The 56,187-nt window shown below is 72.8% G+C and carries 54 protein-coding genes (2 of these 54 cut by a window edge); 15 read left to right on the forward strand and 39 right to left on the reverse strand.

Annotated features, from left to right (window positions below):
- Positions 1–606 carry the 5' portion of a 6-phosphofructokinase gene (locus ACFVN5_RS18290; protein WP_376957042.1) on the reverse strand. Its footprint begins 426 nt before the window's first position, so the window shows 606 of its 1,032 coding nt (coding positions 1–606); it begins with the start codon at positions 604–606; the stop codon falls past the left edge of the window.
- Positions 607–731: 125 nt separating this feature from the next.
- Positions 732–2,855, reverse strand: a complete 2,124-nt coding sequence (locus tag ACFVN5_RS18295) for a DEAD/DEAH box helicase (protein WP_376957044.1) — start codon at positions 2,853–2,855, stop codon at positions 732–734.
- Between the two features lie 312 nt (positions 2,856–3,167).
- Between ACFVN5_RS18295 and ACFVN5_RS18300 the strand changes: the two genes are divergently transcribed.
- On the forward strand, positions 3,168–3,374 hold the full coding sequence (locus ACFVN5_RS18300) for a hypothetical protein (protein ID WP_376957046.1): 207 nt from the start codon (positions 3,168–3,170) through the stop codon (positions 3,372–3,374).
- A 19-nt stretch (positions 3,375–3,393) separates the two neighbouring features.
- Here ACFVN5_RS18300 and ACFVN5_RS18305 read toward each other — a convergent pair whose 3' ends face one another.
- Positions 3,394–5,361: a DUF2207 domain-containing protein gene (locus tag ACFVN5_RS18305; protein ID WP_376957048.1), complete on the reverse strand. Its 1,968-nt coding sequence runs from the start codon at positions 5,359–5,361 to the stop codon at positions 3,394–3,396.
- A gap of 65 nt (positions 5,362–5,426) precedes the next feature.
- A complete protein-coding gene (locus ACFVN5_RS18310) occupies positions 5,427–7,853 on the reverse strand; it encodes a heavy metal translocating P-type ATPase (RefSeq protein WP_376957050.1) in 2,427 nt (808 codons plus the stop codon).
- Between the two features lie 80 nt (positions 7,854–7,933).
- Here ACFVN5_RS18310 and ACFVN5_RS18315 point away from each other — a divergent pair, with 80 nt between their 5' ends.
- From ACFVN5_RS18315 to ACFVN5_RS18325, 3 genes are read left to right on the forward strand one after another with little or no spacing between them, the layout of a single operon-like run.
- The gene (locus ACFVN5_RS18315; protein WP_376957052.1) at positions 7,934–8,212 is read left to right on the forward strand and encodes a metal-sensitive transcriptional regulator; all 279 of its coding nucleotides are present in this window, start codon (positions 7,934–7,936) and stop codon (positions 8,210–8,212) included.
- Between the two features lie 8 nt (positions 8,213–8,220).
- Positions 8,221–9,120 carry a homocysteine S-methyltransferase gene (gene mmuM, locus ACFVN5_RS18320; RefSeq protein WP_376957053.1) on the forward strand — a complete coding sequence of 300 codons (900 nt, stop codon included), beginning with the start codon at positions 8,221–8,223 and terminating at the stop codon, positions 9,118–9,120.
- A gap of 34 nt (positions 9,121–9,154) precedes the next feature.
- Positions 9,155–9,697 carry an O-acetyl-ADP-ribose deacetylase gene (locus tag ACFVN5_RS18325; protein WP_376957055.1) on the forward strand — a complete coding sequence of 181 codons (543 nt, stop codon included), beginning with the start codon at positions 9,155–9,157 and terminating at the stop codon, positions 9,695–9,697.
- A 23-nt stretch (positions 9,698–9,720) separates the two neighbouring features.
- Here ACFVN5_RS18325 and ACFVN5_RS18330 read toward each other — a convergent pair whose 3' ends face one another.
- The 8 genes from ACFVN5_RS18330 to ACFVN5_RS18365 form a co-directional block, all read right to left on the reverse strand.
- The gene (locus tag ACFVN5_RS18330; protein WP_376957057.1) at positions 9,721–10,602 is read right to left on the reverse strand and encodes a glycerophosphodiester phosphodiesterase; all 882 of its coding nucleotides are present in this window, start codon (positions 10,600–10,602) and stop codon (positions 9,721–9,723) included.
- A gap of 77 nt (positions 10,603–10,679) precedes the next feature.
- Positions 10,680–12,158, reverse strand: a complete 1,479-nt coding sequence (locus ACFVN5_RS18335) for an SDR family oxidoreductase (protein WP_376957059.1) — start codon at positions 12,156–12,158, stop codon at positions 10,680–10,682.
- A gap of 40 nt (positions 12,159–12,198) precedes the next feature.
- Positions 12,199–12,438, reverse strand: a complete 240-nt coding sequence (locus ACFVN5_RS18340) for a hypothetical protein (RefSeq protein WP_376957061.1) — start codon at positions 12,436–12,438, stop codon at positions 12,199–12,201.
- A 2-nt stretch (positions 12,439–12,440) separates the two neighbouring features.
- Positions 12,441–13,301: an aldehyde dehydrogenase family protein gene (locus ACFVN5_RS18345; RefSeq protein WP_376957063.1), complete on the reverse strand. Its 861-nt coding sequence runs from the start codon at positions 13,299–13,301 to the stop codon at positions 12,441–12,443.
- Entirely contained in the window at positions 13,298–14,872 is a 1,575-nt protein-coding gene (locus ACFVN5_RS18350; protein WP_376957065.1) for an aldehyde dehydrogenase family protein, read from the reverse strand. Before ACFVN5_RS18350 ends, ACFVN5_RS18345 begins: the two co-directional genes overlap by 4 nt.
- A 17-nt stretch (positions 14,873–14,889) precedes the next feature.
- On the reverse strand, positions 14,890–15,897 hold the full coding sequence (gene deoC, locus ACFVN5_RS18355; protein WP_376957067.1) for a deoxyribose-phosphate aldolase: 1,008 nt from the start codon (positions 15,895–15,897) through the stop codon (positions 14,890–14,892).
- Between the two features lie 54 nt (positions 15,898–15,951).
- A complete protein-coding gene (locus ACFVN5_RS18360; RefSeq protein ID WP_376957069.1) occupies positions 15,952–16,896 on the reverse strand; it encodes a sugar-binding transcriptional regulator in 945 nt (314 codons plus the stop codon).
- Positions 16,897–17,105: 209 nt separating this feature from the next.
- A complete protein-coding gene (locus ACFVN5_RS18365) occupies positions 17,106–18,317 on the reverse strand; it encodes a CynX/NimT family MFS transporter (protein ID WP_376957071.1) in 1,212 nt (403 codons plus the stop codon).
- 26 nt (positions 18,318–18,343) lie between these two features.
- Here ACFVN5_RS18365 and ACFVN5_RS18370 point away from each other — a divergent pair, with 26 nt between their 5' ends.
- Positions 18,344–19,015, forward strand: coding sequence for a hypothetical protein (locus tag ACFVN5_RS18370; protein WP_376957072.1), 672 nt, complete (start codon positions 18,344–18,346; stop codon positions 19,013–19,015).
- 28 nt (positions 19,016–19,043) lie between these two features.
- On the opposite strand, the gene ACFVN5_RS18375 is transcribed toward ACFVN5_RS18370, so the two are convergent.
- Genes ACFVN5_RS18375 through truB form a run of 4 tightly spaced genes read right to left on the reverse strand, consistent with a single transcriptional unit; the run spans position 19,044 to position 21,771 of the window.
- Positions 19,044–19,976, reverse strand: a complete 933-nt coding sequence (locus ACFVN5_RS18375) for a bifunctional riboflavin kinase/FAD synthetase (RefSeq protein WP_376957074.1) — start codon at positions 19,974–19,976, stop codon at positions 19,044–19,046.
- A complete protein-coding gene (locus tag ACFVN5_RS18380; protein WP_376957076.1) occupies positions 19,973–20,473 on the reverse strand; it encodes a hypothetical protein in 501 nt (166 codons plus the stop codon). Before ACFVN5_RS18380 ends, ACFVN5_RS18375 begins: the two co-directional genes overlap by 4 nt.
- 24 nt (positions 20,474–20,497) lie before the next feature.
- Complete coding sequence (locus ACFVN5_RS18385; protein ID WP_376957078.1) at positions 20,498–20,866, reverse strand: hypothetical protein; 369 nt, start codon at positions 20,864–20,866, stop codon at positions 20,498–20,500.
- Entirely contained in the window at positions 20,863–21,771 is a 909-nt protein-coding gene (gene truB / locus ACFVN5_RS18390; protein WP_376957080.1) for a tRNA pseudouridine(55) synthase TruB, read from the reverse strand. Before truB ends, ACFVN5_RS18385 begins: the two co-directional genes overlap by 4 nt.
- A gap of 57 nt (positions 21,772–21,828) precedes the next feature.
- On the opposite strand from truB, the gene ACFVN5_RS18395 reads away from it, so the two are divergent.
- The gene (locus ACFVN5_RS18395) at positions 21,829–22,824 is read left to right on the forward strand and encodes a ketopantoate reductase family protein (protein ID WP_376957082.1); all 996 of its coding nucleotides are present in this window, start codon (positions 21,829–21,831) and stop codon (positions 22,822–22,824) included.
- Between the two features lie 18 nt (positions 22,825–22,842).
- On the opposite strand, the gene ACFVN5_RS18400 is transcribed toward ACFVN5_RS18395, so the two are convergent.
- The gene (locus tag ACFVN5_RS18400; protein WP_376957083.1) at positions 22,843–23,445 is read right to left on the reverse strand and encodes a hypothetical protein; all 603 of its coding nucleotides are present in this window, start codon (positions 23,443–23,445) and stop codon (positions 22,843–22,845) included.
- Between the two features lie 48 nt (positions 23,446–23,493).
- Here ACFVN5_RS18400 and ACFVN5_RS18405 point away from each other — a divergent pair, with 48 nt between their 5' ends.
- Complete coding sequence (locus ACFVN5_RS18405; RefSeq protein WP_376957085.1) at positions 23,494–24,384, forward strand: A/G-specific adenine glycosylase; 891 nt, start codon at positions 23,494–23,496, stop codon at positions 24,382–24,384.
- A gap of 58 nt (positions 24,385–24,442) precedes the next feature.
- On the forward strand, positions 24,443–25,360 hold the full coding sequence (locus ACFVN5_RS18410) for a LysR family transcriptional regulator (RefSeq protein ID WP_376957087.1): 918 nt from the start codon (positions 24,443–24,445) through the stop codon (positions 25,358–25,360).
- A 51-nt stretch (positions 25,361–25,411) separates the two neighbouring features.
- Here ACFVN5_RS18410 and rbfA read toward each other — a convergent pair whose 3' ends face one another.
- From rbfA to nusA, 4 genes are all read right to left on the reverse strand, one after another.
- Positions 25,412–25,918 carry a 30S ribosome-binding factor RbfA gene (rbfA, locus tag ACFVN5_RS18415; protein WP_376957089.1) on the reverse strand — a complete coding sequence of 169 codons (507 nt, stop codon included), beginning with the start codon at positions 25,916–25,918 and terminating at the stop codon, positions 25,412–25,414.
- A gap of 149 nt (positions 25,919–26,067) precedes the next feature.
- Positions 26,068–28,815 carry a translation initiation factor IF-2 gene (gene infB, locus ACFVN5_RS18420; protein WP_376957091.1) on the reverse strand — a complete coding sequence of 916 codons (2,748 nt, stop codon included), beginning with the start codon at positions 28,813–28,815 and terminating at the stop codon, positions 26,068–26,070.
- Positions 28,816–28,902: 87 nt separating this feature from the next.
- Positions 28,903–29,148, reverse strand: coding sequence for a YlxR family protein (locus ACFVN5_RS18425; protein ID WP_148731830.1), 246 nt, complete (start codon positions 29,146–29,148; stop codon positions 28,903–28,905).
- 45 nt (positions 29,149–29,193) lie between these two features.
- The gene (gene nusA, locus ACFVN5_RS18430) at positions 29,194–30,192 is read right to left on the reverse strand and encodes a transcription termination factor NusA (RefSeq protein WP_376957094.1); all 999 of its coding nucleotides are present in this window, start codon (positions 30,190–30,192) and stop codon (positions 29,194–29,196) included.
- Positions 30,193–30,424: 232 nt separating this feature from the next.
- Between nusA and ACFVN5_RS18435 the strand changes: the two genes are divergently transcribed.
- Both ACFVN5_RS18435 and ACFVN5_RS18440 read left to right on the forward strand, forming a co-directional pair.
- The gene (locus tag ACFVN5_RS18435; RefSeq protein WP_376957097.1) at positions 30,425–31,075 is read left to right on the forward strand and encodes a TetR/AcrR family transcriptional regulator; all 651 of its coding nucleotides are present in this window, start codon (positions 30,425–30,427) and stop codon (positions 31,073–31,075) included.
- Positions 31,072–32,211 carry a glycosyltransferase gene (locus ACFVN5_RS18440; RefSeq protein WP_376957100.1) on the forward strand — a complete coding sequence of 380 codons (1,140 nt, stop codon included), beginning with the start codon at positions 31,072–31,074 and terminating at the stop codon, positions 32,209–32,211. The genes ACFVN5_RS18435 and ACFVN5_RS18440 overlap by 4 nt, the downstream gene beginning before the upstream one ends.
- Positions 32,212–32,314: 103 nt before the next feature.
- Here ACFVN5_RS18440 and ACFVN5_RS18445 read toward each other — a convergent pair whose 3' ends face one another.
- Entirely contained in the window at positions 32,315–34,324 is a 2,010-nt protein-coding gene (locus tag ACFVN5_RS18445; protein WP_376957103.1) for a PhoX family protein, read from the reverse strand.
- A gap of 187 nt (positions 34,325–34,511) precedes the next feature.
- Here ACFVN5_RS18445 and ACFVN5_RS18450 point away from each other — a divergent pair, with 187 nt between their 5' ends.
- Positions 34,512–35,327, forward strand: coding sequence for a DUF1206 domain-containing protein (locus ACFVN5_RS18450; RefSeq protein ID WP_376957106.1), 816 nt, complete (start codon positions 34,512–34,514; stop codon positions 35,325–35,327).
- 54 nt (positions 35,328–35,381) lie between these two features.
- Here the strand turns inward: ACFVN5_RS18450 and ACFVN5_RS18455 are convergent, their stop codons facing one another.
- Positions 35,382–37,148 carry a proline--tRNA ligase gene (locus ACFVN5_RS18455; protein ID WP_376957109.1) on the reverse strand — a complete coding sequence of 589 codons (1,767 nt, stop codon included), beginning with the start codon at positions 37,146–37,148 and terminating at the stop codon, positions 35,382–35,384.
- Between the two features lie 139 nt (positions 37,149–37,287).
- Between ACFVN5_RS18455 and ACFVN5_RS18460 the strand changes: the two genes are divergently transcribed.
- Positions 37,288–38,718: an RNB domain-containing ribonuclease gene (locus ACFVN5_RS18460; protein WP_376957112.1), complete on the forward strand. Its 1,431-nt coding sequence runs from the start codon at positions 37,288–37,290 to the stop codon at positions 38,716–38,718.
- Positions 38,719–38,727: 9 nt separating this feature from the next.
- On the opposite strand, the gene ACFVN5_RS18465 is transcribed toward ACFVN5_RS18460, so the two are convergent.
- The 10 genes from ACFVN5_RS18465 to ACFVN5_RS18510 all read right to left on the reverse strand — a co-directional run bounded on the left by ACFVN5_RS18465 (position 38,728) and on the right by ACFVN5_RS18510 (position 46,804).
- Positions 38,728–39,753, reverse strand: coding sequence for a hypothetical protein (locus ACFVN5_RS18465; protein ID WP_376957115.1), 1,026 nt, complete (start codon positions 39,751–39,753; stop codon positions 38,728–38,730).
- Positions 39,754–39,784: 31 nt separating this feature from the next.
- Positions 39,785–39,964, reverse strand: a complete 180-nt coding sequence (locus ACFVN5_RS18470; protein ID WP_376957117.1) for a hypothetical protein — start codon at positions 39,962–39,964, stop codon at positions 39,785–39,787.
- A gap of 73 nt (positions 39,965–40,037) precedes the next feature.
- Complete coding sequence (locus ACFVN5_RS18475; RefSeq protein ID WP_376957120.1) at positions 40,038–41,051, reverse strand: hypothetical protein; 1,014 nt, start codon at positions 41,049–41,051, stop codon at positions 40,038–40,040.
- 76 nt (positions 41,052–41,127) lie between these two features.
- Positions 41,128–42,258, reverse strand: coding sequence for a flavodoxin-dependent (E)-4-hydroxy-3-methylbut-2-enyl-diphosphate synthase (gene ispG / locus ACFVN5_RS18480; protein WP_376957263.1), 1,131 nt, complete (start codon positions 42,256–42,258; stop codon positions 41,128–41,130).
- Positions 42,259–42,329: 71 nt separating this feature from the next.
- On the reverse strand, positions 42,330–42,857 hold the full coding sequence (locus ACFVN5_RS18485; protein WP_376957123.1) for a hypothetical protein: 528 nt from the start codon (positions 42,855–42,857) through the stop codon (positions 42,330–42,332).
- A 72-nt stretch (positions 42,858–42,929) separates the two neighbouring features.
- A complete protein-coding gene (locus ACFVN5_RS18490; RefSeq protein ID WP_376957125.1) occupies positions 42,930–43,661 on the reverse strand; it encodes a hypothetical protein in 732 nt (243 codons plus the stop codon).
- The gene (locus ACFVN5_RS18495) at positions 43,658–44,395 is read right to left on the reverse strand and encodes a hypothetical protein (protein ID WP_376957128.1); all 738 of its coding nucleotides are present in this window, start codon (positions 44,393–44,395) and stop codon (positions 43,658–43,660) included. Before ACFVN5_RS18495 ends, ACFVN5_RS18490 begins: the two co-directional genes overlap by 4 nt.
- 124 nt (positions 44,396–44,519) lie before the next feature.
- The gene (locus ACFVN5_RS18500) at positions 44,520–45,161 is read right to left on the reverse strand and encodes a CoA transferase subunit B (protein WP_376957131.1); all 642 of its coding nucleotides are present in this window, start codon (positions 45,159–45,161) and stop codon (positions 44,520–44,522) included.
- Position 45,162: 1 nt separating this feature from the next.
- Positions 45,163–45,933, reverse strand: a complete 771-nt coding sequence (locus ACFVN5_RS18505; protein WP_376957134.1) for a CoA transferase subunit A — start codon at positions 45,931–45,933, stop codon at positions 45,163–45,165.
- A gap of 124 nt (positions 45,934–46,057) precedes the next feature.
- Entirely contained in the window at positions 46,058–46,804 is a 747-nt protein-coding gene (locus ACFVN5_RS18510) for a 3-hydroxybutyrate dehydrogenase (RefSeq protein ID WP_376957137.1), read from the reverse strand.
- A 216-nt stretch (positions 46,805–47,020) separates the two neighbouring features.
- Here ACFVN5_RS18510 and ACFVN5_RS18515 point away from each other — a divergent pair, with 216 nt between their 5' ends.
- Both ACFVN5_RS18515 and ACFVN5_RS18520 read left to right on the forward strand, forming a co-directional pair.
- Positions 47,021–48,205, forward strand: coding sequence for an acetyl-CoA C-acetyltransferase (locus ACFVN5_RS18515; protein WP_376957140.1), 1,185 nt, complete (start codon positions 47,021–47,023; stop codon positions 48,203–48,205).
- A 192-nt stretch (positions 48,206–48,397) separates the two neighbouring features.
- Positions 48,398–49,684, forward strand: a complete 1,287-nt coding sequence (locus ACFVN5_RS18520; protein ID WP_376957143.1) for a low temperature requirement protein A — start codon at positions 48,398–48,400, stop codon at positions 49,682–49,684.
- Positions 49,685–49,828: 144 nt separating this feature from the next.
- Here ACFVN5_RS18520 and ACFVN5_RS18525 read toward each other — a convergent pair whose 3' ends face one another.
- The 6 genes from ACFVN5_RS18525 to ACFVN5_RS18550 form a co-directional block, all read right to left on the reverse strand.
- Positions 49,829–50,125, reverse strand: coding sequence for an SHOCT domain-containing protein (locus ACFVN5_RS18525; protein ID WP_376957146.1), 297 nt, complete (start codon positions 50,123–50,125; stop codon positions 49,829–49,831).
- Positions 50,126–50,254: 129 nt separating this feature from the next.
- On the reverse strand, positions 50,255–50,920 hold the full coding sequence (locus tag ACFVN5_RS18530) for a response regulator (protein WP_376957265.1): 666 nt from the start codon (positions 50,918–50,920) through the stop codon (positions 50,255–50,257).
- A complete protein-coding gene (locus tag ACFVN5_RS18535) occupies positions 50,917–52,101 on the reverse strand; it encodes a sensor histidine kinase (RefSeq protein WP_376957149.1) in 1,185 nt (394 codons plus the stop codon). Before ACFVN5_RS18535 ends, ACFVN5_RS18530 begins: the two co-directional genes overlap by 4 nt.
- A 112-nt stretch (positions 52,102–52,213) precedes the next feature.
- Positions 52,214–53,539, reverse strand: coding sequence for a M50 family metallopeptidase (locus ACFVN5_RS18540; protein ID WP_376957152.1), 1,326 nt, complete (start codon positions 53,537–53,539; stop codon positions 52,214–52,216).
- A gap of 97 nt (positions 53,540–53,636) precedes the next feature.
- Positions 53,637–54,731 (reverse strand): 1-deoxy-D-xylulose-5-phosphate reductoisomerase, encoded by a 1,095-nt coding sequence (gene dxr, locus ACFVN5_RS18545; protein WP_376957155.1) that lies wholly within the window; start codon positions 54,729–54,731, stop codon positions 53,637–53,639.
- Positions 54,732–54,775: 44 nt separating this feature from the next.
- Positions 54,776–55,414: a 4'-phosphopantetheinyl transferase family protein gene (locus ACFVN5_RS18550; protein ID WP_376957158.1), complete on the reverse strand. Its 639-nt coding sequence runs from the start codon at positions 55,412–55,414 to the stop codon at positions 54,776–54,778.
- Positions 55,415–55,537: 123 nt separating this feature from the next.
- Between ACFVN5_RS18550 and ACFVN5_RS18555 the strand changes: the two genes are divergently transcribed.
- On the forward strand, positions 55,538–56,187 hold the 5' portion of the coding sequence (locus ACFVN5_RS18555) for a lysophospholipid acyltransferase family protein (RefSeq protein ID WP_376957161.1). Its footprint extends 115 nt past the window's final position; only the first 650 of its 765 coding nucleotides appear in the window; it begins with the start codon at positions 55,538–55,540; the stop codon falls past the right edge of the window.

Genomic DNA, 56,187 nt, shown 5'->3' on the forward strand with positions numbered 1-56,187 from the left:
CTGCTCGATCGTCTGCGGCTGCTCGGGGATGAGGATGGCGTGCGCGCCGCCGGCCATGCCCGAGTGCAGCGCGATCCAGCCGACGTGGCGGCCCATGACCTCGAGCACCATGCAGCGGCCGTGCGAGTCGGCGGTGGTGCGCAGGCGGTCGATGGCCTCGGTGGCGATCTGCACGGCGGTGTCGAAGCCGAACGAGTAGTCGGTCGCGGCGAGGTCGTTGTCGATGGTCTTCGGCACGCCGAGCACCTTGATGCCGCCCTCGTCGTGCAGGCGGCGCGCGGCCGTGAGGGTGCCCTCGCCGCCGATCGCGATGATCGCGTCGATGCCCTCCTCGTCGAGCATCCGCTGGATGTTCTCGGGGCCGCCGCCCTCGCCCTCGAACGGGTTGGTGCGGCTCGAGCCGAGGATCGTGCCGCCCGTCTTCGCGAGGCCGCGCACGTCGTGGCGCGTGATGGGCATGATGTCGCGCTCGACGACGCCGCGCCAGCCGTTGCGGAACCCGACGAACTCGGTGTCGTGGGAGATGACGCCCTTCAGCACGGCGCCGCGGATGACCGCGTTCAGGCCGGGGCAGTCGCCCCCACTCGTGAGCAGACCGATCTTCATGTGTGCGGGACTCCCAGGTACTCGTTCGACATGGCGGGTGCCGGATGCCACGACGGCGGGGCGTATCGACTGCCGCAGTCTATAGCGTCGGCTCCGCGCGCCCCGATCCGGGGCGATCGGGGACGCTACAGGGCGCCGTCGAGGGCGGCCCGCAGGAGGTGCTGGAGCGCGTCGAGCTGCACCGAGTCCGCCGAGCCGGGCTCCACGTCGCTGCCGTCGAGCGCACGGGCAGCGAGGCCCTGCTTCGAGTCGATGAGCTCGGCGATGCGGGCGTCGATCGTGTGCGCGGCGATGATGCGCCAGGCGGTGACGGGCTCGTCCTGCCCGATGCGGTGCACGCGGTCGATGGCCTGCGTCTGCTCGGCCGCGGTCCAGCTGAGCTCGGCGAGCACGACGTTCGACGCGGCCTGCAGGTTGACGCCGACGCCCGCCGCGGTGAGCGAGCAGACGGCGACGGCGACGTCGGGGTCCTTGTTGAACGCGTCGATGGCCGCCTGGCGCTGGAACGCGGTCTGGTCGCCGCGCAGCGACACGGTGCGGAGCTCGCGGGCCGCGAGGGCGGCCTCGGCCTGGTCCATGACGTCGATGTGCTTCGCGAAGAACACGACCTTGCCCACCGAGCGCGCGAGCTGCGCCGCGTAGTCGGCCGCGAGGCCCGCCTTCGCCTGGCCGATGCGGCGCACCATCGTGAAGACGTTCTCGCCCGACTTGGCGGACTTCGACTCCTCGAGCTCGGCGCGCGCGATGGCGCGGATGAACTGGTCGCGCTCGTCCTCGTCGAGGTCGCCGACGCGCAGGTTGCGCGACTCGACGAGCGCGCGGAACCGGCCGACGAGGCGGTTGCCGAGCTCCCGCTCGGCGGCGCGCACCGAGCGACCCAGCTCGTCGTCGAGTTCGACCGGCAGGTCGGCGATGCGCTTGTCGGGCAGGTCGGCGGCCACGTCGACCTTGCGGCGTCGCACGATGCCGAGGTCGATCACGGTGCGGCGCGCCTCGGTGTAGAAGCCGTGGTCGGCGGGCGTGAGGCCGGTCTCCTCGAGGCGCCCGAGCAGCGCGGGCGACGGCCGGTCGCCCTGGATCCAGCCGAGGAACTGCCAGATCGCCCGGAAGTCGTCGACGTCGTTGATGAGCGGCGTGCCCGTGAGCGCGAGCAGCAGCGGGTCACCGCCCGGAGTGGTGCGCCGGATGCGCTCGGCGAGCGCGAGCACGTTGCGGGAGCGCTGTGACGACAGGTTCTTGATGAAGTGCGCCTCGTCGACGACCATGCCCTTGAAGCCCAGGGTGGACAGCCACGCCATGTGCCGGTCGAGCACGTCGTAGTTGACGACGACCACGTCGGCGAACGCGTCGAGCGAGTCGCCGTCGCCGTGGATGACCGTCGCTCGGCGGTGCGGCGTCCAGCGCTCGACCTCGCGCGCCCAGTTCATCTTCACGACGTTCGGCACGACCGCGAGCAGCGGGTAGGCGTCGGCGACGGATGCCGCGAGCACCGACTGCGCGGTCTTGCCGAGGCCCGGCTCGTCGGCGAGCAGGAACGTGCGGTGGCCCTCGCGTGCGGCCTCGATGAAGCGGATCTGGTGCTTCATGAGTTCGAGGCCGCGCGGCGAGAGCCGGTCGACCTTCGGCGCCTCGGGCAGGTCCATGCTGGCGGCCTGGCCGCCGGAGCCGATCTCGAACGACTTGAACAGGGGTCCGAGGAGCTCCCAGTTCGCGAGGCGGCGCACGGGCACCACGGGAGCGGTCGGACGGGAGAAGTCGGGCGCGAGGAACGGGTTCGCGAGCTGACGCGACCGCACCGAGGCCGGGATGACCTGGTTCTCGGCGAGCTCGGGCGCCGGCGCGGACTCGCGCGTGATGATGAGCTCGTCGGGGCTGAGGTCGGCGCCGGACTCGAGGAGCCAGTCGCGGCGGAACCGCTGCGCGACCGTGGAGATCGACGCGTCGGGCTCGAGCAGCGCGATGAGGCTCGTGTCGCGGGCGGCCGTCTTCGCGAGGATCTGCGCGATGCCGTCGAGCCGCTTCAGGAGCTCGGCACGGGCCGCGTCGGCGACGTCGGGGTCGGCCTTGACCCGCGCGCGCTCCTCGCGCATGAGCAGCGCGATCACCTGGAACTTCGTGCGGTTGGTCGGGCCGAGCTTGCCCTTCTGCGCCTTCGTCTCGACCTCGCGCACCTTGCGGGCGAGGATCGGGATGATGGGTGCGTCGTCGTCACGCGAACGCGTGCGCTGGCGCTGCCTCGTCTGGGCCATGGTCCTCCCGTTTCCGGCCGGTCTCCCGTTGTCAGGTCGCCCTCCGGGCGCGACCGTGCTGGTCGCTCCCTCGACACCGATGCGGTGGTCGAGACGCTCGTGACGTCTCGGATGCCGCATGCGGTACGCCGAATCCCGAACCGAGCAGCGCGCGAGCCGGGCTCACACGGTCGGCCGAAGAACGGATTCGTCGGGCGCCATGCCATTCTAGCCGCAGGAATGCGGCTGGCGCGACGTGACGCGGTCCGGAGAGGCTCCCAGCGGCCCGGATAACCCGGTGCGGGTGCGCCGGAGTCGGCCTATGCTTCGACCATGGACGCTCTCGCTGGGTCGGGCGCCGCGTCGCCCGACGACGACGAATTCACCGTCGCGCAGGACACCGAGTTCGACGCGGACGAGCTCGCCCCCGACGACGACCATCGCGCGCTCGACGACAGCCTCGACGACGAGGTGCCCGGCATCGACGCTGAGCGCCACGTCGACCTGCGCGACGAGCGCTCGGCCGACGACGAGGGCTGACCCCGGTCCGCCGCCTCGGTCAGACGCCGCCGCCTCCGCCGCCGCCACCGCCGCCGCCCGACGAGCCGCCGCCCGACGAGCCGCTCGACGACGAGCTCGAGCTCGAGCCCGACCACGACGTGCTCGACGCCGTCGAGAACGACGACACCGCCACGCCGAACGAGCCGGCGTCGAAGCCGCTGCGACCCGAGTACCAGGTCGGCTCCTCGCCGCGCGCCTCGTAGAGGTCGGCGAGCACGCGGCTCCACTCGCGCTCGAGTCCGAAGAGCACGGCATACGGCAGCAGCCGCTCGTTGAGCTTCAGCACGACGGCGGGGTCGAGCGCGGCGGCACTCGTGGCGGTCGCGGTCGTCGTCGCGGCATCCGTCGCCCCCGTCGTCGACGCGGCCAGCGATGCCGCGGAGGGTCGCTCGACCCGCAGCGCGCCGCTCGGGCTCTGCAGCACGCGCAGCCGGTCGGCCTCGGCGAGGCGGATGTAGAGCCGCAGGCCCTCGAGGTGGTCGCGGAACTCGCGACCGCGCTCCGTGAGCGGCCGCACGTTGCCCACGAGCACGACGGTCGCGAGCGCGGCCACGATCGCGACGATGAAGAGGATCGCCGGCCATGGACCGCCGCGGCGGTCGTCGATCGCGAAGATGCCGAGCACGACGCTGAGCGTGGCGGCGGAGATGGCGCCGATGGCGAGGAGCACGCGCAGTCCGGGATCGGGCTTGCGCCGCAGGCCGGAACGCACGACGCCCTTCGTCACGGCCTGGCGGATCGACAGCAGACGCCGCCCCAGCGCGGTGTCGCTCGACTTGAGCTGCCGGCTTGCGCCCGGGACCGGGTTGCCGCGGAACAGTGCGGAGACGACCGACCGCGCATGCGCGTCGCCGGGCTCGCCGCCCACGAACTCGACGGCGTACTTCTTGCGCCCGGTCTCGACGACGCGCAGCTCGCCGTCGACGGCTCGCTCGAGGATCGTGGCGGTGACGCCCTTCTCGGGGTGCCCGACGAGGTCGGCCGCGACCATGGCGCTCACGCCCTCGGGCGGCTCGTACTGCGCGATGATCGTGCCGCGTCCGGGATGGTTGCGCCACCGCGTGGCCCGCAGCGCGATGGCCGCGAGGAGCGCGAGCCCCGTGAGGCCCGCCGCGACGGCGCCCGCGATCGCCGCGGGCGAGGCCCCGAACGAGTTGTCGCGGGGCGCGAACGTGCCCTGCTCGAAGCCGATCGCGACCGTGAGGTTCTCGTACGGCCCGAGGGCTGCCGCCTCCGCGATCACGGCGGGCGGGTCGGTCTCGGTGGTCGTGAGCGACTCGCACGCGGTGCCCGACCCCTGCCAGCCGCGATAGCACGCGGTGTCGCCGTTGAGCCCGGCCGCCACGTCGGGCGACATCCGCACCTCGGCGCGCACCCGCCCGAACGGCTGCGCCCACCCCGTGCCGTTGACGTCCCAGTAGAACTCGTCGATCGGGGCGTCGTCGGGCTGGAGCGTGACGTTCTGCTGGTGGTAGCGGATGACGTAGGTCTGCTCGCCGTGCACGTAGTCGTCGGCCGCGATGGTGACGAGGAGGAACTCGCCGTTCTCATCCTCCTCGACCTCGTAGGAGCGCGGCGTGCCGTCCCCGTCGGTCACCGACTCGACCCGGATGTCGGTCGGGTGCCCGTCGTAGTCGAGCGGGATCGCCCGCCTGATGCCGCGGTTCTGGTCGAACTCGGGGAACACCGCGACGAGCGTCTCGGTCGTGTCGAGCACCGAGCGCTTCGCCGCATCGCGGCCCAGCTCGAACACCGCGTCGAACGAGGCGAACGTGAAATCGTCGACGCCGGCGGGCACCGCGGTCACGGGGGCGGACGCCGCGTGGGCCGCCTGCGCGGCCGGTGCCGTCTCCGACGTGCCGCCCGGTGCCGAGCGCGTCGCGCCCGACGCCGCGAGTGCGGGAGCCGCCACGAGCACGGCGGCGACGACGGCCGCGGCGGCGGCCCTGGCGAGGGGTCGGAGCATGTGCCAACGGTAGCGCTCCGCGGGCCCGCTCAGCAGGATCGGCCCTCCCCCGGATCGGGGGCCGCTCAGGCGGAGCGGAGCCGCAGGCTGTTGAGCACGACGAACACGCTCGAGAACGCCATCGCCGCGCCCGCGATCATCGGGTTGAGGAATCCGGCCGCGGCGAGCGGGATCGCCGCCACGTTGTACGCGAAGGCCCAGAACAGGTTCCCGCGGATGGTCGCACGGGTCGCCCGCGCGAGGTCGATCGCGTCGGGGATGCCGGCGGGATCGTCGCGCAGCAGCGCCAGGTCGCTCGCGGACGCCGCGGCATCCGTGCCGCCGCCCATCGCGATGCCGAGGTCGGCCGCGGCGAGCGCCGCCGCGTCGTTCACGCCGTCACCGGCCATGGCGACGGAGCGCCCCTCGCCCTGCAGTCGCCGCACGAGGGCGAGCTTCTCCTCGGGCGCGAGCGCGGCGTGCACCTCGTCGATGCCGACCGCACGGGCGACGCGCTGGGCGGCGCGCGGCGCGTCGCCGGTCGCGATCGCCGGCCGGAGACCCTGGGCGCGCAGTCGCGCCACGGCTTCGCGGGCGCCGTCGCGCACGTCGTCGCCGACCTCGAGGAGCGCACGGACCTCGCCGTCCCAGCCGACCGCGACGAGCGAGGCGTCGGATGCCGCGGCGACCGCGGCGAGGTCGTCGGGCAGGCCGTGGCCGAGGCCCGCGAGGAACGTGGGACGGCCCGCGGCAGCGTCGAACCCGTCCACTCGGCCGGTCACCCCGAGGCCGCTGTGCGCCCGGAAGCCCGTGACGTCGAGGCGCGGCGCACCGGCGGCCTCCGCCCCGGCGACGACGGCACGGGCGATCGGATGCTCCGACCCCCGTTCGAGCGCGGCCACGACGCCCAGCGCCCGCGCCCCGGCGCCTTCGCGGTCGACGCCCGCGAGCCCGTCGGCACCGTTCGCGGGAGTGACCCGGAGCAGGCGCATGCGGCCGGTGGTCAGCGTGCCGGTCTTGTCGAGCAGGATCGTGTCGACGTCGGCCGTGCGGTCGAGCACCTCGGGCCCGGTGATGAGGATGCCGCGCTCCGCGCCGCGGCCCGTGCCGACGAGCACCGCGACGGGCGTCGCGAGGCCGAGGGCGCAGGGGCAGGCGATCACGAGCACGGACACGGCGGCCGTCACGGCCTGTTCGAGCGGACTCCCGGTCAGCAACCAGACCGCGGCGGTGCCGAGCGCGATGGCGATGACGATGGGCACGAAGACGGCGGCGACCCGGTCGGCGAGCCGCTGCGCCCTGGTCGCCCCGAGCTGGGCGTCCTCGACGAGGCGCGCGATCTGCGCGAGGCGCGTGTCGGCGCCCACGCGCGTCGCGCGCACCACGAGCCGGCCGCCGTCCACGATGGTCGCCGCGGTCACGGCCGACCCGGGCGCCACGTCGACGGGCGCGGGCTCGCCCGTGAGCATGCTCTGGTCGACCCCGGCCTCGCCCTCGACGACGACGCCGTCGGCGGCGATGCGCTCGCCGGGCCGTACTGCGAAGCGCCCTCCGGCCCGCAGCGCGCCGGCGGCGCTGCGCGTCTCGCGCCCCGTGTCGTCGACGAGCGTGACCTCGCGCGGTGCGAGGTCGAGGAGCGTGCGCAGGGACGCCCCGGCCCGCCGCTTCGACCGCGCCTCGATCACGCGCCCGAGGAGCAGCACCGTGACCACGCCGGCCGCGACCTCGAAGTAGACGTCGCCGCCCGGCGTGCCGCGCACCCCGAACGACCAGCCGTGGGTCATGCCGAGCTCACCGGCGTGGCCGAACCACAGCGCCCACACCGACCACGCGAAGGCGGTCAGCGTGCCCAGCGAGACGAGGGTGTCCATCGTGAGGCCGCCGTGGCGCAGGTTCACGGCGGCGGCGCGGTGGAACGGCCAGCCGCCCCACAGCACGACCGGCGTCGCCAGCACGAGCGACACCCACTGCCACCCCGGGAACTGCAGTGCGGGCGCCATCGCGAGTACGACCACGGGCACGGTGAGCACCGCGGAGACGAGGAGGCGCAGGCGAAGCGGGTCGCGCCGCGGCGCGGGCTCGGGGAGGTCGGTGGGTGGGGCGACGGGCGGCTGCGGTGCGAGGGCGGGCTGCGGTGCGGAGGCCTGATCCGGCGCGGGATCGACCGGCCGCGCGGTGATCGTCACGGGCACGGGCGTCCGCGCCGTCAGGTCGAGGGGACGCGCCGTGATCGTCACGGGCACCGGCGTCCGGGACGCGACCGCCGTCGCCGACTCCCCCGCCGCGCGCGTGCTCACCGACGCGGCGTACCCGGCCGACCGCACGGCCTCGACGAGCTCCGCCACCTCCACGCCGGGCGCATAGCTCACCCGGGCGCGCTCGGTCGCGAGGTTCACCTGCGCGTGCACGCCGTCGATGCGCTCGAGGCGCCGCTCCACGCGCGACACGCAGCTCGCGCAGGTCATGCCCTCGATGTCGAGGTCGACCGTGAGCTCGTCGTGCTGGGGGGTCATCCGCGCATCCTCCGTGGTGTTCGTGAGGTGACCACGATACCCACAGGGGGTATATGGCGCAAACGAGGTATCCTGTTCGGGTGATCGATGACATCAAGAAGCGCGCCCTGCACCGCACCAAGATCATCGAGGGCCAGCTGCGCGGCATCGAGAAGATGATCGAGAACGAGGACTACTGCGTCGACATCATCACGCTGTCGCTGGCCGTGCAGAAGTCGCTCGGCTCCCTGAACAAGCTCCTCGTCGAGAACCACCTCCGCACCCACGTGAGCGAGATGTACGAGGCGGGCGGCGAGCAGCGCGACGCCGCGGTCGCCGAGCTGCTGCGCATCTTCGAGCTGTCGAACAACCGGGGGTAGTCGAGCGGATGCCGCGTCGAACGCCGGCCGACGCCCTCGCCGACGGGCCGCTCGTGCTCGACGGCGGCCTCGGCACGCGCCTCGACGAGCGCGGCGCCGACGTGTCGAGTGCCCTCTGGAGCGCCGCCGTGCTCGCCGAGCGCCCCGAACTCGTGCTCGACGTGCACCGCGAGTACCTCGCGGCCGGGGCCGACGTCGTGATCTCGGCCTCCTACCAGGTCTCCCACGACGGCTTCGCGCGTGCCGGGCTCGATCGCGCGACCACCGACGCGATCCTCGCCCGCAGCGTCGAGCTCGCCCGCCGCGCCTGCGACGAGGCGGGACACGGCTTCGTCGCGGCATCCGTCGGCCCCTACGGCGCGACGCTCGGCGACGGCTCGGAGTACCGCGACCTCGGGCTCGGCGTGGCGGAGCTCCGCGCCTGGCACCGCGACCGACTGCGCGTGCTCGCCGACGCGGCGCCCGACCTGCTCGCCGTCGAGACCGTGGCGACGCTCGCCGAGGTGGAGGCGATCGTCGCCGAGCTCGACGGCGTCGGCGTACCCGCATGGGTGTCGGTCACGGCCGCCGGCGGGCGCCTGCGCAGCGGCGAGCCGATCGCCGAGGCCCTGACGCTCGCGTCCGCGAGCGACGACGTGCTCGCCGTGGGCGTCAACTGCTGCCCGCCCGATGAGGTGGCCGGCGCCATCGTCGCGGCGCGAGCGGCGACGCCGAAGCCGGTCGTCGTCTACCCGAACAGCGGCGAGCGATGGGATGCCGCCTTGCGCACCTGGCACGGCACGGGCGCGTTCCCCGAAGCCCTCGTGCGCGAGTGGCGCGAGGCGGGCGCCGCGCTCATCGGCGGCTGCTGCCGCACCGGACCCGACGACGTCCGCACGGTCGCCCGCGTCCTGCGATCGGGTCGATAGGTCCACCACCCGCAACACGAGGAAGGAGCCGCGCATGCCGCGCATCGAGCTCGTCATGGGAGACATCACCGCGGAGCGCGTCGACGCGATCGTGAACGCCGCCAACTCGGGCCTCCTCGGTGGCGGTGGCGTCGACGGCGCGATCCACCGCGCGGGCGGACCCGAGATCCTCGCGGAGTGCCGCGCCCTGCGCGCGACCGTGCTCCCCGACGGGCTTCCCACGGGCGACGCCGTGGCCACGGGCGCCGGCCGGCTCGCCGCCCGCTGGGTCGTGCACGCGGTCGGCCCCGTCTGGCCCGGCCCGGGCGCCGAGGCCGACGCACGACGACTGCTGCTCGCCTCGGCGTACCGCAACTCGGCGCGCGTCGCGCATGAGCTCGGCGCGGCATCCGTCGCCTTCCCGGCCATCTCGGCCGGCATCTACGGCTGGCCGGCCGACGACGCCGCACTCGTCGCGCTCGAGACCACGGCCGGTGCGGATGCCGCGCCCGCACTCGTGCGGTTCGTGCTGTTCTCCGACCGCATGCACGACGAGTTCCGTGTCGCCGCCGAGCGCCTCGGACTCGACGTGGCCTGAACCCCGCCGAGGACGTCCCGGGATCAGGTCCCGGGCGCGGTCACCGCGAGCCACTGGTCGAGCTCGCTCGGCTGGTCGGTGATGATGCCGTCGACGCCGAGCGCACTCACCTCCTCCCACCGCTCGTGCGTGTTCAGCGTGTAGCAGAGCACCGCGACGCCGGCCGCGTGGGCCGCATCGAGCGCCCCCGGCACGGCGGTGACGGATGCCGCGGTGGTGCCGAACCCGATGATGCCGAGCCGCTCGGCGAGCGGCACCGGGTTCGCGGGAAGCTCGCGGATGAGCATGATGCGCGGCGTCGTCGGCGACACCTGCTGCACGGCGAACAGCGTCTCGAGGCTGAAGCTCTGCAGCACGACCCGCCCACGCAGCTGGTGCCGCTCGATGAGATCGACCACCTGGCGCACCTGGTCGGGCCGCCAGTCGGCCTTCAGCTCGACGAGGGCGCGTGCGGTCTCGCGCTCGGCGAGCGCGCCGAGGAACCGGTCGAGCGTGGGCATCCGCTCCCCCGCGTGCTCCCGTCCGTACCACGCGCCGACATCGAGGCGCTCGAGCTCGGCGAGGTCGAGGTCCCCGACGGTGCGGTGATCCCCCGTGATGCGCTCGAGCGTGGTGTCGTGGAACAGCACCGGCACGCCGTCGCGGCTGAGCTGCACGTCGGTCTCGACGAACGCGAGGTCGTCCATCGCGAGCTCGAGCGACGGCATGGTGTTCTCGGGCGCCTCGGCGCGGTCGCCGCGATGGCCGACGATGAACGCGGCCTCGCCGGGGAGCCGGAGCGCCCCGAACACGTCGACGGCGGAGGCGGTGGTGGGCGTCGCGGCGACGATCAGCAGGGCGGCGGTCGCGAGGGTGCCGACGAGCGCGCACGCGATGCGCACGGCGCGGCGGAGGGTTCGGGTCACGGGCGTCGGGCCTTTCCACCGTCGCGCGTCATTGCGCGAACGGTGCCCGTCACCCTAGCAGCATCGTTACCGTTTCGTTACCTCCCCCGTTCACGGGCCCGCGCGCTCGCCTCCGCCTCGGCCGTGATCCGGTTCGCCATGCCGGAGAAGATCACGTCGTGGAACGGCACGATCGCCCACCAGTACAGGCGTCCCGACAGTCCCTTCGGGAAGAACACCGCGCGCTGCCGGTAGTCGGAGCCTCCGTCGACGTCGCTCGTCGCGAGCTCGAGCCACGCGCGGCCGGGCACGCGCATCTCGGCGCGGAGCCGCAGCGACCTCCCACGGTCGATCGCCTCCACACGCCAGAAGTCCACCGCGTCGCCCACGTGCAGCTCGTCGGCGTCGCGGCGGCCGCGCCGCAGGCCGACGCCGCCGAAGAGCTTGTCGATCCAGCCGCGGACCGCCCACAGCAGTGGGAACGAGTACCAGCCGTTCTCGCCGCCCACCCCCTCGATGACGCGCCAGACGTCGTCGGCCGGCGCCGTCGAGCGCTGCTCGCGCTCGTCGACGTACACCGTGTGGCCCGCCCACTCGGGGTCGCTCGGCAACGGGTCGCTCGGCGCCCCGAGCACCTGGGCGTTGCGCCAGCTCGTCTCGACCTCGCCCTCCCGCTCGCGCTCGAGCGCGAGCCGCACGGCCGTGCGGTACGGCAGCAGTCCCTCGGCGGGCGGCGGGATGACCGCGTCGATGTCGTGGTCGCGCATCACGCAGTCGTACTGCAGCGACTCGATGATCGGCACGGCGAGCCGCCGTGGGATCGGCGTCACGAGGTTCACCCATTGCCCCGCCAGCCACGGCGTGAGCACCGGCAGCGCCGCGATCGGCCGCTGCGGGAGCCCGGCCTCGACCGCGTACCCGTTCATGAGCTGCCCGTAGCGGTACACGTCGGGGCCGCCGATGTCGAACGCCCGGTTCACGTCGGCGGGCACCTCCGCGGCACGGATCAGGTAGTGCAGCACGTCGCGCACGGCGATCGGCTGGATGTTGCTGCGCACCCACCGCGGCGCGGGCATGTACGGCAGCACCTCCGTGAGGTGCCGGATCATCTCGAACGACGTCGACCCCGACCCGATGATGACGCCCGCCTGCAGCACCACCGTCGGGACGCCGGAGCCGAGCAGCACCTCGCCAACCTCGGCACGGGAGCGCAGGTGCCGCGAGAGGCGCACGCCCTCGGGATGCAGTCCGCCGAGGTACACGATGCGACCCACGCCGTGCTCGCGGGCGGAAGCCGCCACGTTCCGAGCGATCTCGACCTCGATCGACTCGAAGTCGCCCCGTCCGCCCATCGAGTGCACGAGGTAGTACACGACCTCGATGCCGTCCATCGCGCGATCGACGGCGGCCCGGTCGCCGAGGTCGCCGGCGACGACGTCGACGGATGCCGCCCATGGCACGTCGCGCAGCCGCTCGGGCTGCCGCACGAGGACGCGCACGTCGTGGCCCGCCCCGATCAGTCGGGGCACCAGGCGACCGCCGATGTAGCCGGTCGCCCCGGTCACGAGCACTCGCATGCGCCACCCCCGTCGCGATCCCGCCGACGGACGCGCGGCGTCAGGACCGTTCGTTCCCTCGACGATAGTCACCGCTCGCGCGGGCCAGGAGGTGCTGCGCCTGTGAATCGTCCGCACGTTGCAGCGCGACGACGAGCCGGGCGGCGTCGCCGCCGCCCACCGTCATGACGACGCGCCCGCCACGTGAGACGAGCACGCCGCCCTGCTTGGTGACGCGCCAGTCGAACGGGTCCGCCGCCAGGCGGCCCCGCTCGTCGGACGCGCCGTTGCGTCCTGACATCGCTAGCGCAGGCTCTTCGTGTGCCAGACCGTCTTCGTCTCGGTGAACGCGCTGATCCGGCCGAGCGCGGGCGCCGCGGCATCGGGGCCCGACTCGGGTCGCAGCACGCGCTTCAGCGTGTCGGCGGCCGCGACCTCGAGCGAGATCCAGTCGAGGTCGCCCGCGCCCACGAGGTCGAGCGCGTTCACGTCGCTGTGGCTCGCGAGCCACGGCGCGATCTCGGCGGTCGAGCCGGTGAGCACGTTGACGACGCCCTTCGGCACGTCGCTCGTGGCGAGGACCTCGGCCAGGCTGATCGCCGACAGCGGGTACCGCTCGCTCGCGACGACCACGACCGAGTTGCCCGCGACGAGCGCCGGCGCGACGGCCGACACGAAGCCGAGGAGCGACGAGTCCTGCGGCGCGACGATCGCGACCACACCCGTGGGCTCGGGCACCGAGATGTTGAAGTACGGACCGGCGACCGGGTTGGCGTTGCCGGCGACCTGGGCGAACTTGTCGGCCCATCCGGCGTACCAGACCCACCGGTCGATCGACTCGTCGACCTGCGCCGAGGCGACCGCACGGGACACGCCCTCGGCCTCCTCGATCTCGGCGACGAACTGCGCGCGACGACCCTCGAGCAGCTCGGCGATGCGGTAGAGCACCTGGCCGCGGTTGTAGGCGGTTGCGCCGCCCCAGCCGCCGACCGCGCCGCGCGCCGCGACGATCGCGTCGCGGGCGTCCTTGCGGGACGCCTTCGCGACGTTGGCGAGGAACCCTCCGTCGGCCCGCATGATCTCGTAGGTGCGGCCGGACTCGCTGCGCGGGAAGGCGCCGTTGATGTAGAGCTTGTACGTCTTCGGCACGGCGAGGCGGCTCATCGCTTCGATCCCTTCGTCGCGGTCTTGGTCGTTCGGGACGAGCGGACGGCCCGACGGGACTTCGGCGCGGCCGCGGCATCCGCCGACTCGACCGCGGCACGCAACGCGGGTCGCGACAGCGCGGACTGGCCGATCGGGGCCGGCGAGAGGTACGCGGCGAGGCCGTGACGGCCGCCCTCGCGCCCGTAGCCCGACTCCTTGTAGCCGCCGAACGGGCTCGAGGGGTCGAAGCGGTTGAACGTGTTCGCCCAGATCACGCCCGCGCGCAGCTGGTCGGCGACCGCCAGGATGCGGCTGCCCTTGTCGGTCCAGATGCCCGCCGACAGGCCGTAGGGCGTGTTGTTCGCCTTGGCGATCGCCTCGGCCGGCGTGCGGAAGGTGAGGACCGACAGCACCGGGCCGAAGATCTCCTCGCGGGCGATGCGGCTCGACGTCTGCACGTTCGTGAAGATCGTCGGCGCGTACCAGAACCCGTTCTCGGGGATCGCGCACGGCGCGCTCCACCGGTCGGCGCCCTCGGCGACGCCGATGTCGGAGAGCTCGCGGATGCGCTCGAGCTGCTCCTTCGAGTTGATCGCGCCGATGTCGGTGTTCTTGTCGAGCGGGTCGCCGAGGCGCAGCGTCGACAGGCGCAGCTTCAGGCGCTCGACGACCTCGTCGTGGATGTTCTCCTGCACGAGCAGGCGCGAGCCGGCGCAGCACACGTGGCCCTGGTTGAAGAAGATGCCGTTGACGATGCCCTCGATCGCCTGGTCGATGGGCGCGTCGTCGAACACGATGTTCGCGGCCTTGCCGCCGAGCTCGAGCGTGGCCTTCTTGTCGGTGCCCGCGATCTCCTTGGCGATCGCGCGGCCCACGGCGGTGGAGCCCGTGAACGCGACCTTGTCGACGCCCTCGGCCGACACCAGCGCGGCGCCCGTGTCGCCAGCGCCCGTGATGATGTTCACGACGCCGGGCGGCAGGTCGGCCTGCTGCAGGATTTCGGCGAAGATCAGCGCCGTGAGCGGCGTCGTCTCGGCAGGCTTCAGCACCACCGTGTTGCCGGCGGCGAGCGCGGGCGCGATCTTCCACGCGAGCATGAGCAGCGGGAAGTTCCACGGGATGACCTGCGCGGCGACGCCGAGCGAGCGGGGGTTCGCGCCGAGGCCCGCGTGGTCGAGCTTGTCGGCCCAGCCGGCGTAGTAGAAGAACCACGCGGCCACGAGGGGCACGTCGACGTCGCGCGACTCCTTGATGGGCTTGCCGTTGTCGAGCGACTCGGCGACGGCGAGCTCGCGGGCACGCTCCTGCACGAGACGTGCGATGCGGAACAGGTACTTGCCGCGGTCGCGGCCGCTCATGCGCGACCAAGTGCGGTCGTAGGCGCGGCGCGCAGCCGCGACGGCGTCGGCGACATCCGCCTCGTTCGCGTTGGCGATCTCGGCGATGCGCTCCTCGGTCGCGGGCGAGATGGTCTGGAAGGGCGTGCCGCGGCCGTCGACGAACTCGCCGTCGATGAAGAGGCCGTAGCGGTCGCGGAGGTTGAGGATCGCCCGCGATTCGGGGGCGGGTGCGTATTCGAGGAAGCTCATGAGGAAGTGCTCTCGTCTCAGTCGATCGTCACGTAGTCGGGGCCGGAGTAGTGTCCGGTGGTCATCTTCTGGCGCTGCAGCAGCACGTCGTTGAGGAGGCTCGACGCGCCGAAGCGGAACAGGTGCGGCACGAGCCACTCCTCGCCGACCGTCTCGGCGACGGTCACGAGGTAGCGGATCGCGTCCTTCGAGGCGCGGATGCCGCCCGCGGGCTTCACGCCGATGCGCTGGCCGGTCAGCAGGTGCCAGTCGCGCACGACCTCGAGCATGAGGAGCGTGACCGGGAGCGTGGCCGCCGGCTGCACCTTGCCCGTCGAGGTCTTGATGAAGTCGCCGCCCGCGAGGATCGAGAGCCACGACGCGCGGCGCACGTTGTCGTACGTCACGAGCTCGCCGGTCTCGAGGATCACCTTGAGGCTCGCGGCCGTGCCGTCGGGCCGGCGGCACGCCTCCTTCACGGCGGCGATCTGGTCGAACACCTCGCCGTAGCGGCCGGCGAGGAACGCGCCGCGGTCGATGACCATGTCGATCTCGTCGGCGCCGGCGGCGACGGCCTCGGCCGTGTCCGCGAGCTTGATCTCGAGCGACGACCGGCCGCTCGGGAAGGCGGTCGCCACCGCGGCGACGGAGATGAGTCCGTCGTCGGGGTCGCCGTGCACCGAGCCGAGCGCGTCGATCGCGACGGGCACCATGTCGCCGTACACGCACACGGCGGCGACGCGCGGCGTCGTGGCATCCGACGGGTCGGGGGTCATCGCCTTGGCGACGAGGGAGCGGACCTTGCCCGGTGTGTCGGCGCCCTCGAGCGTCGTGAGGTCGATGAGCGTGATGATCTTGTCGAGCGCCCACTGCTTGGACGACGTCTTGATCGAGCGCGTGGCGAGCGACGCGGCGCGCTGCTCGAGGCCGACGGCGTCGACGCCCGCGATGCCGTGCAGGTAGCGCCCGAGCGTGGCGTCGTCGGGTTCGCCGCCGAGCACGGCGAGCGCGCGCTCCCGGGCGGTGACGAGGGAGGTGCCTGACATGGTGGTGACCTGGCTTTCGTGTGAGGTGTGCTGGGCGGGCCCGATGGGTGCGCGTCAGCCGTCGAGGAGGTGGAGGGCGGTGGCCTCGTCGGTGACGAGCACCGTGCAGAGCCCCGAGCGCACGACGGCGTCGGCGACGGCGTGCTTGGCCTCGCCGGCGATCACGGCGATCGCGAGCGACGAGTCGCGCAGCTCGTCGAGCGTGAGGCCGACCGTGCGGGCGTCGAGCGCGGGGTCGACGATGTTGCCGTCGGAGTCGAGGTAGCGGCCGACGACGTCGCCGACGGCGCCCTTCTGCACGAGCACGTCGACGTCGGCGCCCGAGAGGTAGCCGCTCTCGACGTGCACGGAGTTGTGGTCGGCGGCGCCCGCGCTGAACAGGTAGGCGTCGGCCGAACGGGCGAGCTCGATGACGCCGGCGACGACGCGGTCGGCCTCGATGGCCTCCTTCGTCGCGAGACGCTCGAGGATGGCGGGGCTCGGCAGCAGGGTGGCGCTGCCGCCGCCCTTCTGCGCGATGCCCACGGCGGTGGCCGCGGCGGTGCCGGCCCGGCGGTTGAGGCTCACCCCGCCGTTGATCTGCACGACGTTGACGCCCGTGGCCCAGCCGTTGCGCAGGTGCTGCGAGATCTCGAAGAGCGTGCGGCCCCAGCTCACGCCGAGCGTGCGGGGCACGGGGCGGAGCGCCGTGAGGTAGTCGGCGGCCGCCTGCGCGGTGCGCTCCTGCAGCTCCTCGGGCGAGTGCACGCCCGCCGTCGACACGACGATCGCGTCGGCGAGCCCGCGCTCGTCGCGCAGTCGTCGCTCGATGGCCAGGCGTCGGGCCCGCGGATGCAGGATCTCGATGCGGATGAACCCGCGCTGCTTCGCCTGCGCGAGGAGGCGCCCGACCTTCCACCGGGTCAGGCGCAGCGCCTGCCCGATCTCGTCCTGGGTCTTGTTCTCCTCGTAGTAGAGCTCGGCAGCCCGGATCGAGAGGAGTTCGTCGATCTCGTCCACACCTGTCCCTTCGCCGCATTCCAGCGTAGGCAGGCCGTCGCTCATCGGCAACACTCGCGGGCGATCCTGCTCATATGAGCAGCGAGCGAGCGGATGCCGCGCGCCGACGCACCGCGACGAGCACGGCTGTCCGGGCGGGCGCGCACGCCCGCGCGGACACGCGGGGCACGCCCGCACGGGAGACCGGTCGTCGGCAGGCGCCGGACACCTCAGCGGGCGCGCTCGTCCTCGAAGTAACGGGGACGCGCGGCGACGACGCCGGCGATCGCGGCGGGGATGATCGACGCGAGCAGGAACAGGAGCGGCCACGTCCAGCCGCCGAAGGCCTCGTGCAGGAGGCCGACCGCAAGAGGCCCGATCGCCACGATGAAGTAGCCGACCGACTGCACGAACCCCGAGAGCGCGACCGATCCCGAGTGCGTGCGGGTGCGGAGGTTGACGAGCACGAGCGTGAGCGGGAACAGCAGCGGGCCGTTGCCGATGAGCGCGACCCAGAGCCAGGTCGCCGTCGCGGGAACGAGCAGCAGCCCGAGGTAGCCGATGATGAACGACACGATCGCGATGCCCACGAGCAGCTTCACGTGCCCCCAGCGCGCGGCGACGATCGGCACGATGATGCTCGCCGGCAGGCCCATCGCGGCGAACAGCGAGAGCAGCGCGCCGGCCTGGGCGGGCGTCGTGCCGGCGATGTCGTGCAGGATCGGCGGGAGCCACGCGAACATCGCGTAGGCGTTGATGCCGGGGATCGTGAACAGGATCGCGAGCGCCCACGCGAGCGGCGAGCGCACCGCGTAGCGGAGCAGTCCGCGCTCCGCCTCCTCGGGCAGGTCGGCCGCCCGGTCGGCGTGGGGACGCAGCATGATCGCGATCCACGGCACGAGCGAGAGCACCGCCACGAACGCCCACTCGCCGAGCGAGACGCGCCAGCCCGCGGCATCCGCCACCGGCACGGCCAGGAGCGGCGGCACGAACGTGCTCACCGACAGGGCGGTGACGTAGACGGCCGTGAGCAGGCCCACCCGGTCGGGGAAGTACCGCTTCACGAGCGGGGGCAGCAGCACGTTGCCCACGCCGATCGCCGCGAACGTGAGCGCGCTCGCCAACACGAGCCACAGCGCGTCGCCCGCGATGCCGCGGCCGAGGAGGCCGACCGTGAGCGCCGCGAGGGCGACGACGAGCGTGGGCTCGAGGTCGAACCGCTTCGCGATGAGCGGCGTCAGGATGCCGAAGATCGCGTAGCAGAGCGGCGGCAGCATGCCGAGGAACCCGACAACCGCGGGCGCGAGCGTGACGTCGTGCTCGAGGATCGTGAGGATCGGCGAAAGGGACGCCACCGCGGTGCGGAGGTTGAACGCGACGAGGACGATGCCGATGAGCGCCAGCGACCGCCCGGCCCAGAGCGGACGGGGCGAGGTCGACATCACCTTCCCGAGTCTAGGCTGGAGGCGTGGCCGACTTCGCCCGATACCTACCGCTGAGCCAGCGCTCGCGCGTCGACGAGCGCGGGGTCACGAGCGACCGTCGCGAGCCCACGGCGACCGTCCTCGGCTCGATCGCGACCGCCCTGCGCGCCGCCGACGACGATGCCTGGACGGTGCACGCCGACGACGATGCGACCACCGTCGCCGAGGCCGTGGCCGAGCTCGTGGCCGGATTCGACCGGGCGCCCGCCCGTCGCGCACTCGAGTCGGCGCAGCACGCGCTCGGCATGGGCGGCCATACGCCGTCGACCGAGGCGCAGCCCGAGGGGCCGGCGGATGCCGCGGCCGCCCTCGAGGCCCGGGCCTTCGCCATCACCGAGCGCCCGCAGCCGACGCGGCTCGTCGAGCTCGACGACGCGGTCGTGGCCGCCGTGCGCATCGGCGATGCGCTCGGAGCGCCGATCCCCGTTCCGGCGCTCGCCTCGGGCGCCGTGGCGCTGCGGCGCGCGGCGGGCGCGCCCACGCCGATCAGGGCGGTGATCTCAGGTCACAGCCTGCACGCGACGGATGCCGCGTGGACGATCGGGCACGGGCCGGTGCTCGTCGGCACGGCCCACGAGCTCATCCGCTTCCTGGCCGGCATCGGCACGCAGGCGCCGCGGCTCGCTCGTCGGGGCGAGCTGGGCGACGAGGCCTGACGGCGGGCTCGGCGCGGGCGGCTCCGCCTCAGTCGACGAGGAGCTCACGCGCCCGGTCGACGTCGCCGTGCATCGTCTCGATGAGGTCGGGGATGCTCGTGAACGCGACCATGCCGCGCAGGCGCTCGACGAACTCGACGTCGACCACGTGGTCGTAGAGGTCGAGCTCGCGGTCGAGCACATAGGCCTCGACCTGCTTCTTCGGCACGCCCTCGAACGTCGGGTTGTCGCCGACCGAGATGGCGGCCGGGTACCGGGTGCCGGCGTCGGTCAGCCAGCCCGCGTAGACGCCGTCGGCGGGGATGAGTCCCTCGGACTCGGGCGTGAGGTTGGCGGTCGGGAAGCCCAGTTCGCGACCGCGCTTGGCACCGTGCACCACGATCCCCGAGACGGTCGGCGCGTGCCCGAGCAGGCGGGTGGCGTGCCGCACGTCGCCATCGGCGAGGAGCTCCCGGATCCAGGTCGACGACACGCGGCGCCCGTCCTCGGGGGCCACGTCGCCGACGACCTCCACCGTGAAGCCGAAGGTGTGGCCGAGGTCCTGCAGCAGCGCCACGTCGCCGGCGCCGCGCGCGCCGTAGCGGAAGTCGCTGCCCACGAGCACGGCCTTCGCGTCGAGCGTGTCGACGAGCACCCGCTCGACGAACTCCGTCGCGGGCACCGAGGCGAGCGCGCGGTCGAACGGCAGGAGCACGGTCGCGTCGATGCCGGTCGAGCCGAGGAGCTCGAGCTTCTGCCGCACGCTCACGAGCGGGTCGGGGCACTTGTCGGGCGCCAGGAGCGCGAGGGGATTGCGGTCGAACGTGACGACGACCGAGCGGAGGTCGTCGTCGGCCGCGATGCGGCGGATGCGGTCGATCACTGCGCGGTGGCCGTTGTGCACGCCGTCGAACTTGCCGATCGTGACGGCGCTCGGGCCGAAGCCCTCGGGCACCGCGTCGAGGCCCTTGAAGGTCTTCACGCGGCATCCGCCCCCGTGCCGGCTTCGGAGTCGGTGGCCGGAGCGGGCTGCGCGGCCTGTGGGGCCTGCGCGGCCGGCGGACGGTGCTTCGCGAGCCACCACATGCCGAGCACGGGCAGCACGAGCGGGATGAACAGGTAGCCGCGGCCGAACCACGACCAGACCGTGTCGTGCGGGAACAGCTCGGGGTCGACGATGCTCAGCGTGCCGATGACGAGGACGCCCGTGAACTCGAAGATGAGCGTCGCCCACGCGATGCGGTACCAGCCGCGACCCGAGCGCACGAGGGCGATGGTCGCGACGACGTAGACGACCGCCGCCAGCGCGGAGAGCACATAGGCGAGCGGCGCCTCGTCGAACTTCGTGGCGATCTGCACGAAGGAGCGGCCGACGGCGGCGAGCGCGAGCACCCCGTAGACGGCCACGAGCACGCGCCCGATGCCGCTCATCCGCCGCCCGGGATCGGTCTCGGGCCGGGCACTCCGCACGTCAGTCATGTCGTTCGATTCTCTCATTCGCGGCTACGCCTGCTGCACGGTCCAGATCTGCAGCATGCGGTAGACCATCACGGCGACGCTGAGTGCGGCCACGCCGAGCACGACGGTGCTCCAGCGGCTGCGTTCGAGCAGCGCCCAGAAGACCGCGGCCGGCGGCAGCAGCAGCGCGCCGACGAGGTACGTGTAGAACTCGAGCACGCTGCCCGACGGCTGGTTGCCGAACAGCGGCGCGAGCAGCGCGATCACGAGCTGCACGAGCAGCAGGAGCTCGACGAGCACGAGGGCGCCGTTCGTGAGGTCGCTCGGCGCGCGGCCCGCGAATCCGAGCGCGAGGCACAGCACGCCCGCGACCACCGCGACGCCGACCTGGACCCAGGTGAACCACTCGATCATGCCGACGCCTCCTCGGCCGGGAATCCGGTGACGACCTTGAGCTCGGTGCCGCGCCGCTCGACGATCGCCACGAGGCGGTCGTCGGGATCGATGGCCGCGATCGGCGTTCCGCCGGGAAGGGCAGCGAGCTCGTCGGGCGCGGCGATGCGCTTGCCGTGCCCGAGGTCGACGGCCTCCTGCTCGGTGATGGACGCGACGGGCAGCGTCCGGCGGGCGGCATCCGCGGGGCGCAGGATGACCCGTACGACGTCGAGGCCCTCGAGCTCGGCGGCCTCGTCGACGCCGAAGGCGCCGATGCGCGTGCGGCGCAGCGCGGTGAGGTGCCCGCCCGTGCCGAGGTCGGCGCCCACGTCGCGCGCGAGCGCACGCACGTAGGTGCCCGAGGAGCACGCGACGCGCACGTCGACGTCGACGTGTCCGTCGCCGGGGCGCAGGTCGAGCAGGTCGAAGGCCGACACCGTGACCGGACGCGCCGCGAGCTCGACGGTCTCGCCGTCGCGGGCCCGCTGGTAGGCGCGTTTGCCGGCGACCTTCACGGCGCTCACGGTGCTCGGCACCTGCTCGATGTCGCCCGTCCACGCCAGCATCGCGGCGCGCACGGCCGCCTCGTCGGCGGCGGCGATGCGGTCGGCGGATGCCGCGTCGAGGGGCTCACCCTCGGCATCGTCGGTCGTGGTGTCCCAGCCGAGCCGCATGGTCGCGAGGTACTCCTTGTCGAGCCCGACGAGGTGGTGCAGCAGGCGGGTCGCCGACCCGACGCCGAGGATGAGCAGGCCCGTCGCCATGGGGTCGAGCGTGCCCGCGTGGCCGACCTTGCGGGTGCCGGCGAGCCGGCGCGAGCGGGCGACGACGTCGTGGCTGGTGATCCCCTGCGGCTTGTCGACGAGGAGGATGCCGCTGTTCACGCCGTACAGGCTAACAGCGCGGCCGGACGCGGGCGGCACGGCACCTACGCTGGGAGGGTGAGGATCGGCATCATCGGCGCGGGCGCGCTCGGAGGCACCTTCGCCGCGCTGCTGGCGCGCGCCGGGCACGACGTGGAGGTCACCGCACGCGGTGCCGGGCTGGAGGCGATCCGCGCCGACGGCATCCGGCTCTCGGGCGGCTACGGCGACGTGCACGCGCGCGTCGCCGCGGTCGAGGTGCTCACCGTGCGGCCCGACCTCGTGCTGCTGTGCACGAAGGCGCAGGATGCCCCGTTGGCCCTCGGCCGCCACGCCGAGCTCATCGACGGCGTGCCGGTCGTCGTCGTGCAGAACGGGCTCGACGGCGTGCAGACGGCCGAGCGCTTCCTGCCGCATTCGACGTGCGTGGGCGTGCTCTCGATCATCGCCGCGAACTACACCGAGCCCGGCCGGGTGCGCGTGACCACGACCGCCGCGAGCTACCTCGGGCGCGGCGACGGCGCGGCCGACGATGAGAGCCGGCGCATCGCGGCGATCCTCTCCGAGGCGGTGCCCGTGGTCGCCATCGACGACTTCCGCGGCGCGCAGTGGACGAAGCTCGTCGTGAACATGCTCAATGCGGTGCCGGCGATCGTCGGCCGGAGCGTGCAGGAGGTGCTGCACGACCGTCGCCTGCGGCGCGTGGTCGCGGCGTCGATGCGCGAGACCGTGCGCGTGGGGATGGCCCGCGGCATCCGCTTCGGCTCGCTGCAGGGCCTTTCGAACGCCCGCCTGCGCCTGTTCGCCCGCGTGCCCGTGGCGCTCGGGCAGGTACTGCCGTGGATGATGGGCGTGCGCATGGGGAAGGTGCCCAACCTCGGCTCGACGCAGCAGAGCGTGCGACGCGGGCAGCCGACCGAGGTCGACCACCTCAACGGCGCCGTCGTGCGCGAGGCGATCCTCGCCGAGCTCGACGCGCCCGTGAACGAGGCGCTCACGGTGCTGGTGCACGAGGTGGAGCGCATCGGCGAGTTCCTGCCCGAGGAGCGGGTGCTCGCCGAGGTGCCGGCCTGAGGGGTCGCGTGCAAGGCGTCAGCAGCTGTCGAGGAACCGCCGTCGCGGATGCTCGGGATCGCGGTCGTCGATGACCGCCGAAGCGACGAGCCGGGGGTCGGCCTCGGCGTAGGCGACGACGTCGGCCGGGTCGACGGGATCGCCGTCGAGCGCGATCCGCACGTCCCACAGGTCGGCGAGCCGCGGGCGCAGCACGAAGCGTCCGTCGAGCACGAGGATCGCGTCGGCCGGGCCGGTGATCCACTTCGGCGCGATCCAGGCGTCGCGCGTCGGGTCGAAGACGGCCGTGACGAAGGCCGTCGACCCGCCCATCCGGAACGGCTCCACGAGCACGCGCCGCAGCGCCGACTCGTCGAAGCCGTAGCCGTAGTAGCGCTGCGGCGTGTCGTCGCCGTACTCGTCCTGCGCCGCGCGCGAGCGGTGGAACCGCTCCATGCTGGCCTGGAACACGCGGTGGCCGCGCTCCCGCAGGACCGCGGAGAGATCGTCGGCGAAGACCGTCTTGCCGCTGCGCAGCGGCCCGTCGATCGCGACGATCATCCGTCCGCGGCCGTAGTGCTGCAGGATCTCGTCGGCGAGCGTGCGCAGGAACGTGACGCGAGGCGTGGTGACGAGCTCCATGGCCCCGAGCCTAGCCGCGCGGCATCCGCCCGGGCATAGGCTGGCGGGATGCCTCGCCCGCCCTCCCCCGACCTGGCGACGGCGCTCAACGCCTGGTTCGCGGACGCCGCGCGGCCGCTGCCGTGGCGGGCCGCCGAAGTGTCGCCGTGGGCCGTGCTCGTGAGCGAGTTCATGCTGCAGCAGACGCAGGTGGCGCGGGTCGTGCCGAAGTGGGAGGCGTGGATCCGGCGCTGGCCGACGCCCGCCGCGCTCGCGTCGGAGCCGGCCGCCGAGGCCGTGCGCGCGTGGGACCGGCTCGGCTACCCGCGTCGCGCGCTCTGGCTGCATCGCGCCGCGGTCGAGATCGTGGAGCGGCACGGCGGCGAGGTGCCCGACGACCTCGACGCGCTCCTCGCGCTGCAGGGCATCGGCCCCTACACGGCGCGCGCGATCGCGGCGTTCGCGTTCGGTCGGCGACATCCGGTGGTCGACACCAACACCCGTCGCGTCATCGCCCGGGCGGTGCTCGGCCAGGCGCAGCCGGGGCCGCCGTCGACGGCGCGCGACCTCGCCGAGATGTCGGCCCTGCTGCCCGAGTCGGAAGCCGCAGCGCGCGTGTTCAACGCCGCGGCCATGGAGCTCGGGGCCACCGTCTGCACCGCGCGCATGCCCGACTGCGACGCGTGCCCGATCGCGACGGCCTGCGCCTGGCGGCTCGCCGGGTACCCGCCGTACGACGGCCCGCGCAAGGCGGTGCAGGCGCGGTTCGAGGGATCCGACCGCCAGGTGCGCGGGCTCGTGATGCGCGAGCTCCGCGCGGCCCATCGTCCCGTCGCGCGCGACGAGCTGACGGGCCTGTGGGCGGATGCCGCGCAGCTCGACCGCGCGATCGACGGGCTCGTCGCCGACGGGCTCGCGGTCGCCGACCCGCAGGGCGGCCTCGGCCTGCCCTCCGCCTGAGTCGCGGGCGGGTCGGTCGAGGCGCCGGCGCTTCCGCTCCGTGTGCGAGGATGCAGGGATGTCCGTGACGACGCTGCCCGGGCGCCGGCCGAGCCCCGACGACCTCCTCGTGCTGCTCGCCGTCGCGCGGGCGGGCCGCTACACGGCGGCCGCCACCGAGCTCGGGCTCAACCACACGACCATCGCGCGGCGGATCTCCGCGCTCGAGGACGCGCTGGGCGGGCGCGTCCTGGCCCGCGGCGCCGCGGGCTGGGTGCTCACGCCGCTCGGCGAGCACGCCATCACCGCGGCCGAGGGCGTGGAGCGCGCGCTCGGCGAGCTCGCACCCGACCGACCCCGCCTCTCGGGCGTCGTGCGCCTGAGCGCCACCGACGGCTTCAGCGGGTTCATCGCGTCGCCCGCGATCGCCGCGGTGCGCCGCGAGCATCCCGACGTGTCGCTCGAGATCGTGGCGACCCAGCGACGGGCGGCGCAGCAGCGCGTCGGCGTCGACCTGGAGGTCGTCGTCGGCCGCCCCCACGTGCATCGCGCGGAGGCGATCCACCTCGCCGATTACGCGCTGGGACTCTACGCGAGCCGGGACTTCCTCGCGCGGCACGGCACGCCCGCCTCGACGGCCGACCTCGCCGGTCAGCCGCTCGTGTACTTCATCGAGTCGATGCTGCAGGTCGACGCGCTCGACGAGGCGCGCACGCCGACGCGCGAGATGGTCGACGCGGTGTCGAGCACGAACGTGTACGTGCACGTCGACGCGACGCGGTCGGGCGCCGGGTTCGGCCTGCTGCCGGCGTTCCTCGCCGACCGGCACGACGACCTCGTGCGGCTCTTCGCCGACGAGATCGACCAGCGCCTGCCGTACTGGCTGGTCTGCCGCCCCGAGGCGCTGCGCCAGCCGACGGCGCTCGCGTTCATCGAGGCCCTGCGGGCGCGCATCGCGGCCGTCGAGGATCAGCTCCTCGGACGGCCGCGCGGCTGATCCGGCGCCATCGGGTGCGCGCCGGGTTGCGGTCGCAGCGGAGGCTGCGGGCTAGCGCGCACCGCCGAGCTCGGCGTCGTCGCTGAGGTCGGATGCCTCGTCGTCGATCTCCCCGAGCTCGTCGAGGTCGTCGTCGGCGTCGCGCGGCTTCACGTACGGATCGGCGTCGCCCGCGTAGGCGGCCGTCGACGCCAGGGCCGTGACCTCCTCATCGCGGGTGCGCGCCTCGCGCAGGAGCTCCTCGATGTGCTCGGCGTTCTCGGGGATCGCGTCGGCGATGAATTCGAGCGACGGGGTGAGGCGCGCCGTGATGTTGCGCCCGACCTCGGTGCGGAGCATCCCCGTCGCTGCCTTGAGGGCCGCCGCGGAGTCGCGGCGCTCCTCCTCGGTCCCGTAGACGGTGTAGAAGATGCTCGCGTGCTGCAGGTCGCCCGTGACCCGGACGTCCGTGATCGTCACGAACCCGAGTCGCGGGTCGCGCAGCCCCTTGTCGAGCCGGCGCGCGACGATCTCCTTGATGCGGTCGGCCAGCTTCCTGGCCCGCTGCGGGTCGGCCATGATTGTCTCCCTTTCCTCCCCTCACGATCGAGCGAGCAAGAAGCGTTGCTCGACCAGGAGGGGCCTCCGGATCTTCCCTTCGGGTGAATCGGGGTGAAGGGGCCTCCGTCCTCACCCGAAGGGAAGATCCGGAGGCCCCGGTACCACGACTACGCGCGAGGCTTCTCGCGCAGTTCGATCGTCTCGATCTCGTCGCCGACCTGGATGTCGTTGTACTTGCCGAGGCCGATGCCCGCCTCGAAGTCCGTGCGGACCTCGGTGACGTCGTCCTTGAACCGGCGCAGCGACTCGATGGCCAGGTTGTCGCCGACCACGACGCCGTCGCGGATGACGCGAGCCTTGGCGTTGCGCGTGATCGTTCCCGACCGCACGATGACACCGGCGATGTTGCCGAACTTGGAGGAGCGGAACACCTCGCGGATCTCGGCGACACCCGACTGCACCTCTTCGAACTCGGGCTTGAGCATGCCCTTGAGCGAGTTCTCGATGTCGTCGATCGCGTTGTAGATGACGTTGTAGAAGCGCACGTCGACGCCCTCGCGGGCGGCACGCTCGCGCGCCTTCACGTCGGGGCGGACGTTGAACCCGATGACGATCGCGTTGTCGATCGTCGCCAGGTCGATGTCGCTCTCGGTGACGGCACCCACACCGCGGTGGAGGATGCGCAGCTGCACCGAGTCGTCGACCTCGATCTTCATGAGCGACTCCTCGAGCGCCTCCACGGCACCCGACACGTCGCCCTTGATGATGAGGTTGAGCGCCTCGACCTTGCCCTCTTCGAGCGCACGGGTGAAGTCCTCGAGCGAGATGCGCTTGCGAGCCTTGGCCAGCTGCGCGTTGCGCTCGGCGGCCTCGCGCTTCTCCGCGATCTGGCGGGCGGTGCGGTCCTCCTCGGTGACGAGGAAGGTGTCGCCCGCGCGCGGGACCGTCGAGAGGCCCTGCACCTGGACCGGCCGCGACGGGGTCGCGGCGGCCACGGGGTCGCCGTTCTCGTCGGCCATGGCGCGCACGCGGCCGTAGGCGGTGCCCGCCACGATCGCGTCGCCGACCCGGAGCGTGCCCGACTGGATGAGCACGGTCGCCACGGCGCCGCGGCCCTTGTCGAGCTTCGCCTCGATGGCCACGCCGCGCGCGTCCTTGTCGGGGTTGGCGCGCAGGTCGAGGCCGGCGTCGGCGGTGAGGAGCACTGCGTCGAGCAGCTCCTGGATGCCGATGTTCTCGCGAGCCGAGACGTCGACGAACATGACGTCGCCGCCGTACTCCTCGGCCACGAGGCCGAACTCGGTGAGCTGCTGGCGCACCTTGGCGGGGTTCGCGTCGGGCTTGTCGATCTTGTTCACCGCGACCACGATCGGCACGTCGGCCGACTGCGCGTGGTTCAGCGCCTCGATCGTCTGCGGCATGATGCCGTCGTCAGCCGCGACCACGAGGATCGCGATGTCGGTCACCTGCGCACCGCGGGCACGCATGGCGGTGAACGCCTCGTGACCCGGGGTGTCGATGAAGGTGATGGCCCGGTCGATGCCCTCGTGCTCGGTGTGCACCTGGTACGCACCGATGTGCTGGGTGATGCCGCCGGCCTCGCCCGCGACCACGTTGGCGTTGCGGATCGCATCGAGGAGGCGGGTCTTGCCGTGGTCGACGTGGCCCATGACGGTGACGACCGGCGGACGCTGCTCGAGCACCTCGTCGGTCTCGTCCTCGAGCTCCTGGTCGAGGTCGATGTCGAAGCCCTCGAGGAGCTCCTTGTCCTCGTCTTCAGGCGAGACGACCTGGATCTTGTAGCCCAGCTCGGCGCCGAGCACCTCGAACGTGGCCTCGTCGAGCGACTCGGTCGCGGTGGCCATCTCACCGAGGTGGAACAGCACCGTGACGAGCGAACCGGGGTTCGCGTCGATCTTGTCGGCGAAGTCGGAGATCGAGGCGCCGCGACGCAGGCGGATGACGGTGTTGCCGTCGCCGCGGGGGACGCTCACGCCGCCCAGCGACGGGGCCTCCCGCATCTCGAATTCCTGCCGCTTCGTGCGCTTCGACTTGCGGGCCTTGGACTTGCCGCCGCCACGGCCGAACGCACCGGCCGTGCCGCCGCCGGGGCCGCGACCACGACCGCCGCCGCCCGCGGGACGCGGGCCGCCGAAGCCGCCGCCGGGGCGCTGGAAGCCGCCACCCGCGCCGCCGGGACCGCCCGGACGCGCGCCTGCGCCGGCACCGCCGCCACCGCCGGGGCGCTGGAAGCCGCCGGGGCGACCGCCGCCGGCACCGGCCGGACGGGGTGCGCCGGGACGCGGCGAGCCGGGGCGAGGCGCCTGCGGCCGCGGGATGTTGCCCGGGCTGGGACGCTGGCCCATGCCCTGCGAGCTGGAGAACGGGTTGTTCCCGGGGCGTGGCTGGGCGGGGCGCGAGCCCATGCCCTGCGAGCTCGAGAACGGGTTGTTGCCGGGGCGCGGGGCGCCGGGGCGCGGAGCCGGGCGCGGGATCGCACCGCTCGGCTTCGGCGCGGCCGGCTTGACCACGTCGGATGCCGCGGGTGCGGCGGGCGCCTCTGCGGGCTTGGCCGCGGCGGCCTGCGCCGCCTTCTCCTCGGCCTGCGCCTGGCGCTCGGCGACCGTCATCGGCGCGTCGGCGACGGGGGCAGCAGGAGCGGCCGGAGCCGCCTGGGGCGCCGGCTTCGGGGCGGGCTTGGGGCCGGGCTTCGCCGCGGTGGCGGGCTTGGCCGCCGCCGGCTCGGCCTTCGCGGCACCCTCGAGTGCCGCCCGCAGCTTGCGGGCGACGGGGGGTTCGATGCTGGACGAGGGTCCCTTGACGTACTCGCCCATCTCCTTGAGCTTCTCAAGGGCGATCTTGCTGTCGACACCGAGTTCGGATGCGATCTCGTGTACGCGTGGTTTGGCAGCCACTTCTCTCCTGTTCCGGGCCCACCCCCGGACAGGGGCGGACCATCAATGGCGGACGGGTCTCATTTCGAGCCGCTCATGAGTTGTCCATTAGCCGTTCAGCCTGTTCTCTACGTTGCTGGTGTCCACCTCGCCGCGAATGCGCAGCGCGCGCCCGAAGGCGCGCTTCCGCACGGCGAGCCGGTAGCACTCGAGCGTCGGATGCAGCCACGCACCCCTCCCCGGAAGCACAGCCGAGGCATCGGCCACGACGTGGGAGTTCTGGGAGACGACCCTCAGAAGCGAGGATCGCGGGGCACGCGAACGGCATCCGATGCACGTTCTGACGGGTTCCATCCTACACCTCCCCGCCAGACGGCCCGGCGACGCCCGGCTCGCGGGTCAGTTCGACTCGAGGATCGAGTCGGGCTGGATGTCGATCTTCGCGCCGGTGAGCTTCGCCGCGAGGCGCGCGTTCTGGCCCTCCTTGCCGATGGCGAGGGACAGCTGGTAGTCGGGCACCAGGGCCCGGACGGCGCGGGTCTGCTCGTCGATGACGAAGGCGCTCGTCACCTTGGCCGGCGAGAGGGCGCTCGCGACGAAGGTCGCGAGGTCGTCCGACCAGTCGACGATGTCGATCTTCTCGGCGCCGAGTTCGGCGGTCACCGCGCGCACGCGCTGGCCGAGCTCGCCGATGGCAGCGCCCTTCGCGTTCACACCCGGCTGGTTCGCGCGCACGGCGATCTTCGTGCGGTGGCCGGCCTCGCGGGCGAGCGACACGATCTCGACGACGCCGGAGGCGATCTCGGGCACCTCAAGCGCGAACAGCTTGCGCACGAGCGCGGGGTGCGTGCGCGACACCGTGATCGAGGGGCCCTTCGCGCCCTTCGCGACGCTCGTGACGTAGACGCGGATGCGCTGGCCGTGCGGGTACTCCTCGCCGGGCACCTGCTCCTCGGGGGGCAGGATCGCCTCGACCGTGCCGAGGTCGATGTGCACCATGCGCGGGTTCGGGCCCTGCTGGATGACGCCGGCGACGATGTCGCCCTCGCGGCCGCGGAACTCGCCGAGCACGGCGTCGTCGGCGAGGTCGCGCAGGCGCTGGTTGATGACCTGCTTCGCGGCGAACGCGGCGATGCGGCCGAAGTCGCTGGGGCTGTCCTCGGCCTCGCCGACGACGTTCCCGTCCTCGTCGTACTCGGGCACGTAGATCGAGACGTGGCCCGTCTTGCGGTCGAGGTGCGCACGGGCGCCCGCGGGGTTCGCGTGCCCGTGCTGGCCGGGGTTGGTGTGCTTCAAGTAGGCCATGAGGATCGCCTGCTCGATGATCTCCACCAGTTCGTCGAACGGGATCTCCTTCTCGCGCTCCATCATGCGGAGCACGCTGAGGTCGATGTCCATCGCCGGCCTCCTCTATTCAGCTCTCATGCCGCTTCGAACCCCGAGCGGACGACTCTCTACCGTACCGGAATGTCGGGACGCCCGTCATCCGCAGGCCGGGACGGCGATCGGGCGCGATCGCTCGCGGCCGGGACCGGCGAGCACGGCGTCGGCTCGGGGGCATCCGTGCGCTCGATGTTCATGTGAACACCCATTGACATGAACCATGAATTCGGTGTTAATGGACATCATCATGAAAACGACGAGGACCTACGACATGCGCGGTCGTGCGGCCGAGGCCGACCGCACCCGCGCGCGCATCCTCGACGCGACCGTGGCGCTCGCCGGCGAGGTCCCCCTCGCGGCGTGCACCCTCCCCGCGATCGCCGACCGCGCGGGGGTGTCGGTGCAGACCGTGCTGCGCGCGTACGGCAGCCGCGACGGCCTCTTCGCCGCCGCGACGACCCGCGGCCGCGAGCAGGTCGTCGCCCAGCGCGAGACGCCCGTCGGCGACGCGGATGCCGCGCTCGAGGTGCTCGCGGGGCACTACGAGGCGTGGGGCGACACCATGCTGCTGCTGCTCGCGCAGGAGTCGTGGGAGCCGGTCGCCGCGGAGATCACGGCGAGCGGCCGGATGCTGCACCGCGACTGGGTCCGCGCCGTGTTCGCGCCGGCCGTCGAGCGGCTCGATGCATCCGACCGCGACGAGGCGGTCGACCTGCTCGTCGCGGCCACCGACCTCTACACCTGGAAGCTCATGCGGCGCGACCGCGGCCTCGATCGTGCGGCGACGATCGGGCGCATGCGCCGCCTCGTGGCATCCGTGCTCGCCTCGATCGACGCACCTGCGAGCTCGGAGCCCGCCACGCGAGGACCCTCCACTCGGGAAGGGAGACGACCATGACCGCCGTCACGCTCGTGACCGTCGACGCGGGCGGGAACGCGCCGCCCATGCTCGACATCGCCCGCACGCTCGTGCGCCGCGGCGAGGACGTGCGCGTCCTCGGGCACGAGCGCCAGCGCGATCGCGTCGCCCCAACCGGTGCCCGGTTCGAGCCGCTCGACGCGCTCGCGTTCTGGGACTGCACGATCCCGCGGTCGCTGCCGTCGACGCTCGGGCAGTTCAGCCGGCTCGGGTCCGACGGCGCCCTCCGGCGCGAGGTCGCCGACCGGCTGCGGTCCGATGAGACCGACGTCGCGCTCGTCGACTGCCTCACGGCCTCGGCGGTGCTCGGCGCCCGCGACGCGGGCGTGCCGTCCGCGGTGCTCTTCCACACCTTCCTCGCGTACTGGCGCGACGCGTACGCCCGCGGGCCCGTCGGGATCGTCGCACGGCTCCGGGGCGTCGACCTGCGCGCCGCCTGGCGGAGCGCCGACGCCCGCATCGTGACGGCCGACGCGACGCTCGACCCGGCCGGGCACGTCGGCGAGCCCGGCACGGCCTGGGTCGGGCCCACCGATACCGGCGTGCCGGCGCATCCTGATCCCGACCGGCCGCCGCTCGTCGTGGTCAGCCTGTCGACGACGTGGCTGCCCGGCCAGACCTCCGCCTACCAGCGCATCGTGACCGCGCTCGGATCGCTGCCGGTGCGCGGGCTCGTGACCGCGGGCGGCATCGCGCCCGACCGGCCGATCGACCTGCCGCCGAACGTCGAGTGGGCCGATCGGCGCCGGCACGCCGACGTCCTCCCCGAGGCCTCGCTCGTGGTCGGGCACGGCGGCCACTCGACGACCTCGACGGCGCTCGCCCACGACCTGCCGCTCGTCATCCTCCCGATGAACCCGCACGCCGACCAGCCCATGGTCGCGGCCGCGATCGAAGCCGCAGGCGCGGGCGTCGCGCTGTCGCCGCGAGTGCGTCCCGGGCAGATCGCGGAGGCCGTGGTGCGCGCGCTCGGCGACCGGCGCATGGCCGCCGCGGCGGCCGACCTCGGGCGGCGCATCCGGTCGGCCGACGCCGCCGACGCGGCATCCGACCGCCTGCTGGCGCTCGTCGGGCGACCGACGCACTCGTCCGGGCGGTCGCCCGAGGAGGCGTGACCGCTCACGGCTCGAGGGGGAATGCGACGAGCGGCCGCTCCCCAGGGCCGCCCGCCGCGACGGGTGACGGATGCCCCCGCATCCGCACCCCGCTCGTCGCCGGTCAGTCGTGCCAGACCTGCACGACCGACGGGCGCGGCGCGGCGACCGCACCGGGCGCCGCCGAGCCGTAGTCGGGGAAGCGCGACGTCTGCGCGGCCACGGAGCCGTTCTCGCCCGGGTGCTGCACGGCCACGAAGACGAGGCCCTCGCGGTCGTGGATCACCGGGCCGCAGGTCTCGGCCTCGCGCGGCACCGAGAGGAACTGCTGCACGTTGCCGCGCTGGTCGCCCTCGAGCGGCACCCGGAAGAGGCCGTCGTTGTACCCGATCGTGCCGGGCGCGCCGTCGGTCGAGATCCAGAGGTTGCCCTCGGAGTCGAACGCGAGGTTGTCGGGGCACGAGATCGGCGACACGAGCTCCTTCGGGAAGCCGGCGAAGTACGTGTACGCGGTCTTCGACGGGTCGCCGCAGAGCAGCAGGATGTTCCAGCCGAACGTCTCCCCCGCCTGGCCGGCGGTCTCCGTGAGCTCGATGACGTGCCCGAAGCGGTTGCCCGAGATCGGGTTCGCCTCGTCGAGCGGCGAGGACGTGCCGCGCGCGCTGTTGTTCGTCAGCGCGACGTACACCTTGCCGGTGCGCGGGTTCGGCTCGACGTCCTCGGGGCGGTCCATCTTGGTCGCGCCCACGAGGTCGGCGGCGCGACGCGTGTAGACGAGCACCTCCTCGATCGTCATGCCCGGCACCACGCTCCGGCCGTTCCGCGTGAGCGGGAGCCACTGGCCCGCACCGTCGAAGAGCCCGTCACTGGGCATCGCGCCGCCGCCCGTGATCTCGCCGGCGGGCGAGTTGCCCGTGAACTTCGCCACGAACAGGTCGCCCTCGCTGAGCAGGCGCTGGTTCTTCTTCTTCGCGCCGGTCGACGTCGCCGCGGTGTAGCGGCCCTTCGACACGAACTTGTACAGGTAGTCGTTGCGCTCGTCGTCGCCCATGTACGCCACGACGCGGCCGTCCTCGGCGATGATCACGTTGGCGCCCTCGTGCTTCAGTCGGCCCATGGCCGTGTGCTTGAGCGGCGTCGACGTCGGGTCGTTCGGGTCGATCTCCACGATCCAGCCGAAGCGGTTCGGCTCGTTCACGGAGCCGGCCCGGTGCGCGTCGAAGCGCGGGTCGTACGCCTCCCAGCCGGTCTCGGTAGAGGTCGTCGACGTGCCGCTGTAGCGCTTCTGCTCCGCCGTGTCGGCCGCCCACGCGAAGTAGCCGTTGAAGTTCTCCTCGCCCGACAGCACGGTGCCCCACGGGGTGGTGCCGCCGGCGCAGTTGCCGAGCGTGCCCTTGACCCAGCGTCCTTCGGGGTCGGCGGCGGTCTTCACCAGGTCGGAGCCGGCCGCGGGACCGGTCAGCTCGAACACGGTCTCGACCGTGATGCGGCGGTTGCGCCTGCCGCCCACCACGTACAACCACGGGTCGCCGGCCTTGTCACGGCGCAGCTCGACGACGGACATGCCCTGCGCCGCCTTGTAGATGTCGCCGCGGCGGCGCTTCTCGGCGGGATCGCTCGTGGGCGGGAACATGATGTTCGGGTTGACGTACTCGTGGTTCGCGACGAGCACGCCCGTCTTGCCGCTCGGGTCGGCGATGATGTCGAGGTAGTCGTTGTTGTAGCCGAACTGGCCCGCCTGGGCGTCGGCCGACTGGTTCGCGAAGTCGAGCGACGGCGACGACGAGAACAGCGGGTCGCCCCAGCGGATGATCGGGCTCCATCGGTAGCCTGCCGGCACCGTGAACTCGTCGACGAGGCGGTCGACGGGGTCGATCGCGCCGAACGCGAGGCCGGCGTTTCCGGGCTTCGCGGCGTACGCGGCGCCCGACCCGCCGCCGACGGCGTTGCCGACCACGAGCCCGACGGCGCCCGCGAGTCCCAGGCCGAGCAGCGAACGACGGGTGAGGGCCGCCGATGCGATGTCGCGGAAGTGCGCGTTGTCCGACGTGTTGCACTCGGGTCCGAGGCACGCGTCGGCGCACTTCAGCCGGCACGTCACGGCCGAGCGCTTGCCGCGGACGTGGTCGGCCATGGGGAGCAATCGCAGCGGAGTCTGGTCGGAAATCGTCACTTCTCGGGTCCTCACGATCGACGAACGGGTCGATCCGAGCGTCGTCGTCCGAGGAAACGCGAAGGCACCGCGACGGTGAACAGGAACTGACGTCGCGGTGAAGCACAAGGGGGTGATCGCGCGACATGCCCGTGCCTACAGTGTCGACATGAACCCGACCTCTGTCTCCCCCAGCGCCGCCGTCGATGCCGCCCAGGACTCGACCGCGTTCCGACTCGCCGCCCGCGCCGGCTACGTGGTGCTCGGACTCGTCCACGTCGTCATCGGCATGATCGCCGTGTCGATCGCCGCGGGGGCGGGCGGCGGCGAGGCCGACCAGAGCGGGGCCATGGAGCAGATCGCGCGCGTCCCGTTCGGCGTGGTGGTGCTCTGGGTCATCGTGGTCGGGCTCGCGGCGCTCGGCGTCTGGCGGATCGGCGAGGCCGTCGTCGAGCGCGATCCCGACGCGAAGCGGCGGTGGGGACGGCGAGCCAAGGAGGTCGGCACCGCGGCCGCCTACTTCGCGATCGCCGGCACGGCGCTCGTGTACGCCCTCGGCGGGAGCTCCGACTCCTCGGAGTCCACCCGGACGTTCACCGCCGACCTCCTCGCGAACCCCGCCGGCGTCGTGCTCGTCGTCCTGCTCGGACTCCTCGTGCTCGGCGTCGGCGTCGCGTTCGTCGTGCGGGGCGCCCGCCGCGACTTCGAGAAGCAGCTGTCGCTGCCCGCCGGCGCGGTCGGCGGCGGCATCCGCGCGCTCGGCGTCGTCGGCTACGTGGCCAAGGGCGTCGCCGTCGCGGTCGTCGGCGTGCTGTTCGTCATCGCGGCCCTGACCCACGATCCCGAGAAGGCCGGGGGCCTGGATGCCGCGCTGCGGAGCATGGCGGAGCTGCCGTTCGGTCGCGTCCTGCTCTGGCTCGTCGGCGCGGGACTCGTGATCTACGGCGTGTACTGCTTCGCGCGGGCGCGGTACGCCCGCCTCTGAGTCGCGAACGCGGGCGCGAGCCCGAGCGGGCGGCTCAGCCGACCGGCCAGTGGCTCAGCCGGCCAGTGCGGCGACCACTCCGTCGATCGGCACCGCGACACGGTCGCCCGACGCGCGGTCCCAGACCTCGACCACGCCATCGGCGACCCCACGGCCCGCGATCACGATCTTCGGCACGCCGATGAGCTCCGCGTCCGCGAACTTCACGCCGGGCGAGAGCTTCGGGCGGTCGTCGTAGACCACGTCGTAGCCCGCGGCCTCGAGGTCGGCCACGACGCGCTCGGCGGCGTCGAAGGCCGCCTGGTCCTTGCCCGTGGCGAGCACGTGCACGTCGAACGGCGCGACCGGCGCGGGCCAGACGAGGCCCTTGTCGTCGTTGTTGAGCTCGGCGATGATCGCGAGGATGCGCGTCACGCCGATGCCGTACGAGCCCATCGTGACGGTCGCGAGCTTGCCGTTCTCGTCGAGCACCTTGAGCCCGAGCGCCTCGGCGTACTTGCGGCCGAGCTGGAACACGTGGCCCATCTCCATGCCGCGCGCGAGCTCCACCGGGCCCGAGCCGTCGGGCGCGGGGTCGCCGTCGCGCACGTTCGAGACCTCGACCACGCCGTCGGCGGTGAAGTCGCGTCCGGCGACGAGGCCGAAGACGTGCTGCTCGTCGAGGTTCGCGCCGGTGATCCACTCGGTGCCGTCGACCACGCGAGGGTCGAGGAAGAAGCGGATGCCGGTCGACGACTCGGCGCCGAGCACCGGTCCGTCGGCCGACCACGGGCCGATGTAACCCTTCACGAGGCCGGGGTGGCGCGCGAAGTCCTGCTCGGTCGCGGGCTCGACCTCCGCGGGCGCGAAGGTGACCTCGACGCGCTTGGCCTCGATCTCGCGGTCGCCCGGGATGCCGACGACGACGACCTCGCGCGTGCCGTCGAGGTGCGTGAGCGCGAGCACGACGTTCTTCAGCGTGTCGGCGGCGGTCCAGTCGCGGCCGTCGGGACGCGGGTACTCGAGGTTGGCGAGGTCCACGAGCGTCGCGATGGTCGGCGTGTTCGGCGAGTCGAGCACCTCGGCCGCGGGCAGCCCGTCGAACGGGATCGCCTCGGGCACGACGGTCGTGAACGCCTCGACGTTCGCTGCGTAGCCCCCGGCCGAGCGCACGAAGGTGTCCTCGCCGACGGGCGTCGGGTGCAGGAACTCCTCCGACTTCGAGCCGCCCATCGCACCGGCATCCGCCTTGACGATCACGTACTCGAGCCCGAGCCGCGCGAAGATGCGCTCGTACGCGTCGCGCTGCGCCTGGTAGCTGGCGTCGAGGCCGGCGTCGGAGGCGTCGAACGAGTAGGCGTCCTTCATCGTGAACTCGCGGCCGCGCAGGAGGCCGGCGCGCGGCCGGGCCTCGTCGCGGTACTTGTCCTGGATCTGGTAGATCGTGAGCGGCAGGTCCTTGTACGAGGAGTACAGGTCCTTCACGAGCAGCGTGAAGACCTCCTCGTGCGTCGGCGCGAGCAGGTAGTCGGCCTCCTTGCGGTCCTGCAGGCGGAACAGCGCGTCGCCGTACTCCGTCCAGCGGCCCGTGACCTCGTAGGGCTCGCGGGGCAGCAGCGCGGGGAAGTGCACCTCGTGCGCCCCGGCGTTGGTCATCTCCTCGCGGATGATCCGCTCGATCTTCGCCTTCACGCGCAGGCCGAGCGGCAGCCAGGCGAAGATGCCGGGCGCCTGGCGCCGGATGTAGCCGGCGCGGACAAGCAGCTTGTGGCTCGCGATCTCGGCGTCGGCCGGGTCTTCGCGGAGCGTGCGGAGGAAGAAGTTCGACAGGCGTACGGGCACCCGACGATTCTAGTGACGCACGGATGCCACATCGTCGCGTCATGCGCGTCACCCGGCGATTCTCGTGACGCACGGATGCCACGTCGTCGCGTCATCCGCGACACCCGGTCGCTCACGCGGCCGGGCCTAGGCTTGCCGCATGCCTCGACGCCGACCGCACGTCGCCGGTTCCGCCGCCCAGAGCGAGCTCGCCGCGGCGCTCGCCGAGCTCAGGGAGACGCTCGAGCTGCCCGACGGATTCCCTCCGGCCGTGCTCGACGAGGCGGAGTCCGCGGCGGCCCCGACGCCGCCGCCCGCGGCCGACCGGCGCGACCTCCCGTTCGTCACGATCGATCCCCCGGGCTCGCTCGACCTCGACCAGGCGCTGCACCTGTCTCGACGCGCAGGCGGCTACGTCGTGCACTACGCGATCGCGGATGTCCCGGGCTTCGTGCTGCCCGGCGGCGCCGTCGACCTCGAGGCCCGCGGGCGCGGGCAGACGTTCTACGCCGCCGACGGACGGGTGCCGCTGCATCCGCCCGTGCTCAGCGAGGACCGGGCGTCGCTGCTCCCCGGCGTCGACCGCAGCGCCTACGTGTGGTCGTTCGACCTCGACGAGGCTGGAGCCGTGCTCGAGACCCGCCTCGAGCGCGCGGTCGTGCGCTCCCGCGCGCAGCTCGACTACGCGCAGGCGCAGTCGAGCATCGACGACGGGTCGGCCGACGGGTCCCTCGCCCTGCTGAAGGAGGTGGGCGGGCTACGGCTCGAGCAGGAGCGGGCGCGCGGCGGCGCGAGCCTCAACGTGCCCGACGAGGAGATCGTGCGCACGCCCGACGGCGGCTACGCCCTCGAACGACGCAGGCTCCTGCCGGTCGAGGACTGGAACGCGCAGCTCTCGCTCATGACCGGCATGGCCGCCGCCGAGCTCATGATCGCCGCGCGCGTCGGCATCCTGCGCACCATGCCGAAGCCGTCCGACGAGGAGATCGCGTCGTTCCGCCGCCAGACCGAGGCGCTCGGACGCCCGTGGCCCGAGTCGATCGGCTATGGCGAGTACCTCCACGAGCTGCCGCGCGACGAGCCCGCATCGCTCGCGATCCTCCAGGCCGCGAGCGGGCTGTTCCGCGGAGCCGGTTACGTGGCAATGGACGGCACCGTGCCCGACGACCCGGTGCAGTCCGCCCTGGCCGCCCCGTACGCCCACGTCACGGCCCCGTTGCGCCGACTCGTCGACCGCTGGGGACTCGTGGTGTGCGAGGCGATCGCCGACGGGCGCGAGGTCCCCGACTGGGCGCGAGCGTCGCTCGGCGAGCTGCCGTCGCTCATGGGCGCGTCGACCCGTCGGGCGTCGCAGCTCGACGCGGGGTCGATCGCACGGGTCGAGGCCGCCGTGCTGTCGGATCGCGTCGGCGACCGGTTCGACGCGACGGTGCTCGGACTGCGGAACGGTTCGGCGGTGATCCAGCTCGTCGAGCCGGCGGTCACGGCGACGTGTCCCGCGCCGCCCGAGGCGCGTCCGGGCGCGCAGCTGGCCGTGGTGCTCGAGGGCGCGGACATCCGCACCGGCACCGTGCGGTTCCGGGCGGCCTGACCGCGCCGATCAGCCCTGCGCGTGCGCCGCGATCGCCGCCGCGACGGCCGGGGCGAGCTCCTCGGGTTCGATGCCCCGGTTGTACGGGGTGGCGATCACGAGGTTCACCCCGTCCGTGGCGAGCAGTGCCCACGACTCCTCAGACGTCGCGACGGCGACCGATTCCCCGGCGCCGTCGACCGGTGTCGCGATCGCGCCGGACTCCGCAGCCGCTGTGCGGACCGCCCAGCCGGCGCCGGGGATCGTCGTCAGTCCCAGCCCGAACGAGCTGGACGCGCTCCACCAGCCGCAGGATCGGTAGCCCGTGGCGCGGAGCGCGGCGTACACGCCAGGCCCCGCCTCCGCCGGGTGGTGCCCGTCGGTCGCCTCGAGGTCGGGCTGCCCGAGCGCTGCGGCGGCATCGAGGAACGCGCAGTCCTGGTCGGCCGGCCAGGCGCCCGGTCGTGTGACCGGAGCGGGCGCCGGTCGGTCGGATCGAGCGTCGAACGCGTCGACCAGCGCATCGATCCCCTCGACGGCATCCGCACCGGAGTCGACCGCGGTATACAGGACGCCCGCGATCCAGTACTCGCCGACGGTGCGACCGAACGAGCACCGCCCCTGCACGTCGTCGCCGTAGCAGGTCGGGGCGCTGCCCTCGTCGGCGCCCGAGGCAGCGGCGGCGTCCGCGACCGCAGCGTGCGGGATGACGGTGATCCACACCTGCGGGAGGCCGGCGTCGTCGTCCCAGGCGCACCGGATGCCCCCGAGCTGCTGGACGGCGATCGTCACCCCATCGACGGGCCCGTCGGCGCGCGAGACTACCGGTCCGCCGCTCGCCGCCGAGACCTCGGCGTCGGTGAGGACGGTGGAGCAATTGCCGTCGAACACGAGCGCCGGCGGTGCGAGCGGGTCGGGTTCGGCGGTCGGCTCGGGCGTCTCGGCGACGATGCTCGGGGTCGGGGGCTCCGTCTCGGCGGTCGCTACGGACACGCAGCCGGAGAGCAGGGTGACGAGGGCGGCGCTCAACGCGAGCGCGGGCAGGGTTCGGGCCACGGCACAACGCTAGTGCCCTCGGTCCCCAGGCTCAGACGTTGCCGTCGACGTCCTCTTCGTCCTGCATCGCGAAATCGTCGAGCTCGTCCTCGGCCGTGTCCGCCTCGGCCGCCTCACCGGATGCCTCGTCGGTCCCCTCGTGCAGCGTCCCCATGCCGTCGGGGTAGCCCGCCTCGTCGGGGTACTCGAACTGCGTGCCGTCTCCGCTCATCGCGGTCCCCTCTCGCGAACGGATGCCGCATGTAAGGGCATTCCGTGGGGCCCACGTTACCCGCGAGCCCGGGTCACCGCGACGCCGCCGCCATGATCATCGTCAGCAGCGCCGTGGAGCTCGCCCGATCGATGTCGGCGGGCACCTGGACCCACGCGAGGTTGACGCCGTCGGTGGCGTAGACCGAGGTCGTGTCGCTGCCGTGGGGCACGGCGACGGCCTCGAGCGCGCCGTCGACGGCGACCGCCTGGGCGCCCTCGCGGGTGGCCAGCTCGGCGATGGCCCAGCCGGCACCCGGGAGGAGTTCGCTCCCGAACCACCGTGCGTACTCCGGGGTGGACCAGGTGCACGGGAAGTCGCCGACCGTAGCCGTCGCCGCCATGAAGCCGGGCGAGGCCTCACCGCCGCGGCCGCCCTCCTCCGCGGTGAACGCCTCTCCGAGGACGGCGGTCGTGTCCACCGCCGACCCGAAGGTGGCGCAGTCGGCCGGTACCGTCCACATCCCCTCGGCGCGATGCACGGGCACGGGAGGATTCGCGGCGGCGGCGTCCCCGACGCCGGCCGTGATGGCGTCGATCACGTCGAGGGCGGTGTCCGCCGATCCGTTCGCCACACCGACGATGCCCGTGAGCCAGTAGCCGCCGACGACCGTGCTGAACGAGCAGCGGTTCTCGACCGGCTCGCCGCCGTAGCAGTACGGCGACTTCGCCTCCGCCTTCGCGACCTGGGCTTCGAGTCCGGCCCCGGGCATCACGTCGAGCTCGACGTGGGCCTCGGAGTCGCTCATCCAGGCGCAGAAGAGACCACCGAGCACGTCGACGGCCCAGACGCGCTCGCTGTTCCCGGCCGTCGAGCGCAGCGCCACGTCGTCGCCGACGAGCTCGGACAGGGTCGCCTCATCGGCGACCGCCGCGCACGAGCCGCCGAATGCGACGGCCGGCTTCGCGACGATCGTCGGCGTGGGCTCCGCGGTCGCCGTCGGCGACGGAGGCTCCGGGGTAGGGGCGGCGGCATCCGCTGCTGGGACGCAACCGGTCAATGCCGCGAGGAGAATACCGACGAGTAGGGCGCCAGTGATACGTGTCATGGCGAGAATGTATCGCTCGGGAATCCATCGGGGAGAACCGCGTGGATATCGATTCGGATACGACGCGGGAAACGGCTCAGGGCGTGACGACCTGCGGGCTGCCGACCGGGGCATCCGCGCCCATCTCGTCGGCGATGCGGTTCGCCTCGGCGATGAGCGTCGCGACGATCTCCGACTCTGGGACGGTCTTGATGACCTCGCCCTTCACGAAGATCTGGCCCTTGCCGTTGCCGGATGCCACGCCGAGGTCGGCCTCTCGTGCCTCACCGGGTCCGTTGACGACGCAGCCCATGACGGCGACGCGCAGCGGCACGCTCATGCCCTCGAGCCCGTCGGTGACGTCGTTCGCGAGCTTGTAGACGTCGACCTGCGCGCGGCCGCACGAGGGGCACGACACGATCTCGAGCTTGCGCTCGCGGAGGTTGAGGGACTGCAGGATCTGCAGGCCGACCTTGACCTCCTCGACGGGCGGCGCCGACAGCGACACCCGGATCGTGTCGCCGATGCCCTCGCTGAGCAGGATGCCGAAGGCCGTCGCGCTCTTGATGGTGCCCTGGAACGCGGGACCGGCCTCGGTCACGCCGAGGTGCAGGGGCCAGTCGCCCCGCTCGGCGAGCTGGCGGTAGGCCTTCACCATCACGATCGGGTCGTTGTGCTTCACCGAGATCTTGAAGTCGTGGAAGTCGTGCTCCTCGAAGAGGCTCGCCTCCCACACCGCCGACTCGACGAGCGCCTCGGGCGTCGCCTTGCCGTACTTCTGGAGCAGGCGCGGGTCGAGCGAGCCGGCGTTCACGCCGATGCGGATCGAGACGCCCGCCTCCTTCGCGCGGCGCGCGATCTCGCCGACCTGGTCGTCGAACTTGCGGATGTTGCCCGGGTTCACACGCACGGCCGCGCAGCCCGCGTCGATCGCCGCGTACACGTAGTTCGGCTGGAAGTGGATGTCGGCGATGACCGGGATCTGGCTCTTCTTCGCGATGATCGGCAGCGCCTCGGCATCGTCGCGGCTGGGCACGGCGACGCGGACGATGTCGCAGCCCGAGGCGGTCAGCTCGGCGATCTGCTGCAGCGTCGCGTTGATGTTCGGCGTCGGCGTCGTGGTCATCGACTGCACGCTCACGGGCGCGTCGCCGCCGACGAGCACCTTGCCCACCTTGATCTGCCGGGACTTGCGTCGCGGGGCCAGGGTTTCGGGGACCTTCGGCATTCCGAGATTCACTGCAGGCACCGTACGAGTCTACTTCCGGCTGCGGGAGTGCGGGCCGATGGGCGGATGCCTCAGGCGCAGCCGTTCTCGTACACCGGGACCGGTGCGTCGACCGAGGCGATCGTCGCGGAGTCCTCGCTCGGGCGGAACTCCACGCTGATCTTCACGGTGCCGGGACCCCCGACGGCCGCGCGGGACTCCTCGACGTACTCGAGATACGGTTCGGAGCAGCCGGAGGGATTCTGCCGAAGCTCGGGGATCGCGACGAGTTCCTCCCAGCCCGCGCCGACGTCGGGGTGCCACGTTCGGGGCGGGAGGTGGTTCCCGCCTTCGACCGGCTGATCGACGGGAGCGACCCCGAAGACCGTCGTGAGCGCGGCGACCGCCTCGGAGGGAGCCGAGAGGTAGCCGAGGGTCGCCACTACCGTCCCGGTCGCATCGCGCAGCTCCAACGCGTCAGGACGGGCCACCAGGACGGTCACCGTCGTGAGCGGGTCGACGGGCTCGGCGGACGGCGTCGGCGACGCGGTCGGACGCGGCGTCGCGGCATCCGGCGTCAGGGTCGGCGTGGAGCCGGCGCACGCGCTCAGGGCGAGCACCAGGGAGAGCGCGGCGGCGGTGAGGGCGCCGGCCGCAGCGTTCGGGTCATCGGACTCCTGGTTCCATTCGAGCTAGACCCGCCCGACGCCGATGTTGACGGGAGCGACGAGGCGGAAGCCGTCCTCGCCGTCCTTCCAGATCACCACGGAATAGGCGTTGGTCCTGCCCTCCACCTCGGACGGGCCGAGCTCAGGGCCCGTCTCGACGGGTACCTCGACGTAGCCGTCGACATCGTACGGCTCCCCCAACCGTCCGGCGAGCTCGCCGACGTCGTCCCCGACCTCGAAACCCGGTGAAGTCGTCAGGGTGATACCTCGCACGGTCGGTGCCGTGACCTGCACCGCCAGGTTCATGCCGGCGACGTCCGGCCCGTCGTCGGGGATCCACACGGAGTGGTCGTCGTCGGCGAAGTGGCCCATGTGGTCGTCGGAGACCTGGAAGTCCTCCCACCGGTACCTCGTCTCCGGCCGGGCTTCGCAGCACGACCCCGCGTACTCCTCGATCGTAGGCTCGCCGCCGAAGACCACGGTCAGGTCGGCGACGAACTCGTCGGCGGCCAGGTCGTACGAGAGCGTCCGGACGACGGCGCCGGACCCGTCCTGCAGGTCGAGCTGCTCGGGGCGGACGACGATCGATGCGATCACGGGCTCCGCCGGCGCGGTGGTGGGGGCCGGGCTCGGCACGGAGGGCGACGACGACGGTGCGGCGCTGTCCTGCGGCGTCGACTGGCCGACGCAGCCGGTGAAGGTCAGCGCGACGAGGATGGCAGCGGCGGGCAGGATGCCGGCGCGGAGGGCGCTCACGCGCAACCGTCCTCGTAAATCGGCGTCGGCGCATCGACCCGGGTGACGGCATCGGCATCGTCCGTGTTCCCGAAGTCCACGCCGAACCGCTTCACGTGCACCGTGCCGTCGGGCCATGTCTCGTCGCGCTCGATGTATTCGAGGTAGGGCCCGGAGCATCCACTCGGATTGACCTGCAGGTCGGGCATCGCCTGCAGGTCTCTCCACGAGTACCCGACCCCGATGCCGTCGGACGTGGTGAGTGCGACGCCCGAGCTCTGCGAATCCGTGAACGCCACACGGAAGCTCGGCTGGTACAGCGTGCGCTCCCGGTCGGCGAACTCCGCCCAGCGGTCGACGTAGCGGTTCTCCCAGAGCTCGAACCCGCCCCATCGGTGCGCGGTGTTCGGCGGGAAGTGGCCGTTGCCCTGGTGGTCCTCCGGATCCGGTGCCGCGCCGAACACCGTCGTGAGCGTTTCGATGGCCGGAGCCGCAGGGGTGAGGTAGTCGAGCGAGGTCACGACGACGCCGGATGCGTCGCGGAGCTCCAGCGACTCGGGGCGCGCGACGATCTCCGTCACGGTCGTGAGCGGATCGACCGGCTCGGCGGTCGGCGTCGCCGTGGCGGTCCGGCGCGGCGTCGCCGCATCCGCCGTCGGTGACGGAGTCGGCGTCGGGCCGACGCACGCTGCGAGCGCGAGCATGAGCGAGATCGCGGCGGCGGTGAGGGCGCCGGCGCGGAACGTTCGGGTCATCGGACTCCTGGGTCTGGATCGTCGGCGTCTCGGAAGACGCCTCCTCCGATCATGGCTGCGGTGCGGCACCCGAGGGTGCCGCACCGCATCACGATTCCGTATCGGAGGGCAGGGTCCGCTTGGGTCAGGCCACGGCGCTCGTGTCGAGCGGCGGCTCGGTCGCCGCGACGACCTCGTCGACGGTCACGCCGGGCGCGACCTCCACGAGCTTCAGGCCGTCGGGCGTGACGTCGATCACGGCGAGGTCGGTGATGATGCGGTCAACGACGCCCTTGCCGGTGAGCGGCAGCGAGCACTCGTCCACGATCTTGGGCGAGCCGTCCTTCGCGACGTGCTCCATCAGCACGATCTTGCGGCGGGCGCCGTGCACGAGGTCCATCGCGCCGCCGGGGCCCTTCACCATCTTGCCGGGGATCATCCAGTTCGCCAGGTCGCCCGCGGCCGACACCTGCATCGCGCCGAGGATCGCGGCGTCGATCTTGCCGCCGCGGATCATGCCGAAGCTCGTGGCCGAGTCGAAGTAGGCGGCGCCGGGCAGCACGGTGACCGTCTCCTTGCCCGCGTTGATGAGGTCGGGATCGACCTCGTCCTCGGTCGGGTACGGGCCGACGCCGAGGATGCCGTTCTCGGACTGGAGCAGGATCGTGACGCCCTCGGGCACGTAGTTCGGCACGAGCGTGGGCAGTCCAATGCCGAGGTTGACGTAGGAGCCGTCGTGGAGCTCGCGCGCGGCGCGCGCGGCCATCTCGAATCGCGTCAGCGCCATCTCAGTTCTCCCTCACGGTGCGGCGCTCGATGCGCTTCTCGATGTCGGTGCCGACGACCACGACGCGGTCGACGTAGATGCCGGGCAGGTGGATCGTGTCGGGGTCGAGCTCACCGGGCTCGACGAGCTCCTCGACCTGGGCGATGCAGACCGCGCCCGCCATCGCCGCGAGCGGCGAGAAGTTGCGCGCCGACTTCTCGAACACGAGGTTGCCGAACCGGTCGCCGCGCAGCGCGTGCACGAGCGCGAAGTCGGTCGTGATTGCCTCCTCGAGGACGAAGTCCTGCTGCTCGCCGCGCACCGTGAACGACTGCACGGGCTTCACGGGGCTCGCGATCGCGATCGACCCGTCGGCGTGGTAGCGCCGCGGCAGCCCGCCCTCGGCGACCTGCGTGCCCACGCCCGTCTGCGTGAAGAACGCGGCGATCCCGCTGCCGCCCGCGCGCAGCTTCTCGGCGAGCGTGCCCTGCGGCGTCAGCTCGAGCTCGAGCTCGCCCGAAAGGTACTGCCGCTCGAACTCCTTGTTCTCGCCGACGTACGACGAGGTCATCTTCGCGATGCGCTGCTGTGCGAGCAGCACGCCGAGCCCCCAGTCGTCGACGCCGCAGTTGTTCGACACGACCGAGAGCCGGTCGACGCCGGACTCCAACAGCGCCTGGATGAGCACCATCGGGATGCCGCAGAGGCCGAACCCGCCGACGGCGAGGCTCGAGCCCGAGGGGATGTCGGCGACCGCCTCTTGAGCGGACCCGACGACTTTGTCGAGTGTCACGATGCACCTTCCTGAGCTTCCGCGGCCCCGGGTCGGGCGCGGGTTGCAGTGATCACGCTACCGGCGTCGGCGGGCGACCCGGGCATCCGGCCGCGACCGAGGCGGCGGGCGGCATCCGGCCGGCTCATCGCGCACTCCATCCGCCGTCCATGGTGTAGCTCGCGCCCGTGACCATGCCCGCCTCGTCGCCGGCGAGCCAGAGTGCGAGGCCCGCCACCTCGGCGGGTTCGACGAGGCGCTTGACGGCCGGCTCGGTGAGCATGACCTTCGGCAGCACCTCGGCCTCGCTGATGCCGTGCAGCCGCGCCTGGTCGGCGATCTGCTTCTCGACGAGCGGCGTGCGCACGTAGCCCGGGTTGATGCAGTTCGACGTCACGCCGTGGGCGCCGCCCTCGAGCGCGGTGACCTTCGACAGGCCCTCGAGCCCGTGCTTGGCGGCGACGTAGGCCGACTTGAACGGCGAGGCCTGCAGGCCGTGCACGCTCGACACGTTGACGATGCGGCCGAACCCGCGCTCGTACATGGCCGGTAGCGCCGCCCTGATGAGGAGGAACGGCGCCTCGAGCATGACCCGGAGGATCAGTGCGAACCGCTCGGGCTCGAACGCCTCGATCGGACGAACGTGCTGCAGGCCGGCGTTGTTCACGAGCACGTCGACGTCGAGCGAGAGGTCGGCGAGCGCCGCGGTGTCGGCGAGGTCGACGGGCCACGCCTCGCCGCCGATGGCGTCGGCGACCTCGGATGCCGCGCTGGCGTCGATGTCCGCCACGACGACCCGCGCACCACGCGCCGCGAACGCCTCGGCGCACGCACGCCCGATGCCGCTCGCCCCGCCGGTGACCAGCACCCGGCGCCCGTCGAATCCCGTCATTCGGCGACTCCTCCACCTCGTCGTGCGGCGCGGCGGCAGGGCCGGCCGGAACCGAGTCTGCACTGCGCACGAACGCACCGACAATGCTGAGAACTGCAGCCTCGACGTGCACAAATGCACAGCCCGCGCGTCTCCCTCGGCGGCGTTTCCCCAGTCGGGCCGACATAGACTGCCAACGGGGCGATCCCCCCATCGAGACGAAGGAGTCCACCACCGATGAGCATCCCCGACGTCGTCATCATCGCCGGAGCCCGCACGCCGTTCGCCCGCATCAACGGCAACCTGGCGGGCCAGACCGCGGTGCAGCTCGGCACCGTCGCGATCCGCGGCGCACTCGAGAAGGCGGGGGTTTCCCCCGACGACGTCGACGCCGTGATCATGGGCCAGGTGCTCCAGGCCGGCGCTGGCCAGAACCCCGCGAAGCAGTCGGCGGTCGCCGCCGGAATCCCGTGGCGCGTGCCCGCCACGACGGTCAACAAGGTCTGCCTGTCTGGCCTTGTCGCGATCACGGATGCCGCGCGCCTGATCCGCCTCGGCGAGGCATCCGTCGTCGTGGCCGGCGGCCAGGAGTCGATGACCAAGGCTCCGCTGCTGCTTCCCGGATCCCGCAAGGGCTGGGCGTACGGCACCGTCGAGATGCTCGACCACGCGGCGAACGACGGCCTCACCGACGCGTTCGACCACGACTCCATGGGTGCGTCGACCGAGCGCTTCAACGCGCGCTACGGCCTCACGCGCGAGGAGCAGGACGAGCTCGCGTCCGAGTCGCACCGACGCGCCGGCGCCGCGCAGGCCGGCGGCGTGTTCGACGACGAGATCGTGTCGGTCGAGGTGCCGCAGCGCAAGGGCGACCCCGTCGTGGTCGCTGCCGACGAGGGCGTGCGTCCCGACTCGACCGCGGAGGTGCTCGCGAAGCTCCGTCCGGCGTTCGCGGCCGACGGCGCCATCACGGCCGGCAACTCGTCGCCGCTCTCCGACGGCGCGGCCGCGGTCGTCGTGGCCAGCCGCGAGTGGGCGGAGTCGCGCGGACTCCCGTGGCTCGCACTCGTGGGCGCGGCCGGCCAGGTCGCCGGCCCCGACAACTCGCTGCACTCGCAGCCGTCGAACGCGATCGCCGCGGCGCTCGAGAAGGAGGGCGTCTCGGCGGCCGACCTCGACCTCGTCGAGATCAACGAGGCGTTCGCCGCCGTGTCGCTGCAGTCGATGCGCGACCTCGACCTCGACCCTGCAAAGGTCAACATGCACGGCGGCGCGATCGCCGTCGGACACCCCATCGGCGCTTCCGGCGCACGCCTCGCGCTGCACGCGGCGCTCGAGCTCTCCCGTCGGGGCGGCGGCCGCGCCGCGGTCGCGCTGTGCGGCGGCGGCGGCCAGGGCGAGGCGCTCATCCTGTCGCGCTGAACCTCGCGCTGAAGCGGGCCCGCTGAACCGGGCCCGCTTCGCCGTGCGCTGCTCGGGTACGGCCGCGCCCGCGCATGACAGACGGACGTCGGCCCACCGGCTCCGTCCGTCACGCTCCGCGCGCGGGCGCGACGACGCCTGTGGCAGCATGATGCGACGGGCGCCGCCAGTGCGCCCCGAGAGGGCCCCACCATGAGCGAGCAGCACACGCAGGACGGGCACGCGGCAGCATCCGCCCGCCCGCCCCTCGACCACCGGCTGCGGCGCATGGTCGGCCGCGACCCCGACGAGCCGCACCGGGCGTCGACGCCGCTCGAGCTGCTCTTCGACCTCACGTTCGTGGTCGCGTTCAGCCAGGCCGGCGCGCAGACCGCGCACCTGCTCGAGCTCGGCCACTGGGGGCCGGCGATCGGCGGCTTCCTGTTCGCGGTCTTCGCGATCTGGTGGGCCTGGATCAACTACTCGTGGCTCGCCTCGGCGTACGACAACGACGACATCTTCTTCCGCGTGGCCACCATGGTGGAGATGCTCGGCGTGCTGGTGCTCGCGCTCGGCCTGCCCGCGCTGTTCCACTCGCTCGACGAGGGCGAGCACGTCGACAACGGCGTGGTGGTCGCGGGCTACGTGGTGATGCGCATCGCGACCATCGCGATCTGGCTGCGCGCGGCGAAGCACGACCCGGCCCGGCGGCGCACCGCGCTCACCTACGTCGGCTTCGTGTCCGTGATCCAGCTCGGCTGGATCGTGCTCATCTTCGTCAACCTCCCGGTGGCGCCCACGATCGGCTTCACGCTGCTGCTCATCATCGCGGAGCTCGTCGGGCCGTACGTCGCCGAGCACGGCCGGGAGGGCGGCACGCCGTGGCACGCCCACCACATCGCGGAGCGCTACGGCCTGCTCGTCATCATCACGCTCGGCGAGATCATCCTCGGCACGATCCTCGCCATCTCGGCCGTCATCGACGAGCAGGACTGGTCACCCGAGGCCGTCGCCGTCGCGTTCGGCGGCACGGCGCTCGCGTTCGGGCTGTGGTGGGTGTACTTCACGATGCCGTCGGGCAAGGTGCTCGCCCGCTTCCGGGAGCGCGGCTTCGTGTGGGGCTACCTCCACTACCTCATCTTCGTCGCGCTGGCGGGCACCGGCGCAGGCCTGCACGTCGCGGCCTACGAGATCGAGGGCGTCGCGCACATCGGCCTCGTGCAGGCGATCCTCACCGTGGTCGTGCCCGTCGGGCTGTTCATGGTCGCGCTCTTCACGATCTACTCGCTGCTCCTGAAGCAGTTCGACCCGTTCCACGTCTGGCTGTTCGTCGGCAGCATCGTCATGCTCGCGCTCGCGGTCGTCGCGGTCGCGGCCGGCGCCAGCTTCGGCGTGGGCATCCTCATCACGGCCGTGTCGCCGTTCGTCGTCGTGGTCGGCTTCGAGACCGTCGGCCACCGGCACCAGGCGGCGGCGCTGCAGCGGGCGCTCGGCGACTGAGGCGGATGCCGCGGCATCCGTGACACGACGCATCGAACGGTCGCGGATGCAGGGTGCGACCCGGCATTCGAGCCGTCTCGACGCACCAGAAGGGGGCGGATGTCGCGGCATCCGCCCCCTCGCGTCGGTCGGACGGTCGGCCGGCTACGCGTTCGGCCGGTTCGCGCGCAGCACCTCGAGGCGCGCGCGGTATTCGGTCTCGTCGATGTCGCCCTTGGCGAAGCGCTCGGCGAGCGTCGACTCGGCGCTCGCGCCGCGCGCCCACGGGGGGCCGTAGTCGCCGTTCGCCCAGGCGCGGCGACGGCCGCGGGTGACGAGGAAGATGACCAGCCCGATGATGAGGATCCAGAAGATCGGGATGAAGAAGAAGGCCCAGCCCCAACCGGCCATCCAGGGGCCGGCGTGGGCGACGACCGCGGTGGTCGCGAGCGTGGTGAGCATGGTGTCATTCCCTTGTTCGTGCGGCCCGGTGCGGACCGTCGATTCCATGCTCGCGATGACGGTGCGCCGGCGAATCCGCCCGGTGGTGACACCTGCGCTGCTCCCCCGGGAGCAGTTCAGTGCTGCGCGTTACTGCTGCCAGCCGGGCGCGACGAGGCCCGACTCGTAGGCGACCACCACGAGGTGCACCCGATCGCGGGCGTGCAGCTTCGCCATGATGCGCGACACGTGCGTCTTCGCCGTGAGCGGCGACAGGAACAACCGCTCGGCGATCTCGTCGTTCGTGAGGCCCTGTCCGACCAGGCGCAGCACCTCGCGCTCGCGTTCGGTGAGCGCGGCGAGGCGCTCGGCGTCGGGCGCGTCGCGCAGGCCGACCGCCATGCGCTCGAGCAGCCGCTTCGTGATCCCGGGCGAGAGCAGCGCCTCGCCGCTCGCGACGACGCGCACGGCACGCACGAGGTCCTCGGGCTCCGTGTCCTTCACGAGGAACCCGCTCGCGCCCGCTCGGATCGCCCGCGCGACGTACTCGTCGAGCTCGAACGTGGTGACGATGACGACGTGCACCCCCGCGAGCGCGGGGTCGGCGGCGATCTGCTCGGTCGCCCACAGCCCGTCGCCGTCGGGCATGCGGATGTCCATGAGCACCACGTCGACCGGCTCGCGGCGCACGAGCGCGATGAGCTCCTCGCCGCCCGACGCCTCGCCGACGACCTCGATCCCGTCCTCGGCCTGCAGCAGCGCCCGGAAGCCCGCACGCACGAGCACCTGGTCGTCGGCCAGCGCGACGCGGATCACGACGTCGCCCCCCACGGCAGCCGCGCCGTGACGCGCGTGCCGCCGCGCGGCGAGGGACCGACCTCGACCGAGCCGCCGAGGAGCGCGGCGCGCTCGCGCATGCCGAGGATGCCGCTGCCCTCGGCCGCGCCGTCGACACCCTGGCCGCCCATGCCCGAGCCGTCGTCGTCGATCGTGACCATGAGCTCGTCGCCGAGCCGCTCCACCGCGACGACGGCCGAGGTGGCGCCCGCGTGCCGGACGACGTTCGTGAGCGCCTCCTGCGCGATGCGGTAGGCGGCGAACTGGGCCGCGCGGCCCGGCACGGCGCCGTCGAGCCGATCGACGAACTCGGCCTCGAATCCCGGCGAGCGCACGCCGGCCACGAGCCGGGGAAGCTCGGCGAGCTCCGCCTGCGGTGCGAGCGGCGCGTCGCCCTCGTTGCGGATGACGCCGAGCACGCTGCGCACCTCCTCGAGGGCGGTCTTCGACGTCTCCTTCACGGCCGCGAGCGCGGTGCGCGCCTGCTCGGGGTCGCGGTCCATGAGGTGCAGGCCGACGCTGGCCTGCACGTTGATCTGCGAGAGCGCATGGCCGATCACGTCGTGCAGCTCACGGGCGATGCGCACGCGCTCCCGCTCCTCGGCGGTCTGCCGGCGCCGCGCGGCCTCGGCGCGCCACTCCGCCGCGCGATCGCGGCGCACGCGCAGGAAGGCGCCGATCCCGAAGCAGCCCGCCAGCAGCACGGTCGTGATGGCGATCCGGAACGGATGCCAGTGCAGGCCGATCACCGCGCCGAGCGCGATCGCCGCCACCCACGCGACGACGACCGACACGACCGCCCAGGCCACGGCGCCACGCACCACCGCGAGGACTATCGCGAAGGCGAGGGCGATGTACGGGGGTCCGATGTCGGGGCCGGTGAGCAGGTCGGCGAGCGCGGCGGCCGAGACGACCGCGACCGTGGGCCCCGGGTACCGCCGCGAGCCGAGGAGCGCGAGCGGGCCGATCACGGCGAGCGCCAGCATGCCGAGCCCCTCGGGCCAGCCGACGTCGAACCACGCCGCGATGCCGATCGCGGCGGGGACCTGCACGAGGAGGCTGAGGATGACCGGCACGAGCAGCACGACGCCCGGCGGGGGGCGGAAGCGCTCGGGTCGTCCGTCCCAGGGGGGCCGTCCGTCCCACTGGGTGACCGGCATTCCCCGATCGTATCGCCGTGCCCGTCGCGACGGATCGGCTGTCCGGAGGCTCACGGGGTACTCCCGAGGGAGTAGGCGCGGCATCCGCTCACCGCTCCGTGCTGCGACGCGCTCAGAGCAGTGTCACCGGCTTCACGATGTCGGCGTAGATGAGCAGCGCGCTCATCGCCCCGAGCACGACCACCACGCCGAACGTGAGCGGCATGAGCTTCGCGAGGTCGACGGGTCCGGGGTCGGGCCGGCGGAAGAGCTTCGCGAACCCGCGGCGGATCGCCTCCCAGACTGCGCCCGCGATGTGGCCGCCGTCGAGCGGGAGCAGCGGGATGAGGTTGAAGACGAACAGCGCGATGTTCAGCGACGCCAGGATGCCGAGGAGGCCCGCGGCCTTCGACGCGAGCGGGATCTCGTCGAGGCTCGCGATCTCGCCGGCGACGCGGCCGACGCCCACCACCGAGATGGGGCCGTTCGGATCGCGCTCCTCGGTGCCGAACGCGGCGTTCCAGACGTCGACCATGCGCTGCGGCAGGTTGACGATGATCCCGGCGACGCCGGTGATCTGCTCGCCGACCGCGGGCAGCACGGCCGTCACGGGCTGCTGCACCGTCTCGCTGGCCGGGCTGATGCCGACGAAGCCCGCCTGCACCGTGACCGGGTCGCCCGAGGCATCCGTCACGACCTGGCCCTTCGCGTCGGTCGCGTACCGCTCGCTGAGCATCGGGGTGACCTCGAGGGTGACCTGCTTCCCGTCGCGCACGACGACGAGCTCGATCGGCTCCTCGGCGTGGTCGCGGATGATCGCGGTCGACTCGTTCCACGACGTGATCTTCTGGCCGTCGACCGACACGATGCGGTCACCGGGCTCGATGCCCGCGGCCGCTCCGGGCGCGGCCGGGTCGCCGGCCTCGCAGGTCTGCCGTTCGCTCGTGGCGGGCAGCGCGCACGCCGAGACCGAGCCGACCGTGGTCGAGGGCTGCGTGACGCCGAAGCCCATGAGCAGGACAGCGAACAGCGCGACCGCGAGCACGAGGTTCATGAACGGGCCGCCGAACATGACGACGACGCGCTTCCACACGGGGAGCCGGTAGAACGCGCGCTCCTCGTCGCCGGGCGTGATCGACTCCATGCTGGAGTCGCGTGCGTCCTGCACCAGACCGCGGAAGAAGCCCGTGGAGTCCTCGTGCACCTGCTGGCCCTTGGCTGGCGGGAACATGCCGATCATCGCGATGTAGCCGCCGAGCGGGATGGCCTTCACGCCGTACTCGGTCTCGCCCTTGCGTCGCGACCAGACGGTCGGCCCGAAGCCGATCATGTACTGCGTGACCTTGACGCCGAAGAGCTTGGCGGGCACGAGGTGCCCGATCTCGTGCAGGCCGATCGAGACGGCGAGGCCGATCACGATGATGACGACGCCGATCACGAAGGGCAGCACGGATTCCACCCGACGAGCGTACTGCCGGTGCCTTCGCGTCCGCTGGCGGTCGGCTGTGAGCGCCCCGGTGGTCGAGGAGCGCCCGGCGCAGCGCGGCGCTACTCGATCACCGGTGGCCTGAACGCTCGATCCGGTCGTTCGCCGCCCGGCGGGCGGCTCGCTCGGCCTCCCCGAGCGACGCGACGGTGACCTCGCCCGTGGGCGCCTCGTGCGCCTCGACCACGGCGCGCACGGTGTCGACGATGTCGAGGAAGCCGATGCGGCCCGCGTGGAAGGCCGCCACGGCCTCCTCGTTCGCCGCGTTGAACACGGCCGGGTACTCGCCGCCCGCGCGTCCCACCTGCTTCGCCAGCGCGACCGCGGGGAACGCGCCCGCGTCGAGCGGCTCGAACGTCCAGCTCGTCGCCTGCGTCCAGTCGAGCGGACGCCCGACCGCGGCGACCCGGTTCGGCCAGTCGAGCCCGAGCGAGATCGGCAGGCGCATGTCGGGCGGCGAGGCCTGCGCGATCGTCGATCCATCGACGAACTCGACCATCGAGTGCACGATCGACTGCGGGTGCACGACGACGTCGATGCGGTCGTACGCCACGTCGAAGAGCAGGTGCGCCTCGATGACCTCGAGGCCCTTGTTCACGAGCGTCGCGGAGTTCGTCGTGACGACGAGGCCCATGTCCCAGGTCGGGTGCGCGAGCGCCTCGGTCGGGGTGACGTCGACGAGCTCCTCGCGGGTGCGGCCCCGGAACGGCCCGCCCGACGCGGTCAGCACGAGCCGGCGCACCTCGTCGTCGGTGCCCGAGCGGAGCGCCTGCGCGATGGCGGAGTGCTCCGAGTCGACCGGCACGATCTGGCCGGGCGCCGCGAGCCGCGTCACGAGGTCGCCGCCGACGATGAGCGACTCCTTGTTCGCGAGGGCGAGCGTGGCGCCGCGCTCGAGCGTCGCGAGCGTCGGCCCGAGCCCGACGGAGCCCGTGATGCCGTTGAGCACGACGTCGGCGTCGACGTCGCGCACGAGCTGCACGGCCTCGTCGATGCCCACCGCGGTCTGCTCGACGCCGAACTCGGCGGCCTGCTGCTCGAGCAGCGCGCGATTGGAGCCGACCGCGAGGCCGACGACCTCGAAACGCCGCGGGTTGGCGCGGATGACGTCGAGCGCCTGGGTGCCGATCGAACCGGATGAGCCGAGGATGATGACGCTGCGCACGGTCCCACCCTACGGCGGCGCCGTCGACTCGTGCCGAACGCGCCTCAGCCGATGACGGCGACGGATGCCGCGCGGTTGCCCGGCACCGCGATGTCGTGGAAGCGCACCTGCTGCCAGACCGACCCGAACTCGGGCACGCTCCGCACGATGCGCCCGGCGCCCCCGTCGTCGCCCGGGATGGACAGGGCGAGTCGCGACGGCTCGATGAAGTCGGTGTGGCCGACCGCCCGCAGGAGCGCGGTCTTGCGCGCCCAGAGAGTCGCCCGCACGAGGGCGCGACGAGCGGGGTCGAGCTCGGCGAGCGCGGCCCGCTCGCTCGCGTGGAACGCCGCCTCGTCGATCACCTCGCCCGAGTCGAGCGTCGCCGTCTCCATGCCGACCCCGAGCGGATGCCGCGTCGCCACCGCCGCGACGGTCGCGTCGCCCGACACCGCGATGTCCGCGAACCACGAGGCGCCGGAGGCCGTGAGCGGGTACGGGATGCCGACGCGCCCGTGCCGCGCGCCGCAGACGCCGCACGCGTGCACGAGCTCGACGTCGTCGGCCGGCACGCCCGACACCTCCGCGATGAGGCCGCGGAGCACTGCGTCGGCCGCGGGCTGGCGTCGGGCGCCGCCGAGCACGAGCACACGCGCGCCCGCCTCCTCGAGCTCGATGAGCTCGCCGTCGCCCGCGATGTCCATGCCCACCATCCTCGCGCATGACGCCCCGATCCGGGCCGCGCCGGCGTCGTCCTGGCCGCCGCGGCCGCACTTCGGCCCGTCGTCCATATGCCCGGCCCGGAATGCCCGTGGGCCTATCGTCGGATGGTGACCGAGATCGAGGCCGTCGCCGTCCCGCACTCCCCCGTGCGCCAGGGGCCGCTCTACCGCATCGTCCGCGGCATCCTCCGCCCCCTCGTGCGCCTGGTCTACCGGCCCACGATCACCGGCGCCGAGCACGTGCCGAAGCACGGTCCTGTCATCCTCGCGAGCAACCACCTCTCGTTCGTCGACAGCATCGTGATCCCGCTCGCGTCGCCGCGACCAGTGCAGTTCCTGGCGAAGTCGCACTACTTCACCGGCACCGGGTTCTCGGGCTGGGTGTCGCGCACGTTCTTCTCCGCCATCGGCGCGGTCCCCGTCGAGCGCGGCGCGGGCGCGCAGGCGCAGGAGGCGCTCGAGCAGGGCCGGCGCATCCTGGAGTCGGACGCCGCATTCGCGCTCTACCCCGAGGGCACGCGCTCGCTCGACGGACGCCTCTACCGCGGCCGCACGGGGGTCGCATGGCTCGCGCTCGAGACGGGCGCGACCGTGGTGCCCGTCGGCCTCACGGGAACGCAGGAGATCCAGCCGGTCGGGGCGAAGCTCCCCCGCATCCGGCCCGTCACCGTGCGCTTCGGCGCGCCCCTCGACCTGAGCGGCCACGGCCCGGCGTCGTCGGGTCGCGCCCGGCGCGCCGCGACCGACGACATCAT

The organism is Agromyces sp. NPDC057865 (assembly GCF_042796995.1).
Lineage (GTDB): Bacteria > Actinomycetota > Actinomycetes > Actinomycetales > Microbacteriaceae > Agromyces.

Bases quoted from the DNA above. Each gene is read 5' to 3' on its own strand.
- ACFVN5_RS18295 (WP_376957044.1), bottom strand. From the start codon at position 2,855: ATGGCCCAGACGAGGCAGCGCCAGCGCACGCGTTCGCGTGACGACGAC.
- ACFVN5_RS18300 (WP_376957046.1), top strand. From the start codon at position 3,168: ATGGACGCTCTCGCTGGGTCGGGCGCCGCGTCGCCCGACGACGACGAA.
- ACFVN5_RS18305 (WP_376957048.1), bottom strand. From the start codon at position 5,361: ATGCTCCGACCCCTCGCCAGGGCCGCCGCCGCGGCCGTCGTCGCCGCC.
- ACFVN5_RS18310 (WP_376957050.1), bottom strand. From the start codon at position 7,853: ATGACCCCCCAGCACGACGAGCTCACGGTCGACCTCGACATCGAGGGC.
- mmuM (WP_376957053.1), top strand. From the start codon at position 8,221: ATGCCGCGTCGAACGCCGGCCGACGCCCTCGCCGACGGGCCGCTCGTG.
- ACFVN5_RS18325 (WP_376957055.1), top strand. From the start codon at position 9,155: ATGCCGCGCATCGAGCTCGTCATGGGAGACATCACCGCGGAGCGCGTC.
- ACFVN5_RS18335 (WP_376957059.1), bottom strand. From the start codon at position 12,158: ATGCGAGTGCTCGTGACCGGGGCGACCGGCTACATCGGCGGTCGCCTG.
- ACFVN5_RS18340 (WP_376957061.1), bottom strand. From the start codon at position 12,438: ATGTCAGGACGCAACGGCGCGTCCGACGAGCGGGGCCGCCTGGCGGCG.
- ACFVN5_RS18345 (WP_376957063.1), bottom strand. From the start codon at position 13,301: ATGAGCCGCCTCGCCGTGCCGAAGACGTACAAGCTCTACATCAACGGC.
- ACFVN5_RS18350 (WP_376957065.1), bottom strand. From the start codon at position 14,872: ATGAGCTTCCTCGAATACGCACCCGCCCCCGAATCGCGGGCGATCCTC.
- deoC (WP_376957067.1), bottom strand. From the start codon at position 15,897: ATGTCAGGCACCTCCCTCGTCACCGCCCGGGAGCGCGCGCTCGCCGTG.
- ACFVN5_RS18365 (WP_376957071.1), bottom strand. From the start codon at position 18,317: ATGTCGACCTCGCCCCGTCCGCTCTGGGCCGGGCGGTCGCTGGCGCTC.
- ACFVN5_RS18380 (WP_376957076.1), bottom strand. From the start codon at position 20,473: ATGACTGACGTGCGGAGTGCCCGGCCCGAGACCGATCCCGGGCGGCGG.
- ACFVN5_RS18385 (WP_376957078.1), bottom strand. From the start codon at position 20,866: ATGATCGAGTGGTTCACCTGGGTCCAGGTCGGCGTCGCGGTGGTCGCG.
- ACFVN5_RS18400 (WP_376957083.1), bottom strand. From the start codon at position 23,445: ATGGAGCTCGTCACCACGCCTCGCGTCACGTTCCTGCGCACGCTCGCC.
- ACFVN5_RS18405 (WP_376957085.1), top strand. From the start codon at position 23,494: ATGCCTCGCCCGCCCTCCCCCGACCTGGCGACGGCGCTCAACGCCTGG.
- ACFVN5_RS18410 (WP_376957087.1), top strand. From the start codon at position 24,443: ATGTCCGTGACGACGCTGCCCGGGCGCCGGCCGAGCCCCGACGACCTC.
- rbfA (WP_376957089.1), bottom strand. From the start codon at position 25,918: ATGGCCGACCCGCAGCGGGCCAGGAAGCTGGCCGACCGCATCAAGGAG.
- ACFVN5_RS18425 (WP_148731830.1), bottom strand. From the start codon at position 29,148: ATGGAACCCGTCAGAACGTGCATCGGATGCCGTTCGCGTGCCCCGCGA.
- nusA (WP_376957094.1), bottom strand. From the start codon at position 30,192: ATGGACATCGACCTCAGCGTGCTCCGCATGATGGAGCGCGAGAAGGAG.
- ACFVN5_RS18435 (WP_376957097.1), top strand. From the start codon at position 30,425: ATGAAAACGACGAGGACCTACGACATGCGCGGTCGTGCGGCCGAGGCC.
- ACFVN5_RS18440 (WP_376957100.1), top strand. From the start codon at position 31,072: ATGACCGCCGTCACGCTCGTGACCGTCGACGCGGGCGGGAACGCGCCG.
- ACFVN5_RS18445 (WP_376957103.1), bottom strand. From the start codon at position 34,324: ATGGCCGACCACGTCCGCGGCAAGCGCTCGGCCGTGACGTGCCGGCTG.
- ACFVN5_RS18450 (WP_376957106.1), top strand. From the start codon at position 34,512: ATGAACCCGACCTCTGTCTCCCCCAGCGCCGCCGTCGATGCCGCCCAG.
- ACFVN5_RS18460 (WP_376957112.1), top strand. From the start codon at position 37,288: ATGCCTCGACGCCGACCGCACGTCGCCGGTTCCGCCGCCCAGAGCGAG.
- ACFVN5_RS18470 (WP_376957117.1), bottom strand. From the start codon at position 39,964: ATGAGCGGAGACGGCACGCAGTTCGAGTACCCCGACGAGGCGGGCTAC.
- ACFVN5_RS18475 (WP_376957120.1), bottom strand. From the start codon at position 41,051: ATGACACGTATCACTGGCGCCCTACTCGTCGGTATTCTCCTCGCGGCA.
- ispG (WP_376957263.1), bottom strand. From the start codon at position 42,258: ATGCCGAAGGTCCCCGAAACCCTGGCCCCGCGACGCAAGTCCCGGCAG.
- ACFVN5_RS18495 (WP_376957128.1), bottom strand. From the start codon at position 44,395: ATGACCCGAACGTTCCGCGCCGGCGCCCTCACCGCCGCCGCGATCTCG.
- ACFVN5_RS18500 (WP_376957131.1), bottom strand. From the start codon at position 45,161: ATGGCGCTGACGCGATTCGAGATGGCCGCGCGCGCCGCGCGCGAGCTC.
- ACFVN5_RS18510 (WP_376957137.1), bottom strand. From the start codon at position 46,804: ATGACGGGATTCGACGGGCGCCGGGTGCTGGTCACCGGCGGGGCGAGC.
- ACFVN5_RS18515 (WP_376957140.1), top strand. From the start codon at position 47,021: ATGAGCATCCCCGACGTCGTCATCATCGCCGGAGCCCGCACGCCGTTC.
- ACFVN5_RS18520 (WP_376957143.1), top strand. From the start codon at position 48,398: ATGAGCGAGCAGCACACGCAGGACGGGCACGCGGCAGCATCCGCCCGC.
- ACFVN5_RS18525 (WP_376957146.1), bottom strand. From the start codon at position 50,125: ATGCTCACCACGCTCGCGACCACCGCGGTCGTCGCCCACGCCGGCCCC.
- ACFVN5_RS18535 (WP_376957149.1), bottom strand. From the start codon at position 52,101: ATGCCGGTCACCCAGTGGGACGGACGGCCCCCCTGGGACGGACGACCC.
- ACFVN5_RS18550 (WP_376957158.1), bottom strand. From the start codon at position 55,414: ATGGACATCGCGGGCGACGGCGAGCTCATCGAGCTCGAGGAGGCGGGC.